Below are 57,671 nucleotides of genomic sequence, written 5' to 3'. Positions count from 1 at the left end.
AAACGAGAAATTCGCTCTAAAAGCTGATACAAGTTTTTTTATTGACAGTATTTCTGCGAATGTAGTTATCGATAACATAAATTTTCATCGCAAGTTGAGGCGGCAATACGTTTGGTTCTCAGAAATCCCAATTGATAAATATTGTAGGTACGTTTTACCTGATCACATAAATAATGAGTATGTATACAATTACAAACATTTCTATAGAAGGAGATACCTCCCTCGAGTCAAAGACATTCTAGAGAAAGGCTCGGACACAACGGAAACTATTACTAGTTATCTAGCGCCGTTTTTTGAAAATATAGAGAAGCCTCAGCGTAGTTTTGTAGATTTCTATTCACAACCTTCCGAGAAAATATTGTTGGAAAGCCACTTTAGACATCGAGATTTCGAGGATATTAGTGTAATCTATACACACGCGCTTCGGTCAGTGGGGGTTCCTGCAACATATGAATATATTCCTGTCCTCTCCCCCCACAGTGATGGCCTCACATACGTCCATACGTTTTCTTACAATGCCCGATCTTCAGCCTTTGATCTCAATAGCAAGAAATATAATTTTAGAATCGCAAAGTGTTATCGTAATGAATTTGATGTTAGACTATGCACCAATCCCTATCGCGAGATATTAAAGTTAGGTGTCAGAGAATGTGATATTCCTTTATCTCTGAATATTCCGAAAAGTATAGATGTGACAGGAGAAAGAACGGTAGTCACAGATATATCATTCAACTTGCCTAAGAACTTCGAAAAGGATAAAATACTGTACTTGTCAGCTTTTGGCGTCAACTGGAGGATTATTAGTTGGGCAAAGGTGGATGACATCTCCAATAAAATCACTTTTACCAATATTGGAGTCGGTCTTAAATATAAGATTGTTCGATATAAAGCTCGATTGAGCACTGATGTCAGTAAAGACTTTGTTGTGCATTCTGGGAACAATGAGGAATTGAAAGGGATATTAATGACAGCCTATAAGTGACATAAGTATGACATATTTGTGATGTAAATATTTAAATTTGGATTATGAATAGGTTAGCGTTTCTGTATTTACTCCTGTCGACTACGTTATTAGCATCTTGCAGGAAAGATCGTATTATATTCTCAGACGGCACATTGCCTGAGATATTCGAGGAAGCAGCTCGTAAAAAGAAAAAGATTTTTATATTAGTTACGGACGGTGAGTGTGGTTCCTGTAAGGCATTCATGTCGTTTGTGAATAGCAACCGTCAGGCTTCGGAATCTATTGTTAGTGAATATCTTACGTTTAAAGCGGACTTAAGTACTCCCGCGGGCAGAGAGATAGCCCAGATTCTAAAGACTCCTGCATATCCATACCCTTACTTTTTTTCTTACGATGGCACTTTACTAGCTTTTGGGTTCCCTAATAATCCAGACTTTGACATTTCGCCGCTGCACAATATAAAAAATGATCCATACAGATTTAAAGAACTGTTTGGCTTGCCGATATCCCCTGACAAATATAAAGATCTTATATCGTTAAGCGTAAAAGCTGCATTAGATATAGATAAAGGTAAAATGCTTAGCGGTTATAAACATATTTTGAAGTCATTGGAGATAGCGCATTATCCTTTTAATATTAAAACGTATGGTACCCTGTCTAGTATGTTAAATTTTGAGCAGAGCGCTGTTGTCAAGTATATGCCGTCTGGTTCTGATCGGATATTGTACGGCAATCTTAAACGGTATCTAGGTAAGGACAGTGTTGTAATCCATGACTCCCTACGTTCAAGGCATATTAACGCAATGGATTATCCGAAGGAAATTAATCTCGGTAAGATAGGGAGAGGAAAACACTATGGGTTTTCTTTTGACCTACAAAACTTGTCATCTGACACATTAAAGGTATACAAGATTAATCCAGCTTGTGACTGTACAAAGATTCAACTTGATAGCATTGTGAAAATTGCCCCGCATGAAAAGGTAAATTTCGCAGGTACCGTTCGGCCGTATGCCAGTGGGTCGCTCAAAACGGTTATTTTCGTTCATACGTCAGCGTCAAACAAGCCGGTTATTACCCTTCCTATTACTGCTTATGTTAATTAAACAAATTATATTATGAAAAAGCTATTAATTTTATTCTCACTTCTTGTCATGACCTTTTCGACAAATGCGTATGATCTTCCTTGGAGTCAGTGTGGGGGAACAAATTTTCCTCCTGAGCTAAGTTATTGTCCGGAAACGTGCTTTTGCTACCGTTACGAAGAAAGGTATTCTCAGTGTATACCTATGGAATTCCATCATTTGTTCTATCCAGATTAAGCGTCAAAAATCATTGGACTTGCTGCTAAAGAGGTTGTTATTCGGGATGATGTGAAATATCTCCGATCGATACGCAAACCAAGTATATAAATATCAATGAATACCGACAGGATAAACTCCTGTCGGTATTGAAACGACCTCGAAACGCTCCATGCGCGCTATCAAGGTTGAAGACGAACTGTAACTCGTTTCAAACCAGAAACTATTTTATTGCTGACTGGCGCGTCATATTTCTTTGTATTAAAATATTTCGTGAAGTTTGCTGTTCAATGTTTCGGTTAATAGGTTTACAGCAATGATCTTTCCAGTTGGATCTATCAAAAAGTTTGCGGGCACCTGTGTAACGCCATATATCTTTCTCACGTCGTTTTCCCACCCTTTCAGGTCAGACACCTGAGTCCAGGTTAGCCCATCCTTTTTAATCGCATCCATCCACTTGGCCTTATCGCTATCTACCGAAACGCCAAGGATCTCAAATCCCTTGTCCTTATATGCAGCGTATTGCTTAATCAGGTTAGGGCTCTCCGCGCGACAAGGAGAACACCAGCTCGCCCAGAATTCTACAAGTACGTATTTGCCCCTGTAGTCCGATAAAGACACCGGCTTGCCGTCTACATCCTTCTGCGTAAAATTCGGCGCAGTAGCGCCTAAGGCGGTCACCTTATCGGCTGTCATTAATTTGTAGAGGGTCTGGCCATCGTACGAAAGCCTGAGCTTTTCGCTCATGTTGTTAAAGACCTCCAGGATCACGCCGGGCTTTGTTCCATAGCTTGCTTCCATCAGGTTATACATAGCGAAATAAGATTTCGGGTTCTTACGGGCAAATTCAATGATCTTGGTCTGCCTGGAAGCCTGCATTTCGTTCACCTTTTTATCAAGTACTTTAACGAATAAAGTATCCTTTTTCTGCTCAGCCGTAGCCCTGCTAAAAGCCACATTGGCGTTGTGGTGAATGGTCATCACCGGCGGGCCCACCGCTTTGATAAAAGCCACCGACTCGTCGTACACTTTCGAACCAGTCCATTTGGCGTTGTACAGTGAATCTGACGAGGTGATATGAATCTTTTCTTTCCCAAAGCTTGGATAGATCACATCACCCAAGCCACCACTGCCATAAACCTCCTTATCGCGGATACCCTCGCGCGAAAGGGTCATACGCCCGGAGGCGATGTTTGCAATATAACCGGTAAACTTAAACGTACCGTTCACCAGCTCGCAGGAATCCTGCTTACCTTCCCCGTCCGAACCATAGTCCAGATAGATCTTAGCCGGTTTGTTTAAGTTCCCAATTTTACCGGTGATGGTAAAATTGGGCGCTTGTGCAGCCGCCGCAACAGGGGCCAGGGCTGCCAGTATTAAAACTTTCAGTTTCATTGATTTTAATTAGTTCTTACCACAATATCCACCGGGCTTCCTGGAATTCCTTCAACTTTATCGATTAAAGTACCGTACTTACCAGTAGAAATGTCCAGATTGTAAATTCCTCCCTGGATGCCCACCCTAAGAATTTGTTCGTCTTCCGATAGTTTAATCATTGATACAGGTTTTTCAAAAGTTGTAACAAGTTCCCGAACCTCTTGATTCAGGGGATTATACCGATAGATTTTTTCTCCTTTGGTCATAAAAATAACGCCATTGCTGGCACCTTGCCATTTCGTATCTGCTGTAATGAGATCTTGTCTAACAAATTCTCTCTTTCCTAACGGCTTAAATTCGAATGGACCAGTAAAGTTGACTGTAAAATGAAGCTCGTGGATTTTCCCGTCAGCTGACTTACAGTAGGCATAGCAGTCTGTATTGTTTAGTTGCTCCATGTGGATGAGGTCCATGTCCACAGCCATTGGATTGAACGCTGCTGGCGAAGGAACTCCATATTGTGTCCCGAAATATGTAGGGCCACTATACACGTTGAATCTCAGAAACTGTTTACGGTTTTTATCAAAACCTACAAAAGAGGTTCCTGCATTTGCCTGGGTCATAATAAAAGAAGGCGCTAGTTCATAATCACCTTCTGCAGGACCGAACATTCCGTAGGTAGGTGCCTGATCCCAAGTGTTTGTTGTACCTCCGTATAAGGTTCCGTTTATTACGCCGGCCATAATACCTTGCTGATGAGGTTTTAAACTTCCCACTTCAATATTATCCGGAGCAACAAAGAAGTTGTCAGAAAGTGTGTTCGGATATTTAGGGTCTTCAACCATAGTGTTTGGTTCAAGCCTGACCCCACCGTTCTTGGTAATGATCCAGTATCCGAGCATTGTACCACCCGTAAACCGGTTTCTGAGCAGGAACAGGTTCATCGGATTTGCAGGAAGGTCTTTACCATGTATAGCCCGGTAAAGTCTAGCCTGAACCGTTCCGTCCGGCTTTATAAAGGAGAATTGTGTAATCCCATTTTCAACACTAAGCACGCTTGTTCCCCGTGCAAATTCCGTAGCGCCGTCAATAAAGAACTTGTGGAAATATTTCATTCCGTTTGCTTTATTGTACACGGTAAGCCGCCCAGGATAGCGTTTAGCCTGCAATCCGTAGATTATACGAAGGGATGCACCGGTATCAAGGACATCGGTGCCTTCCATAACACTAATTCGCCAGTGCAGTTCAATGTTCGCAAGATCTTTACTCTTAATCGTAGGTGTAATGATTAGGCTATCACCAACATTTGCTGTAAAGACTGAATCCATAACAACTTCAGGTGTTTCCGGCATGTCGATCTCATAATGACCCAAATCTTTGTGGCACGCGGTAAATATTACCGAAATTACCGAAAGAAAAAATAATAACTTTCTCATGTTCGTTTTACTGTTTAGATGACTTCGTTTCCGTTTTCATCAATGAAATAATATTTCCCGTTCTGTTGGTTCTTTCTGAGCAATGTCTTCTTAGTCGGGTTGTTGATATTGAAAAAGTAATAACTGTCGGCATTTCCAGGGGTTACTTCCTCAAGCCTGTAACCCTTAGCAGCATTCTTAGTTACCCAGTTAAACGGATTGTTTAACATAGTAGTTAGCAAGCCCGTGATATAAAGGTTCTTCGGAGCATCCAAGCCATCAGTTGAGAGCTCGGTGACACCCGTTACGATAATGAACAACTCATGTTTGACTCTGGAGTATGGTGGCAAAGGCCACATATCCCACCAGTGTGGTTTTTCGAGCTTGGCAGAGAATACAACCTTTGCTCGAATCCAGTAGGGATTTTCTATGTGAAAATCTTCGGATGCGGTCAGTTTAATAATTGCCGACACAGCGCGATTCTCCAATTCCGGATCTTTATTATAAATCACAAAGGGGAGCCAAGCAAACCCGGCATTTGCAGGTATAGTATAATTATCCTTTAGGGCTTCGTAATGTAAGCCCTCAACTGCCGAAGTAGAATCTGTCTCTATTCTAGCTCTGAATGTTCTGGGTGCACCAGTGCGGACGCCAGAAATCCGTACGGGTATCCATACAGTATCTTGGGCTAAGGTAGGATTATAGGCAAAAGTTTCTACAAGGCTATCTTTTCTGCCGTCAAACTGGAAGTCGAAATAGACACCCGCAGTGTGATCGAAACGCATCTCCTCGGCCTTTTTACAAGAAGCAAGGGCGATGATTATTCCTAATATTAATATATATGATCTCATTTTTTCTTATTAGTTACTTATCTTCCTCCGTATACGATTTCGTCATTTGGTAAGGGCAGAACGAAAATCCTGTCAGACGCTGGAATAGTCGAACCTGTTTGCCCAGTGATAGACCTGTTAAGGCGCTTATACATATAGAACAACTGTCCTTCCGCTAGCCATTCCTTCCGACATTCTTTTATAAGTTCCCTCATAAACTCTTCCTGAGAGTTAACTCCTGTAAGGTTATCAACATCTCTTTGAAACCTCACGGCGTTGATGTATTCAAGTGCCTTGCTAGCGTCAGTCGGATAAGTACATTCCGCTGCTATATAATACATTTCGCTCAACCTGATCGCTGGCGCCATCAGGTAATGCAGGTTTGCGCTCTCAGCGTCGTTTTGTGAATTTCTATTATATTTAACGATGTCGTATGTTTTCGCCGTGATCGAGCCGGTTAGGGATAACCAGTTTTTAAAACGCAGGTCATTGGCACCAGCAGCGCCAGTCTCATAAATATTGCGTGCGGCATCTTCGCTTAGATGCAATCCACGTGTGCCGCTCACAAACCAATTCTCTTTAATATCTTCTGTCGACCCTTCTACATACCACGATCTTGGCATATACCAGCCAAATACCAGCTCCTTATATAGTATGCGGTCCTTTTTAGACTCTTCAAAGGCGTTGAAATCTGTCTTCAGTGTCCAGGGAAACTTCTTAGCATTGATCACTTCCAACGCATTCTGAAGTGCCATCGGCTGATCGTTCTTGTACAGATATACTCTTGCCAGCGTTCCGCAAACGGCATAATAATTTAAACGGTGTCTGCGGTTTTGCAGGAACTGAAACGGAGAAGTCTCTTCTGTGTTGGTGTCCTCGTCTACTACTCTGGGGTAGTTAATTAGATACGTTGCATTGCGGATCGGGTCTGCAGCCAGCAGTTGCTTAGCTTCTTCTAAATCAGCAATAGCCTTGTCAATAGCTTCTCCGACCGTCGACATAGGCGTAACGTCTTTGGTGTATGCCATGACATAGGGAATACCCTTGTTAGATGCACCGCGGATATATGCAGGAGCAAAAAGCCGCAGCGCGTCGAAATGCAGATAAGCACGCAAAGCCAGCGCTTCGCCTTTCACGATCGCGTAGTTGTTGCCCGAAAATACATTCTTGTTTTTATCAACGTTCTCCAGAATCAGGTTAGCATTTACGATCCCGTTATACAGGGCTGCCCATATCTTGTCCTTACGGTCGATGAAATCAGAATTATTATAGTTATACTGACTTGTTTGAGAATAATTCAAACCTTCGTTAAAACCCATTGTATAATTCTGAGCAAGTACTTCCGGAGTTCCAAAAGTCATCTCCTTACCGTACAGATCTGTCTGGGCACAACGAGTATAGATGCCCGTCAGGGCTTCCATAAAGCCATTTTCAGTACTGAAAAGCACTGGCGCCGAGATTTCAGACTCAGGTTCCACGTCAAGCCACTTTTTGCAGGAGGTCAGGGAAACGACGACGGCCAGCAAACCGATTATTATTTTTGTGTTCATGTGTTTAATGATCATGTCTTACCTTAAAAAATAGCGTTAATTGAGAAGTTGATGCTTCTTGCAAACGGATAGTCAATGCCTCGTTCTTGCTTTACTGATGACCATCTGGCAAGATCGTTCGCAGTCACGGCAAATCTTAGGGCACTCATTTTTAAACGTGAAGCAACACGTTTCTCAAAATCATACGACAGATATACAGACTGTAGATTGATCATGTTGTCTGGCATCACAAAGCGGGAATTTACTTGTGTTTCGCCTCGGTCTGCAATGTTTTTGTAAAACACGAGATCTCCACTTTGTTTCCACTTTTCGTCGAATACACGTCTGTCAACATTGTACCTTGCGTCAGCGTTCTCAACCCGGTCAACCAACGTATTATTGTACATGTCGCCGCCAAAACGAGATTCAAAGGTTGCAGTCATCAAAAAGTTTTTATACCTAACAGTACCTCCAAAAAAGCCGTTAACCTTAGGGTCACTGTTTCCTACCACGACAACATCATTAACGTCATAGGTGTAAGTCAGTGAGCCATCGCGCTTTCTATATAATTCCCTGCCATTTTCCGGGTCAATCCCAAGTGAAGGGACCGCATAGATGGCGTTGATCGACTGTCCTTCGTTGTAACGCAGCAAAGGAATACCCCTGAAACCGTTCTGATCTGTAGGGGTTGTCTGAAGTTCATTTGCGCGATCATTATATTTCTTTAGCGCGTTTGATATACGGACAATCTGGTTTCTGTTTGCTACAAGGTTAGCTGTCAGGCTAACCGTCCAGTCCTTCTCACGCACCGCGTCAGCCCTTAAGTTCAACTCAGCACCCTTGTTTTCCATATCCCCAAGGTTTTCTTTGTAAGAATAGAAACCTGTTGAAGGTGGGAGCGTGATGTCCGCAAGAATGTCTTTAGTGAACTTCCTGTAAACCCGTGGTGACACGAATATCCTGTCTTTAAATAAACCTACTTCAATACCGATATCTGTCATCTGGGTTTTCTGCCAGGAAAGTGCTGAGTTACCATAATTGTTTACGATAGCTCCGATACCGCTGCTGTACCAGTTACCATTTTGATAGTTATAGGTAGTCCTTGATAAATACGGTTCAAATTCTACCGAACCTGTTAAACCTGTAGACGCCCTTACGCGAAGCTGGCTGATAACCGGATGACCGGCCAGAAACTTCTCATTGTGTACATTCCAGCCCAGACCGAGCGACCAGAAAGGTGCCGTCCGGTTTTCGTTACCAAACTTTGATGAACCATCCAGACGGCCGGTTGCATCAAGCAGATATTTGTTTTGATAGGAATAATTCAAACTCATGAAAGAACCGAGCAAACGCGATTCACGGATTCCGCTCAGAGGCGTAGCGTTTTCGGCGTAACCCCTGGCAAAACCGATGCTAGTAAACCTGTCGTTAGCAAAACCGACTGCTGTGTATTCTTTCTCGTCAGACAATTCAGTGCGGGCGTTTACACCACCAAGCAGGTTAATGGCATGTCCGTCCAGTTGTTTAAACCAGGTAAGGCGGATATTACCGTCCCAGTATGTTTCTTTTCTGTGTCTGTCGGTATAGCTACCCTTCTCATCAAGTCTTGTCGATTCGTAGAAATAGAACTCGTTGGACATCGGCGACTTAAATATGTCATCAGAATTAGAGCGTGTAGTTAAACTCATTTGACCGCGTAAACGTAAGCTGTTCGACAGTTCATAATCACCTGATAAATTGTTGATGATCTCAGTGTATGCCGACTTGTTGAAGCTGCTTAGACCAGCGTCGTAAAGCGGGTTTAGAACAACGTGCTCGTTACGTGCTTGATCTTCCCAGAGATCAACCTCGCGCAGTACTCTGCCATCAGCATCGCGGATAGGGTAGTAAGGGTTCATCCGCACATAATTGGCGAAGCTTCCGTAAGGCGACTCCTTCGCATTCATTTGGGTAATAAGCAAGTCATTCCTCAAAAGAAGCTTGTCTTTATTGTACATGAAGGTCATACCGCCAGAGTACTGGTCTCTAGACGAACCCTTCATTACACCAGGTCTTGCCTGATAACGAAGATCAACGCCATAGCGGAACGTTTCCGATCCACCTTCCAGGTTAACCGAATGCTTTTGTCCGGCAGTAGTCCTTACAGGTTGCGAAAGCCAGTAGGAGTCAACTCCACCTACAACATTTCTTAATTTGCTGTAATATAATTCGTCAAGTTCGTCTTGAGGCAGAAAAACCACGTTCGAACTATATAGACCAGCAAGCTGCTCATACTGTAGTTTTTCTGAAGCATTCAATACCTGGTAGTCTGAAAGATCCGGCGTACTCACGTATCCCTCTGCGTTATAAGTAATTCTTAAGGAACCCTCCTGAGGTGCTTTGGTCGTAATAACAAGAACACCATTGGCGGCACGGGAGCCATAAATTGCGGTTGCTGCGGCGTCTTTAAGCAGGGTAACCGAGGCTACCCGGTTAATGTCCAGGTCAAAGATCTTTTGTACGTCTACCTGGAATCCATCGAGGATGAAAGCAGGCATATTTACCGTGCTCGTAATGTTGTCCCTGCGCAAAACTTCACCGTCGCCGCTAGGGAGTGCCGACGATCCGCGCACGTTGATATTAGGTAATCTGTTTGGATCGGAACCACCAAGATTGTTCTCCATAAGTCTGAAGGAAGGGTCAAATGCCTGGATACTTTGCAGTAAATTCAGAGGATTAACACGCTTAAGCTCCTCTCCGGTTACGGTGACGGCGTTATCAGTGTAACTCTCTTTCTTTATTGTCTGGTAGCCTGTGATAACGACGTTATCCATGGAATTTACCAGAGGCTCAAGGACAATATTCAAACGTTTTGCGTCGCTTACCTTAACTTCATAAGGCTTATACCCCACATAGGTAAAGACGATCACGTCACCCGCTTGGGCGTTTATTTTAAATTCACCTTGCCCATTAGTCTGCCCAAGCGTAGCTTTGGTGCTCTTAAGCGAGATATTCACCCCGGGCATACCCTCTTTCGTATCACCATCAAGTACCTTACCTGTAATCTCCAGTCTACGGGCATTGATCTGGTCCATGAGCGATTGGTTCATTGTCTGCGCCTCGTTCATGATCACAATGGTGCGGTCCACGATCTTATAGGTCAGGTCCTGTTTGTCAAGGAAAGCCTGTAAAGCCTCCTCAAGCGGAACATTCTTAAGCTCCACATTAAGCAGGCGGTTCTTGGTATTGATTTTACCGTTATAAAAGAAAAGATAACCTGTTTGCTTTTTTACATCGTTAAACAAACTCTCCAATGTGGCATTGCGCCTTGAAAGGGTTATGTTCTGCGAGTATACGGCGGCCGACAGGTGCATGGTGCCGAGTAGTAACAAAATAGCAGTTAACTTCATCGCTATTAAGATTTTATACTTTACCCGCTGTATCCGGGATACAGGGTTGTAAAGAAAAGTTAATTTCATACTTTTGAATAAGAATTAGGTTAATAAATAGCAGCCCGACCTTCTACTTCCGGCTGCCGACCTCTTTTAGGGCCGAGGGTGGTGAGATACCTTCGGCTTTTTTAGTCTGAATTGTGGTGGTTCTAGGTGTTTAGTAGCTGTCTTTTCATTCTCCTGGTTTAGTTGGTAAATAATCCGTTAGTTGGTTTAGGTGGGTATGATTAATTATTGTCATTATTATCCTCTGCTTTATACCGGATGGTTATTTCCCGGCCGCGCACATCAAAATCAAAGCCTTGAAGCTTAAGGATTTTGAGTACTTCCGACAACCTCATACTGCGGAATATACCGCCCGAAAATGTGTTGTCAGAAAGATCGCCTTCATAGCGTATATCAATATTGTACCAGCGCGAAATCTTACGCATCACCGAGCGGATATCATCATCTTCAAAAACAAACTGATTGTTGGTCCATGCCAGTTCCTTATCCAGGTTTACAGTCTGTTTCTTAACCGGTCCCGCTACCTGTCTGTTCACTAATGTTTGCTGTCCCGGTACAATGATGCTCTCATAACTGCCTGAAGAAACCTTTACAGAACCCTCAGCCAGTGTGGTTTTCATAGTTTCCTCGTTATCGTACGCACTGATGTTGAAGTGCGTACCAAGCACTTCTACCGTCTGCATACCCGACTTGATACGAAAAGGCATCTGTCTGTTTTTAGCAACCTCAAAGTAGGCTTCACCACTGAGTTCAACCATTCTTTCATCGCCCTGAAATGACGTCGGAAAGACCAGGGAACTTGCTGCGTTGAGCTTCACCATCGTTCCGTCGGGCAACACAACCGTATATTCACCACCGTTGGGGGTGGTAATGGTATTCTTAAGTTGAGCAGTTGCCTCATCCATTTCAGCATCCGCACCAGCCTTCGCTACGGTATAAATGATCTTGCCGTCGGCCGTTTTCGTAATGCTGATGCCAGCCTGCCGGGCAATCTCCCCATTGGCGGCCTCTGTAAGCACTACCTGCGCGCCGTTGGCCAAGGTTAAAGTAGCCTTATTGCCACCAGGCAGGGCAAGTTCGTCCACCTGCGCAATCAGGTCTTCCGAGCTTCTATCCGCGAAAAAATAAGCAGAAACAGACACCGCGATAGCCACCGCAACAGCTGCGGCAACACCGCCCAGCCACAAACGTTTTACACGTCCTTTAGATTGCAGGGCAGCGATCCGCTTGTCGGCGGTCGACTTAATCTCGTTGCGTACAAAGGCATAAGACGACTCGTTGTGGTCGTTAATCAGGTCGGCGCCCTCCTCAAACGCTTTATAATAGCGTTCAAGGAACTCAACTTCCGCTTTAGTTGCGGTATTTTGCCGGTATCTTTCCAGCATGTCCTGAAAATGCTGCTTGTTAATATCTTTCATTATGCCCTATATCTTATAAAGAGTCGTTTTTTTGAGAATAGCCCACGCCAATCGCAAATATTTTTTCAATTGTTGGGCTGCCAGTAAAAATTAGCGTAAAAAATGCACGAAAAAGATCATAAACAGGGAAGAACGAAGCGTTGCGAGTGCTTTTCCTAACTGGTTTCTTACTGTTTTAGGAGATATCTGTAATTGTTCTGCAATTTGCAGGCTCGAAAGGTCATCTTCGAACCGCATTTTAAAAATGGTGCGCTGCTGTGCGGGCAGGCGCTCTACCAAAAGACGGAACTCCTCAAGGAATTGCTTGTGCATAATCAGTCCGTCGCTGTAGACCGGGTCGGCCGTTTCGCCTGCTTCTTCCGGCACGATTTTCAACCTCGACTGCTTTTCGAAATGTTTAAACACTCCGTTTCGCGCAGCCACATGCAGATACGAAGACAGGTTTTCAATAGGCGAAGCAGAAGCCCTGATCCATAGCTGCACAAATACATCCTGAGCAATGTCCTGCGCTTTCTCTATATCATTCAGGCGCTTGTACGCCGCATTGAAAACCTGTTTCCAGTACCTGTTGTACAATATGTCGAAGGCATGCTTGTCCCCCTCACTTAGCTGAAGCAGAAGTGTCGCATCGTCTAAGTTATGGGCGCCTTCGTGTTGCATTGTTAAAGCGGATTAGCCGTAACCCCCTCAAAGGTGATCTTCACCGGTTTAATCAAGCCGTTCTCGTCAAATTCCATTTTATCTATACAAGTAACACGATGATTACCATTGGTTTCGCCAAGTGGCCTGCGGTGATAAACGATATAATAATCCTTCGTCTTAGGATGTTGTATCACCGAATGGTGACCAGCACCTGTGGCAATAGCAGGGTCTTGCTTTAAGATTTTATCCACGCGGTTAAAAGGTCCGAACGGCGAATCGGCAATCGCATAAGCTACAGAATAATCGGGTCCTGTCCAGCCGCCTTCAGACCACATGAAGTAGTATTTTCCGTCGCGGATAAACATAAACGGACCTTCTACATAGCCTTTTGGCGTAATCTCTTTATACATTGTTCCGTCAGGGAATGGCACAATGCTCTTAAAGTCTTTGCTCAACTTCACTACGTTGCAGTGTCTCCAACCGCCATAGTACATATAGTACTGACCGTCTTTGTCTTTGAAAACATACTGGTCGATAGGCTGCGCGCCATTATGAAAAGCATCAATCAGCGGCTTGCCGATATGATCTTTAAACGGACCATTCGGTTTGTTAGACACCGCTACGCCGATACCGCCCAGCTCCTTGTTGTTCTGAATGTCGTTGGCGCCGAAAAAGAGGTAGTATTTATTGCCTTTTTTAGTGATCGATGGCGCCCACATGGCTTTGTTGGCCCATTTTATACTTTCCTTTTCCAGAATTCTCGGGTGTTTGGTCCAGTTCACAAGGTCCTTAGAGCTGTAAGCATCCATAAAGATCTGTTCCTCGTAGCGGGCAGAGTAGGTGGGGTAGATCCAGTATTGTTTTCCAAAGATAGCCGCCTCAGGGTCAGCATACCATCCTGGAAATACCGGGTTTCCCGCAGTTTTTTTCTCTGCCTGCTGGGCAGAAAGTGAAAAACTTAAACCCGCCATACAAAGTGCAAGTGCAATTTTTTTCATTTAATGTGTTGTTTTTTGATGTGTCAAAGCTGAAAAAACCCCACTGGCTTTTTCAGATGCCAATATATCAGAAAAAATCCTCTTAAGGAACAATAATCTACAAAATTAGTCTATTACCGCCAGCCAGAACACCCCTCCTTTGGTTCATGCAGCATATATGTGCGGCAATCGGCTGCTGTAATAAGCGACAAAGTTGCTCGTCGACCAGCCCTTGCGATAGGTTTGACAGGGGTTTGGAATACCCCTTGGGGTATATCAAACCTATTCCAAACCTCTACGAAACCTATACCAAGCATAGCACAGCCAGAGCTTTTCAGCGCTCTTTCCTTTAAAATTCCTTAATATTACAGAGAGGGATGTATCAACGAATAATTGTTAAATTGCGCCGTCACCACACAAGATATGAAACATTCTTTACTTTTTCTCATGGGGCTATTTGCCCTGAATGCTTTTTCACAGCAACCTCAGCCTGCTAAACATACCGGCAATTATACATCACAAGTCAATGTCTTTCTAGGCAGTTCGGGCGATCACGGACAACTTTCGCCCGCGGCAAGCTATCCTTTCAGTATGCTCAGCATTGGTCCGCAAACCTATCCGCATACACATACCGGCTATGAGCATAATGCCAAACAGTTTTTGGGTTTTACGCACAATCGTTTCGAGGGTGTGGGCTGTATGGGCAGTGGGGGTAATCTGTTTATTAAGCCGTTCCTGGGCAAATATCAGGAAGACGAACGCCTGATGAAGGTTAAAGAAAGCGCTTCCCCGGGTTATTACAGTGTGGGTTTCAGCAACGGCATCCATGCAGAAATGACCGTTATGGCCAATCAGGGCATGCACCGCTATACGATGCCGAAGGGCGAAAAAGGATTTTATATCGATCTGGGTTACGCCTTTAACGGAGGTTTTCTGGCGGAGGAACATAAGATCGACGGAAATAAGATCACTGGATTCATAAACTCCAAAACCACTTGCGGTGCTGGGGCGTACCGGGTTTACTACGAAGTGTTATTTACCAAACCGGTCAGGTTTGAAAGTCTGACCGAGCGCAAACTGCTGGTTCTCGCAGGTGCGGAGGATGAAGAGATTGGTATTAGGGTCAGCTTCTCATCTACTGGTGTGGCCTATGCACAGCGCGCGCAAAGCACCGCCGATTTTTATGCACTGAAAAAGCAGAGTGACGCAGGCTGGGAAAAACACCTGGGCCGGATTGAGGTAAAGGGCGATGCCGAAAGGGAAAAATTATTCTACTCGCTGCTGTACCGTACGATACAGTCGCCCTACCAAATCTCGGAGGCCGATGGTGCATATAAAGCTATAGACGGGTCGACACAAAAGGCGACAAACATGATGTACAACGGCTGGGCCATATGGGACAACTACCGTACACAACTGCCGTTGCTGTCGCTCGCTTACCCCGAAAGGTTTCAGGATGTGGCGGTGTCTATCGCAAACCTGTACAAGTACGGCAAGAAGGACTACGCCACGAAGAACGAACCGTCGCCTACAGTGCGTACAGAGCATGCGGTGGTTGTGATCCTGGATGCGTTGCGTAAAGGACATAAGATCAACACCAAACAAATCACCGATTCCCTAATTAAAGAAGTTGACGGACTCGATTATGGTCAGCCCGACAAAGCACTCGAGGCTTCTTACGATGCCTGGGCGCTGTCGGAAATCCTTAGACTGCAAGGCAATAAAGAGCTTTCGGCCAAGTACCTCGCTAAAGCGATGGAGTATAAAAATTACTGGAATAAAGACTTTAAAGACATTACACGTTCGGATGTAGACCGCATGCAGGCGCGCAAACTATACCAGGGCACCATTTGGCAGTACCGCTGGTTCGTGCCTTTTGATGTAAAGGGGCTGATCGATCTGATTGGCGGTGAACAGACCTATATCGAGCAGTTGGACTACTTCTTTAAAAATGACCTGTATAATCACGCCAATGAGCCCGACTTGCAGGTTCCGTTGATGTACAACGCTACGCCGCAGGCCTGGAAATCGCAGAAGCTGATGCGCAATTATGCGGTAGACACGGTGGTGCAGTATTATTTTAACGACAACAGCCGGGGCATAGATCCGTTTGTAGATCGTATTTATCAGAACAAGCCGCAGGCTTACGTGCGCACGATGGACGACGATGCGGGAGCTATGTCGGCCTGGTTCGTGCTTACCGCTACGGGTATTTCACCAGCTTGTGTAGGGCATCCGGTTTACTACCTCAATGTGCCTTTGTTCCGCTCGGTGAAGTTCAGCTGGCCTAAGGGCAAATCGCTCGACATAGAGGTAGAAAACTTTTCGGAACGCAATATGTATATCCGCGAGGTGCGGCTGAACGGCAAGGTGCTGGGGCGCAACTGGCTCAGTCACGATGAGATCATAGCGGGCGGCAAGCTTGTTATTGTGGCTACCGATGAGCCTCAGGAAAATAAAAATATTTGGGTCACCGATGTGAATGCCAGATAAAAGCCTTTATATTAGTGCCACAAATGAAAAATATAATCAATTATAGCATGAGATCAGCTAGAATACTTTACACGGTTTCCCTGGTTATAGGAGGAATAACGATGGCGAATGCACAGAACCAGGCTAAGCCTGAAGATACAGAAGTGTATACCCCGGTACCTAAAGTGGTGCAGGCAAAGGGTGTGTTTACGCCGCCACCTTCAGATGCCATCGTGCTTTTTGACGGAAAAGACCTGAGCAAATGGGTGATGACCGAAAATCGCGACCAGCCGGCCAAATGGACGCTTGGAAAGGGCGTGTTTACGGTCGACAAAAAAGCGGGTGGCAATATTGAAACCAAGCAGTCATTTACCAATTACCAGCTTCACCTGGAGTGGCAGGTTCCGGCCAACATTACCGGTAAAGGTCAGGGTAGGGGCAACAGCGGACTTTTCCTTGCTTCGCTTGGCAAAGGCGATGGTGGTTATGAATTGCAGATCCTTGATTCTTATCAGAACGATACTTATACGAACGGACAAGCTGCCAGCGTTTACAAGCAGGCGGTGCCATTGGCAAATCCTACCGCAAAACCGGGAGAGTGGAACTCATATGATGTGATCTGGCATGCACCTGTTTTCAATGATGACAAGTCTTTGAAGGAGCCGGCAAGAGTAACTGTGCTTTTTAACGGGGTACTGGTTCAGGATAACTACACATTGAAAGGCCCGACCCAATACATTGGTGAGGCAGCATACAGACGTGCGCATGGTGCTTCACCCATCAAGCTGCAGTCGCACGGCGATCCGAGTGAGCCGCTGAGCTTCCGCAACATCTGGATCAGAGAACTGTAAATAGCTGCACCTTAAGGTGCTTAAGATACAAAAACCAAACACTACCATGCCAGGATTGTTTTTCTTGAACAATCCTGGCATTTATGTTTTATACGGTTGATCGTTTTGGTTTAGGTAAGGTGCGTGCCTTGTGGTGTGCAGCGGTGTTGCTTTTGGGTTTACAAGCCTGCCGCACAGGACCCATAAACCTGTTCAAAGCCGCTTCGCCGCATGACGCTTATCAGCGTAAGCTGGTCAGCTCGGGGCTCGACCGCACAGCAATGGGTGCACAGTGGATTTCAGCGGCTGAACAAAGCCGTACCCGTGCGCTTCGTATCAATGTTCCGTTTAAGGAAAGCGGATACTTCGCGGCAGAAAAGGTACCCGCTGTTGCTTATACTTTTGAGGCGGTGCGTGGACAAAAACTTACGTTGAGCCTTACAAAAACACCCGCCGAGGGCTTTATGATCTATATGGACCTATGGGAGCTGCGCGACGACCGCGAGGCAAAGCTTGTGGCTTCTGCCGATACGGTGGGCAGCCCGATAAGTCTGGAGGCCAGTCGCGCCACCACCTATATGCTCCGACTTCAGCCTGAGTTGCTTCGCAGTGGCTCGTATACGCTTCAGATCACCGCCGGCCCTTCGCTAGATTACCCCACCGCTTCTTCAAAACAGCACAGGATACAAAGTTTTTTTGGCGATGGAAGGGACGCGAATACCCGGAAGCATCAGGGCGTAGATATTTTTGCACCGCGGCGTACACCGGCGCTGGCTGTGGCAGAGGGCACGGTGCTGCGTGTGAATGAAAATAATTTGGGCGGCAGGGTGGTATGGCTGCGGCCATCAGGAAAGGACTATACGGTATATTATGCCCACCTCGACGAGCAGATTGCCAGGGAAGGGCAGTCGGTAAAGCCTGGCGATACACTCGGACTGATCGGCAATACCGGCAATGCGAAGACTACCGCACCGCATTTGCACTTTGGGATTTATACATCTGAAGGCGCCGTGGATCCCTTTCACTTCATTAACCCTGTGGTGAAGACCCCGCCCGAGATCACCGCGTCGCTAAGTGCACTTAACGCTACTCGGCGGACACTGAGGTCGGCGGGCTTGTATACTGGGGCCGACAGAGCCTCGAATGAACTTGCTACTTTGCCAGCAAATACCGTTTTGCATATTACCGGTGCAAGCGGCAGCTGGTACCGGGTGCAATTGCCCGACCAGACCTTAGGGTATGTGGAAAGCCGGCATACCGGCAGTGTAGAAACGCCGGTGAGACGTCTTACCCTGCGCAACGAGGCCCAGCCCTTATACGACCGCCCGGATAGCGCGGCGGCAGTAAAGCGTTTGGCCAGTGCAGGTGAAGCAGTCAGCGTGATCGGTACGTTCAAAGGGCATCTGCTGGTTAGGGACAAGGAGCAGGAGACTGGCTGGATCAGGGAATAACTGTACATTAGCACCATGATACCGGCAAAAGAAGATATTCTTAAAGTGGCCGTTTTCCGCACTTCGCGTAGTGGCGGTAAAGGCGGACAAAACGTTAACAAGGTTTCGAGCAAGGTGGAGCTGCTGTTTCATCCTGATAGCGCACCTTTTCTAACTGATGAAGAGAAATCGTTGTTGCGCGAGCGACTGGCAGGCAGGATTGATGCCGAAGGTTATTTACATGTCGTCTCGCAGGAAGATCGCAGTCAGCTGATGAATAAGGAGCGCACGGTCTTAAAACTGATTGACTTGCTGCGCAAGAGTTTGCATGTAGACAAGCTTCGCAAACCCACGAAAACGCCGAAGGCAGTGATCAGGAAAAGGCTTGAAAACAAAAAGATTCAGGCACAGAAGAAAGAGGGGCGCCGGCGACCGGAGTGGTGAGGGGCTTGTAAGATGGATTTTTAATGGATACATTTACAATCAAAATACTCATGATTTGGTAAGATGGACTTAGTAAAGCTAATAGACAGATATAACACCTTAGGCATAGCACAGGTGGTAGATCATGAGAAATTTAATCATATTTCGATTGTTCACCATTCGACTAAAATTGAAGGTTCAACGCTGACTGAGCTGGAAACAAGGGTTTTGCTTGAAGACGGTTTAACTCCTAATAACAAGGCTTTGCATGACACGCTAATGGCGACCGATCACTATGCCGCTTTGTTGTTTACATTACAGGAAGCGAGAAAAAAAAGGACAGTATCTTTGGATTTCCTGAAAGAAATTAATTCGCTGGTGTTGCGCAATACCGGGCAGGTTTATCATACGATGCTCGGGGTTGTCGACGCGACGAAAGGTGAGCTCCGACTAGGCAATGTTCAGGCTGGGATCACCTACTTCCCGAATTATAACAAGCTTGTTCCGTTACTGAACGATATGATTAGCACTATGAAGGAGTTAATGCAAAAAACGTTAACAGTTGCGGAACAGATTAATCTTTCTTTCGATGCGCATTACAACCTTGTAAATATCCATCCCTGGTACGACGGTAATGGCAGGACTTCGCGACTGCTGATGAACTATGTTCAGTGTTATTATGATTTGCCTCTTGCGATCGTACACAACGAGTCAAAGCCGGGTTACATTACAGCGCTGAATCGCTCGCTGGATACAAGTGACCTGACCTATTTCCGGGAATTTATGAGCAAAGAGTACGCAGAACGTCTAAAGGCTGAAATTAAAAGGTTCGAGGAAATTGACCGCCCCAGGAAGGGAAAAGGGTTTAGACTGATGTTTTGATGTGTTTGAACCAAAGCCTGTTTCGGACTTTTGTTATGCTGAAAAATAGGTTTAACTTGGTCGCCCATGGATATAGCATTCAACAAAAACGAGGACGTAAACAAGCAGCTGGTCTACGACATGAAGACCCGCCTGAAGAAGATATATAAGGGTGGCGGCGAAAAAAGTGCGGCGAAGCAGAAGGAGAAGGGAAAGCTGCTGGCGCGGGAGCGTATAGCCTACCTGATCGATAAAGACAGCAACTTTCTGGAGATCGGTGCATTTGCAGCCGAGGGTATGTATGCGGAACAGGGCGGCTGTGCTTCTGCTGGGGTGATCTGCGGTATCGGTTATGTGGCCGGACGGCAATGCATGATCGTGGCCAATGATGCCACGGTAAAGGCGGGCGCATGGTTCCCTATGACAGCCAAGAAGAACCTGCGCGCGCAGGAAATTGCTATGGAAAACAGGTTGCCGGTCATTTATCTGGTCGACAGTGCCGGCGTGTACCTGCCTATGCAGGACGAGATATTCCCGGACAAGGAGCATTTCGGCCGGATGTTCAGGAACAATGCGATCATGTCTTCAGAGGGTATCGTGCAGATCGCGGCCATCATGGGTTCCTGCGTGGCCGGGGGTGCTTATCTGCCCATAATGAGCGATGAGGCGATGATCGTTGACGGTACCGGCTCCGTGTTCTTAGCTGGTTCCTATTTGGTTAAATCGGCTATAGGTGAGGAGGTCGACAATGAGACGCTCGGCGGCGCCACCACGCATTGCGAGATTTCGGGGGTGACCGATTATAAGCATCCGAATGATCAGGCCTGTCTGGACAGTATCCGGAATATCATAAGTAAAATGGGCGCACCGGAGTCGGCGGGTTTCGACCGTATAAAGCCTGCATTGCCTAAACTGGAGCAGGAGGAAATTTATGGGGTTCTTCCGGAAAACCGGGAGAAGCCTTACGATATGCTTGATATTATACATCGCCTGGTAGATGATTCTGACTTTGAGGAGTATAAGAAGTTATACGGACAAAGCATTATATGCGGACTGGGCCGTATCGACGGCTGGGCGGTAGGTATTGTGGCCAATCAGCGTAAGGTGGTGAAGTCAAAAAAGGGTGAGATGCAGTTTGGCGGGGTGATCTATTCCGACAGTGCGGATAAGGCTACGCGCTTTATTATGAACTGTAATCAGAAAAAGATTCCACTGGTGTTTTTGCAGGATGTGACGGGCTTTATGGTGGGCAGTCGCTCTGAGCATGGGGGCATCATCAAAGACGGCGCAAAGATGGTTAATGCAGTATCAAACTCCGTAGTTCCTAAGTTTACCATAGTGGTAGGCAATTCATACGGTGCGGGCAATTATGCCATGTGCGGGAAGGCTTACGATCCGCGACTTATTTATGCCTGGCCTACAGCCAAGATCGCCGTGATGGGCGGAGCACAGGCTGCTAAGGTATTACTACAGATACAGGAGGCTTCGCTGAAGGCGAAGGGGGAGACCATTACGCCTGAAAAGGAGGCTGAACTGCTTAAAGAAATCACCGATCGGTACGACGGGCAGACCACGCCATACTATGCTGCGGCGAGGTTGTGGGTCGACGGTGTGATTGATCCGCTGGAGACTCGCAAGGTCATTTCCATGGGTATAGAGGCAGCAAATCAATCGCCCATAAAAAAGCCGTTTAACGTAGGAGTTATCCAGACCTAACTTCTCGCCAATACATTTATCACCTTTGCGTAATTGTTACAGGGTGGCGTTTGTTCGATACGCGGATTAAGTGTAATTTTGTATCATAATAGAAATCTAAAATGATGTCACAGCAAGAAACAGAGCACGTTCAGTGTTTGATCATAGGTTCAGGTCCGGCAGGTTATACTGCAGCAATTTATGCTGCGCGCGCTGATCTAAAGCCGGTTATGTATACAGGTATGCAGCCTGGAGGTCAGCTTACCTCTACCACTGAAGTAGAGAATTTTCCAGGGTATCCCGAGGGTATTACAGGTCCGGAAATGATGGACGATTTTCGCAAGCAGGCCGAGCGTTTTGGTACAGACATCCGCTTTGGTTATGTGAGTTCGGTCGACTTCTCGTCGCTGCCGCATAAAGTGGTCATCGACGAGATCAAAACGATCACCGCAGACACTGTGATCATTTCGACTGGCGCTACGGCTAAATGGCTTGGTTTGCCAAGCGAGCAGCAGTACAACGGCTTTGGTGTTTCGGCCTGTGCGGTGTGCGACGGATTTTTCTTTAAGGGGCAGGATGTGGCGATAGTAGGCGCCGGAGATACGGCTGCTGAAGAGGCGACGTACCTGGCTAAGCTTTGCCGCAAGGTGTATATGCTGGTGCGTCGCGATGAATTCAGGGCTTCGAAGGCTATGATTCACCGCGTAATGAACACACCTAATATTGAAGTGTTGTACAATACTGAAACCAAAGAGATTTTGGGTAACGGTAAAAATGTAACTGCTGTCCGTGTACACAACAATCAGACCGGTATTGAGTCGGATATTCCTGTAGAAGGATTCTTCGTGGCAATTGGTCACCAACCCAATACAGACATCTTTAAAGGCTGGCTGGATATGGATGAGACCGGTTATCTGAAAACGGTACCGGGAACTACCAAAACCAATGTGGAAGGTGTGTTTGCCTGCGGTGATGTTCAGGATCACTACTATCGTCAGGCGGTTACTGCTGCCGGATCGGGATGTATGGCTGCACTTGATGCAGAGCGTTATCTGGCGGCTAAAGAAGATGAAGTGAAAGTGCTTATATAGTTCACTTTATGAAGTTTTTAACTATACATATATGCTTATTTGCCGGCTTACTGACGCTGGCATCTTGCGGCGACAGCAATACGGAACAGGTTCAGGACAGCAAGGTTGCCGAGGAAAAGGCACCTGAACCGAAGTCGGTATTTCCTTTTTATAAGGACATCGAGATCAGACCGGGATTAAATTTCGAGGTGGTGAGCTGGGGTAAGGGGGCCGACAGTGTGGGTGGTTTTCTCATACTGATGTCGGACACCCTCAAAAACCGCTACCGCTCTTTTTCTGATGAGCGCGAAACAGTAATCACTGATGCCTGGAACCTTGATCTGGATACCGACGGCGATCCGGAGATTTACGTTCAGGTACGCGGCGATCATAATGTGGCCGACCTCAACGTCTATGAATACAGCAATGGAAGTTTTAATAAGATCAGGTTTCCGGGCTTAAGCAGCAATTTGAAAAAGCAGCATGCCGGAAATGATCGCTTTATGATTAAGGCTGGAGACCTGTTCAGGACCTTCTCTGTGAAAAATCCAGACGATACCACAGGCAAAGCTGCCGGTACCAAAACCATGCAGTACCGGTTGCGGGGCAATACCTTTTCTACCGCAGAGGTAGAGCAATAACCCTGCTCAAATCAACTTGTTTTTCCGGGCAACGGTGATGGCGTCTGCTCTGGAATTGACATCCAGTTTGAGGTAGATGTTTTTGATATGGGTCTTTACCGTTTCTATATCTATAAAGAGCTCAGCAGAAATCTGCGAGCGGTCTTTACCCCGGGCTATCAGGTCTATAATCTGGGTTTCCCGTTTGGTAAGTGGTGAATTCTGGTTCTTTTGCAGCGATAGGATCACGGTTTTTGATACATCCGGACTCATAGGACCGCCGCCCTGAAGCACATCTTTAATGGCCTCTATGATTTTGGCCGACGGAGTATTTTTCGTGAAATAGCCCGAAGCGCCATTTGCCAGGGCATCCAAGATGCTTTTTTCTGTATCGTATACCGTCAGCATAATCACGAAGGTATGCGGCAGAAGTTTCTTAAGTGCAGGCAGGGCTTCTATCCCGCTGGTTCCGGGCAATTGTATGTCGAGAATAATTACATCGGGCGCATCTTTTACGATCTTGGCTTTAGCGCTGTCGAATGAGGGATAGGCGTTGACAACCGTGTAGGGCGAATTGTGATTGATGAGATAAGTATATCCTTCGCGGATGGTTTCATCATCTTCAATAATTACAATCCTGGCTGTGCTGTCTTTATACATTTTTCAAACGGCTTAACTTAGTGAAAGGGATGGTGAGGCAGGTTTTGGTCCCTTCGCTACCCGAGCTAATGTGCAGTCTGGCCTCGATACGTTTGGCGCGTACATACATGTTGTTGATGCCGTGACCTTCTTTGGCGAGTTCCAGATTAAAGCCTGGTCCGTCGTTTTCCAGCATGATCTTCAGCGTGTCCTGTTCTACCACCGCGGTGAAGACTACTTCGGAGGCCTTAGCATGCTTAAGAATATTGTTAATAGATTCTTTCAGGATCATCATCAGGTTTCGGCTTACAGGGAGCGACAACTTTTCATCGCGCTTATCAAGGTTTATCTCTGAACTGAAATTTACCGGTGTATCGTTGAACATTTCCTGACCAAATTCGCTGATGCGGTTAAGGAGCTGACTAAGGTCGTCGTTTTTGGGGTTGAGCGACCATAATATATCCCGTGTACCAAGGTACAATTCATCTACATTTTTACGGATTTTGGCAATTACGGTTCTTTTTTCGGTGTCTTCTGGCGCTATCATACTGCATAAAACTTCTGATAGGACGTTGATACGCGTCAGTTTGTTACCAAGGTCGTCATGAAAGTCTTCCGCGGTCTGTTTCCTCACCTTAAACTGCTCTTCCAGTTTAATCTTAAGCCGCAATTTTCTACGACGTTCGTTCAACTGTATGATTACATAAACTGCCCCCACGATCAGCCCCAGGATAAGCAGTATCATCAGTGCTTTAAACGAGCCCGTCTGGTAATAGGGTGTTTCTATCACAAAGCTGAAGCTTGCCGTATTTGACGCCAGTTCCCCGTCTTTCGTGATGGCTTTTACCTCAAAGGTATATTCGCCGGGCGGCAGGGCGCTGAAGGTAATGGTGCTGTTGTTGGTTGGCTGACTGAATTTGGCGTCTGAGCCGACAAGTCTGTACTGGTAGCTCAGGGCGTCCGGATTCCGAAGATAGATGCCCGTATAGCTGATGTTGATGTGGTTGTGGTTGAAGGGCAGACGAAAGCCACTTCTTCTATAATTGGCTTTGTAAGCAGTCTTTTGGACGCCAGCGGGGCCGCCCTGCTCGTAATTCGGGATTACCACCACGGAGTCGACCGACACATGGGGCGGTACCTGAGATGTACTTGCCGGATCGATACGGTACACCACCGCGCCTTTTGTCGTCCCGATCCAGATGTGATCCGCCGTTTGCAGGATGGCATTCTGGTTGCATTCCACCATAGGCCCGGAACCGGGATGGTCTCTGAGTACTTCGAAAGCTCCGTTCAAGCGCGCTATGCCCTTGCCTGTACCTACCCAAATCACGTTTCTGCGGTCTTTCAGGATGCTGTAAATATGGTCCGAAAGAAACCCGCTCTTGGTGTTGATCATCTTCAAGGCATTTGTTTTCGTGTTCCAGATGATAAGTCCATAGTCAGCCGTTCCAAAGATCACATGGTCGCCGTCGCGCAGCATGCATAACACAGAGGCGCTTTGCAGCAGGCCCAACTTTAGGGGCTTAACTTTTTGTCCGTCCGTTACTAAAAATGCTCCGTCCTGCGTTCCGGCGATAACGGAGTCCTTACCGAGTTCAAGTAAGCTGCCGCCAAACTGCTCAATAATGCGCTTAAGCTCACCTGTTTTAGCGTCAAGCTTAAGGCATCCGTAGTTGGTCGACAGCCAGATGGTACCGGAAGAATCTTCCATAATAGCATTGTATGCAAGGCCCGGGCCTTGTTTGTCGACCCGCCGCAGACCAGATTTGTTACGAACCCACAGGCCTCCTCCCGGCGTGCCTATCCAGATGTTGCCCTTGCTGTCGGTAAACAAGAAGTTGATGCGCTGCGATTCGGCCGGACCGGGCATCCGGATGGGTTTAATCTGCCGCCCTCTTTTGTATTCAAAGATGCCCGTCGGCGTGCCTAGCCAAACCGTACCCGCTTCTGGTCCGTTGCAAAGCGACATAATGATACGGTTGCTCAAGCCTTGGGTTTCATCGAACGTCACATAGCCATTGTCGGTATACTTGAACAGACCTGAGCCGTCTGTGCCAAACCAAATGTTGTTTTCAGCGTCTTTAAAAACGTCGTTCACCATATTGCTGGTGAAGCCGTTCGACGAGTTGAAATGTATGCTGCGCCCACCGGAGATGTAGTATGCTCCGTTCGGCGCACCAATCCAGAGGGCTCCCTTATCGTCCTGAGCCATAGACATGCCGCGTATGCTGGTATTGGGATGTGCCTTCAGTGGCACCAGGGGTTCGGAGATATAAAGCCTGTCGCCCGTCAGGATCCATAACTTACCGGTCACGAAGCGGTCGGGCAGCAGATCGGTCACGATCAGGTCCTTTACCAGCTCCCTGCCCAGCACAGATTGCCATTTTCCGGCCTCGAACTTGAAAATGCCCTGCTGGTATACACTGGCCCAGAGCGTGCCGTTATGGTCGGCGCGGATCCTCGTGACCGATTCCGAAGGCGATCCGGAAATATTGATCAGGCTGTCTTTGTCGCCCCTGAGCACATAGACCTGCTTGTTCCTGATGGCGTAAATGTTGCCTGTGCGGTCGGCCGCCAGTCTGCTTGTCCAGCCCCTGATCGTTTTGAAGTCGTAAATGCGATTACCGCTTAAGCGGTTTATCCCCCGGGCAGTTCCGATATAAATGCTGCCGTCCCCACCGGCACTCAACGAAAGGGTGAAGTTACTGTTCAGGCCATTGGTCCGGCCGTAGTTTGCAAAGTGTCTGCCGTCGAAAGAGCTTATGCCGCCGAAGGTCGAAACCCAGAGCCGGCGCTGCTTGTCCTGAATGATTGAGGTAATCTGCGACTGCGTAAGTCCGTCTTCGATATCGAATTGCTGGAAGTTATACCGTTGTGCAAACAGTTCGGTACACAGCAGCATCACAGTAAAAAGGACCAGTATTCTCTTCATCGTTGTGCAAATATACCGCTTTAGGGTGATGCAAATATACCCCTTCAGGGGGGAGCATAAAATATTCAACACGCTGTAAATTTGCATAGTACAAAAATGAAAGCGTATGGAAAAGACATATTTTGACTCGGAGATTCAGCGGCGGCTGGATCTGGCAAGGGATTTCATGGCCAGGAACTACCACCGTAACATTGGCCTGAAGGATATTGCCATAGCGTCCTGCCTGTCCGTGAACCATTTGCTCCGAAACTTTAAACGCGCATACCATACTTCGCCCTATCAGTATCTGCGAAGCCTGCGGCTTCAGCATGCCAAGTATTATTTAAAGCATAGCGACTACACTGTTGGGCAGATCGTTGATGTGGTAGGCTTTGAATGTCCCAGCTCATTTATCAGGCTGTTCCGTTCATCTTTCAACATTACACCTGGACAGTATCGTGCAAATTAAATAACCCTCTATATGAAAAGAAGAATTTTGATGTATACTATGATGCTGGGCATTGTGTATACTGCCGCGGTTGCCGGCCCCGAAAAACCTGTGAAAAACGTAAACGAAAGCTGCAGCACCGTAATAGAGGCCTTCGTATCTGCCTATACCAATGGTGATGCCGATCTGTTCAAACGTGTCCTTCACGATGATGCTGTGATGAGCGTGAACAGAAAGGACCAGACCATCAAGCACACCAGAAATGCGCTGATTTCTTTTTATAAGAAAACCGGGGGTATGAAGCTCAACTGTGAAGCCTCACACGAGGTGATCTCCGACAATGGCTGTATGATGATGGTCCGGGTCGATTTCAAATATCCTGAATTTGTTCAGCAGAACTATCTAACCATCGAAAAAGCCAAGAGTGGCAAATGGACTGTCACTCAGATTAATCGCATATAGCGATCTTTTAATGGTGATTTTCACCTATGCAATTTGCGTTTAATTAATCTATATTTGAAGCAGGAAACTCAAAGTAAGTTTGGATAAATTTAGATTTGGGTTAGTTAATAATTAAAGTCATTCGGTTTCACCGGGTGACTTTTTTATTAGGTCCATAAGCTGATCCAGTCGTTCTTTCTCCCTGTTAAGATAAGCCTTGCGCAGGATGGTGGCGCTGAGTGAAACCCAGAGTACGATAAAGCCGATGATCAGGGCTTGCCAAAGGATGCTGAAGTGGTTTAGCATATCGTAGGCGTACAGTCCGAATCCGAGGCAGAGTCCGACCAGGTAAACCCAGTAAAGTTTATTGTACAGGGTAAATTTGTTGAGCTGGTACGCTTTAAGGGAAGCCAGGAAGCTAGCCGGGTCTGCCGTAAAATCAGTCCGGGATATGATGCGGTAATCAAGATACAAGATGAAGGTGTATACACCGGTAAGCATGGCGATAATGGCCAGTCCGGCCTGGGTTGTCCAGGAATCGAAGCTGAAAAACAGGAAGAGTGACAGGAATGCAGCAAAGGAGACAAGCATGCCGATTATATTAAGCAGCGAACGGGTCTTTATTGCCGAAACTTCCTTTTTTGCCTGCGCAAGCATCTCATCAGACGAAATGTTTGTTTCAACAGAATGTGATTGCCAAAGCGACTGTATGTGATCAAATTCTTGCATGCTGATTGTATAATTCTGTTAGCTTTTGTTTTATCCGGTGAATCTTAACACGCAGGTTGCCTTCACTGATCCCGGAAATCTCAGCGATCTCGGCATAAGGCAGCTCGTCGAGCACCATGGTAATAATAAATCGGTCGTTTTCCTCCAGTTTGGCTATCGACTGATACAGCAAGGCGATCTGTTCGTTTTTTTCTGAATGCTCCTCAGCGCGCGTTTCTATGATGTTATCTGTCAGTTCGTCCTTCGCCTGCCTTTTCTCCGACCTCAGGTAGGTTAGGCAGGTGTTAACCGCTATCCGGTATATCCAGGTGGAGATCTGCGATTTGTTTCTGAACTTTTCGAGGTTTTGCCACACTTTTAGGAAGGTTTCCTGTAGAAGATCATTGGCCGCATCTTTATCGCCCGTGTAGCCATAGCACAAATGGAAGATTTTTTTTGAGTTTGTGTCAAAAATCTGTTTAAATAAGTGGTCTTTGCTCTCCATTAATGCTACTCTGCAGTTGTTTGATGCGCGGATATTTTAATTGTTACAAACCTGCTGGTGAGCAAAATTAATAAATGTTTGTTCCCTTACCGCAATTAATTACTTTTGTTCGTGCTAAAAAATGGCTCATTTATGAAACGAGGTCGCGCCGGACTAATTACCTTCCTTTTTGTTACCATAGCAGTTATCCTTGGTGTACTTAAGGAATTTAATATCGTGTACGTGCCCGAAAACGTCATGATGGCGACCAGGTGGATACTCGGACTGGAACTGCTGTTCTTTGCCTTTCTGAAGAAGAACCTGACCACCTGGATCCTGGTGTGTATGGTGCTTGGCGTTTTTGTGGGCATAGACTATCCCAGTGTAGCCATCGCGCTTCAGCCATTGAGCAAGGGCTTTATTAAGCTTGTAAAGACCATCGTGGGTCCAATTCTTTTTGCTACGCTTGTATATGGCATAGCGGGGCATTCCGATCTTAAACAGGTTGGCCGCATGGCCTGGAAGTCTATGCTTTATTTCTATTGTGCCACGACCATCGCGCTTTTCATCGGACTTGCGGCCATCAACATCTCCCAGGCGGGGGTAGGGGTGCAAATCGAAAACATGCCGCACAATGAGCTGCCCAAACCGGTAAAAGATGCCGGCGATGAGAGTATGCTTCAAAGCCTTCCGTCGAATGTGCACTGGCTATATAAAACGCTCGCATTTTTCCGGAATATATTTCCGGAGAATATCGCTAAGTCCATCTATGATGCACAGATCCTGCAGATCGTGATCTTCTCGGTCATCTTCGGTATAGGACTGGCCATGGTGGATGAAAAAAAACGCAAGCCGATGGTGGACTTCTGTGAGAGCCTTTCGGAGACCATGTTCAAGTTTACCAATGTAATCATGTACTTTGCGCCGATAGGCGTGGGCGCTGCCATGGCCTATACTGTAGGGCATATGGGCGTCGATATTCTGATGCACCTGTTCATGCTTGTCGCTACACTCTACGTGGCACTCCTGGCCTTCCTTCTGCTGGTACTTCTGCCAATCGCGCTTTACCTCAGAATTCCCGTGATCAAGTTTATTAATGCCATAAAGGAACCTGTTTCCATAGCCTTTGCCACCACAAGTTCTGATGCGGCATTGCCAAAGGCCATGAATGCTATGGAGAAGTTTGGCGTACCGCGTAAAATCGTCTCTTTTGTAATACCCACCGGATATAGTTTCAACCTCGATGGCACCACGCTGTATCTCTCGCTGGCATCGATATTTGTAGCCCAGGCTGCCGGAATGCATTTGTCGTTCGGCGAGCAACTGCTGATTGTATTTACGCTCATGATTACGAGCAAGGGTGTTGCCGCTATTCCAAGGGCTTCGCTGATTATTCTTATTGCTACGGCCGACCAGTTCGGATTGCCTACTTTCATTATTGCAGCAATTCTGGGAATCGACGAACTGATGGATATGGGGCGTACGTCTTTAAACGTGATCGGCAACTGTCTGGCTACGGTGGTCATCGCGAAGTGGGAAGGGGAATACAATCCGGATGCAGAGGTGAATAACGAGGTTTAGCATATGAGTTCAAGAGCAAAGAAGATTTTTATACTGTTCACAATAGTCGTTCCTTTTCTGATCTATTGTGTGATCTATTACACGCCGATGCTGCGGAACGCGCCATTCAAGTCGGCCGAGTTTGAATCAATCGAATACAAATGGGGAGTAGGGGATAAGCTGGAAAATTCCTATAATTCTGCTACCGGGGAATATATCTACGTGAACGTAAGGGATTCTGTGGTTAGAACCAACGTGAAGTTGCGGCAGAATGATATTATCTATCTGCACAATAAGGCAAATGAACTGGGTTTGTGGAATTTTCCTGAGGTGATCGCCAATACCGGTGCCGATCTGAAGTCGCCGCGTGTACTGCGTCACGAAATCAGGTTTAACTACAAAAGAAAAAGCAAACAGGTGACGTTTATGGCCGACTATAACGAGATCCCTAAACTGCGTGATGTAGCCGGACAAATGATCAAGTTGGTTAGGCAAAGCATCAGCGATGCGGAGATACGATATAATAAATAAGTTCGTGTTGTGCTTTTAGAAAATTAAATCTATATTTGCACCTCGTTAAAAAGAAACAATTTAAAATACAAATTATTTAACAATGTACGCAATAGTAAATATAGCAGGGCAGCAATTCAAAGTTGCAAAAGACCAGCACCTTTTTGTACACCGCTTACAAGGAGATGAGGGCGCTAGTATTGAATTTGACAATGTATTGTTGGTTGAAGATGGTGGTAAAATCTCTGTAGGAGCTCCTGCTTTGAAAGGTGCGACTGTTTCAGCTAAGATCGTGTCTCATTTAAAAGGTGATAAAGTAATCGTTTTCAAAAAGAAACGCAGAAAAGGTTACAAAAAGAAAAACGGACACCGTCAGTATTTCACCAAAATCCAGATCTCTGGTATCAGTTTATAAGAATTGTTAACACAAGATTATCGGCTTTAGCAGGTAATTATAAAACATAAATCAACATGGCACATAAAAAAGGAGCCGGTAGTTCGAAGAACGGACGTGAATCGCATAGCAAGCGTTTAGGTATCAAGGTTTTTGGTGGTCAGGAAGCTATCGCTGGAAACATCTTAGTGCGTCAGCGCGGTACAAAGCATCATCCAGATAAAGGCGTAGGTATTGGTAAAGACCATACTTTGTTTGCCCTGGTTGACGGAACAGTAGTTTTCAAAAAGAAGAAAGACAACAAATCATACGTTTCTGTATTGCCAACTGCAGTAGTTAAAGAGGTTGTGGAAAAGATTGCTCCGGCTAAGAAAGCTGCGAAGGCTGCCGCTCCGGTTGCTGAAGCTGCACCAGCTGAAGAGGCTGCACCAGCGAAAAAAGCGCCTGCAAAAAAGGCTACTAAAGCTGAAACAGCTACCGAGTCTACAGAAACTGAAGCTGCACCAGCAGAATAAGTATAAAGATCCAAAGAAAAAGGGATTCGTTTTACCGGATCCCTTTTTTTTTCGCTGTGCTTTTCGTTTCGGAATATCGATCTTAGCTTTCCCGGAACATGAGCTGGTTAGCCAGCATTGTTAGCGGTTCCTTATTGGAATTGTCTACACTAATCTTTTCCAGCGCGGCAAAGGCATCATCCAGATACTTTTTCATGATAGCCGTAGCTTCTTCCCTGATGTTGTAGGTGTTATACAAGGCGGTAACCTTGTTTACTTTATCACCATCATGCTTTAAGCCGTCTAGCTGGTTCAGATCCTCTGCTGAGGCGAGTTCCTGCAGTTTTAAACGCATATACGTCTTCTTGTCCGACAAAATATCCCCGCCAACCTGCTTGCCGAATTTCTCTGGGTCACCATATACATCCAGAATGTCGTCCTGTAGCTGAAAGGCAATACCCAGGGATTCGCCAAACTGGTAAATAAGATCGGCCTCCTCCTTACTGGCATGCGCTACGATGGCCCCTAATTTCATCGCTCCGCCAACAAGTACAGCCGTTTTAAGTCTGATCATATTCAAGTATTCGGCGATACTCACATCATCGCGGCTTTCAAATTCCATATCCAGTTGCTGACCTTCGCATACACCCTGTGCGGTTGCGTTAAAGGTGTCCAGCGCGGCTTTAAGCACGCCCGCGTGCACCTCCGTGATATGCTTATTTGCTTCTACCATCATCACGTCGCCGCTCAGGATGGCTGTATTGGTGCCCCATTTTTCGTGCACAGTTTGCTTGCCTCTTCTCAGCGGAGCATTATCCATGATGTCGTCGTGGATCAGGGTAAAATTATGGAATGTCTCAATGGCCATTGCGGCTGGCAGGGCAGCCTTTACCGTCCCGTTAAACAACTCTGAGGCCATGAGGAGCATAATGGGCCTCAAACGTTTGCCGCCAAGCTCCATAATATAGCTTATCGGTTCGTACAGCGAGGCGGGCTGTGAAGGATATTTTGTTTCTTTTATTGCTTGTTCAATGTGTATAAGTAACTCCGCAGGGGAGTGTAAACTATCTTGTCTCAAGGATCTAATCTTGTATTAATGAAAAGTCTATTTGTCGCTTCGCCAAATCTACCTTTTTAACTTTAACTTTCACCTCATCGCCCAGCTGATATTTTTTCTTTTTACGCTGGCCAACGATGCAATAATTCTTCTCATCCAGTACGTAGAAGTCGTCTGCAATATCACGCAGCCGCACCATCCCTTCACACTTGTTCTCCACAATTTCCACGTACATGCCCCATTCCGTAACGCCCGAAATAATGCCCGCGTAGATATTCCCGATGTTTTCCTCCAGATATTCCGCCTGCTTATATTTGATCGACGCACGTTCAGCGTCGGCTGCTCTTTTCTCCATAGCAGAGGAATGCGAAGCTGCAGTTTCGTACTCTTCCATATTAGCCGATTTCCCGTCGTTTAAATAGTCGGCCAGTAGTCGATGTACCATGACGTCCGGATAACGCCTTATAGGGGATGTAAAATGCGTGTAATAATCGAAGGCCAATCCGTAATGACTGCTCTTCTTGGTGGTATAGATCGCTTTGGCCATCGAACGTATAGCCAGATGGGTCAGCACATTCTGCTCCTTCTTACCTTCCACATCCTCCATCATGAAGTTCAGCGACTTGGCGATCTCCTTTTCCGATTTCATATTGATCTTGTAACCGAAGCGGGATGCAAAGGCTGCAAAATTGCCCAGGTTTTCAAGGTTAGGTGCATCGTGCGAGCGGTATACGAAGGTATATTTCTTTTTCCCCTTGCCCTTTTTAGCGATAAATTCGGCCACACGTTTGTTGGCCAGCAGCATAAAATCTTCGATCAGCTTATGCGCATCCTTACGTTCCTTTACATACACGCCAATAGGCTTGCCCGTGTCGTCCAGCTTAAACTTTACCTCTGTACTTTCAAAACTGATTGCGCCGTTCTTAAATTTGCGGTCGCGCAGCACATAAGCAAGCTCATTCAGTTTAAGCAACTCCTCAGAAAACTCGCCCGACTTATTTTCGATGATCTCCTGTGCCTCTTCGTAACTAAAGCGCCGGTTGGAGTGGATGGCTGTGCGACCAAACCATTCGTTGATGATGTTTGCCTGATCATCGAGTTCGAATACCGCTGCAAAGCACAGCTTATCCTCGTTGGGGCGCAGCGAACAAACGCCGTTACTCAGCCGCTCTGGAAGCATCGGGATCACGCGGTCTACCAGGTAAACCGACGTCGCCCGGGCATACGCCTCTTTGTCGAGCGCACTCTTGGGCTTCACGTAGTACGAAACGTCCGCGATATGCACGCCGATCTCATAATGCCCATTGTCCAGTTTTTTAAAGGAAATAGCGTCATCAAAATCCTTGGCATCGGCAGGGTCGATCGTGAAGGTTACCGTATCCCGGAAGTCCTTTCGGCCTTCCAGATCGGCAGGCGACACCTCTTCAGGTATGGCGTTGGCTTCCTTCTCCACCTCTGGTGGGAATTCCAGCGGAAAACCATACTGCGCGAGGATGGCGTTCATTTCTGTATTGTTCTCACCCTGGTCACCCAGAATGGTAGTTACCCGCCCAATAGGGTTTTTAGCGCTCTCAGGCCACTCTGTAATGGTCACTTGCACTTTTTGCCCGTTCCTGGCACCGTTCAGGTCGGCCAGGGGCACAAAAATATCGTGGAGCATCTTCCTGTCGTCAGCGTTTACAAAAGCAAACCGCTCCGATATCCGGATCACGCCGATAAAGTCGAGTCGTGCCCGCTCAAGAATCTCTACAACTTCCCCTTCATTCTTGCGCCCGCTCTTTTTGGCGTAGATATACACCTTTACCTTGTCGCCATGCAGGGCTGTATGAAGCTTACGGGCCGACACAAAAATATCCTTTTCAAACTCATCATCGGGAATCACGAAAGCAGAGCCATCAGTAGTCATATCTATAGTGCCGGTCACGAAGGTTTTGAGGTCTTTCAATTTGAACTTGCCCTTTTGAGGTTCAAGAAATACACCCTTTTTTGTCTGTTCCCTAAGTACCTCAAGTATGGTTTCCCTTGCAGCCGGATCTGTGATGTTCAGTTTGGCCGATACTTGCTTATAATTAAGTGGCTCCTTATTGTTTTTCTCCAGCACGTCACTGATTAACTGTGTTAACACCAGTTCCAGCTGGGACGATTTTCTCTTTGCCATAGTTTACATGTGAATTTTTCAAAGTTTAAAAACAATGAATGTTTTCGAAGGTAACAATTTCAACCGATACTTTGTTGGTTTTTAGAACGCATCTTTGCCCGGAATAGCCTGAATAAGGCCTCTTGTGTACTCGGTCTTGGGGTCTGTGAAGATCTGCTCCGGAAAGCCGATCTCCTCAATTCTCCCAGCTTTCATCACCGCAATGCGGTCGGAGATCTGCCTTATTACCGCGAGATCATGAGAGATGAACAGATAGGTCAGGCCCATTTCCGCCTGCAGCTCCTTCAGCAGGTCTAACACCTGGGCCTGCACCGATACATCGAGGGCTGAAACCGATTCATCGCAGATGATAAACTTTGGCTGCAAGGCGAGCGCACGGGCAATCACGATACGCTGGCGCTGTCCGCCGGAGAACTCGTGCGGATAACGGTCGAAGTGTGTGGCATTGAGTCCTACGCGTTCCAGCAGGGACAAGATATATGCTCTTCGCGCTTTGCGGTTTCCTATCAGGCCGTGAACCTCAAGGGGTTCGGTGAGTGCCCGGCCCACGGTTAGGTTCGGGTTGAGGGAGGAGTAGGGATCCTGGAAGATGATCTGCATATCGCGGCGCATTTGTCGCATCTGCCGGCCGCGGAACCGCCTGATGTCTTCACCCCCAAACAGGATACTGCCAGATTTAGGCTCTATCAGCCTGAGGATACTTCTTCCCAGTGTGGTCTTGCCCGATCCGGACTCGCCCACAAGACCCAGCGTTTCGCCCCGGTAGATGTCGAGGCTCAGGTCATTTACCGCCTTAACGTAGGTTGCGGGACCCGACCAGCCCTGTCTGCCGGCATGCCAGGTATTCAGCGCTTTAATCTCGAGGAGAGGAGTCTGCCGATATAAGTCATGGCGCCTCGCAGCAGTTTCTGCCCTTAAGTCGATCTTTGCGGCAGGCCGGTTGGCAATAAGGTGTTTCGTGTAAGGATGCTGCGGATCGGCAAACAATTCCCTCGCCGCCCGCTGCTCAACGATGCTGCCCCGGTACATCACCGCCACTTCATCGGCCACTTCACTTACCACCGCCAGGTCGTGCGAGATGAAAATCATGGCCATGTTTCGCTGCTTTTTCAGTTGCGCAAGTAGTTCCAGAATAGCCTTTTGCACGGTCACGTCGAGCGCTGTGGTCGGCTCATCGGCAATCAGAAGTTCCGGGTTGCAGCTCAGCGCCATGGCAATCATCACCCGCTGTTTTTGCCCGCCCGACAACTGGTGCGGGTAGCTGCTGAATATCCGCTCAGGCTGGGGGAGTTGTACCTCGGCAAACAAGGCCAGGGTTTTCTCTTTCGCTGCCTGTATGCCCATTTTCTGATGAAGGGTTATGACTTCCTGCACCTGATGTCCGCAGGTAAACACCGGGTTCAGCGCCGTCATAGGCTCCTGGAAGATCATGGCGATCCTGTTACCCCTGATGTTGCGTATGCTATCCGCAGGCATATCCAGAAGCGACTGGTTATCGAACTGCAGGCTGCCGCCTATGATCGTTTTACCAGGGTCAAGCAGTTGCAGGATGGAGAAAGCAGTAACCGACTTCCCGGAGCCAGACTCGCCAACGATACCTAGCGTCTGGCCGCGTCCGACCTTAAAGTCAATCCCGTTTACCGCGATGAGGTGGGTGTCATCTTCGGTATTGCGGAAAACGATGCTGAGGTTGTCGGCTATAAGCATTATTAAGACCGTATCTTGATAAGACAAATCTATGCTCAAGGTAGTTATTTTCTCGTCTAAACCAGCTACTTTCTTTAATTTTGCAGGATGGAAAGAGAAATTCTTGACACCAGACGCAAGGCGCTGAACATTAACCTGAATCCGAAGATATACGGAACTTTTGCAGAGATAGGGGCCGGACAGGAAGTAGCCCGTAATTTTTTTACAGCCGGGGCTGCATCAGGCACGGTGGCTAAGACCATGTCGGCCTACGACATGACCTTCAGTGATGCCATCTACGGGGCAGAAGAGTCGGGTCGCTACGTCAGCCAGTCACGCCTCCAGAAAATGCTTAATCATGAGTATGGACTGCTGAACGAGCGTCTGAACACAGCAAAGTACGACGATCGCACCTTCTTCGCCTTCGCCAATACAGTAACCACATTAAATTACAATAAATCCAACGACCCGCACGGGTGGATAGGATTGAAGTTCCAGCTGGAGCCGCAGGGCGATCCTAATGAGATTATTTTTCATGTCAGACTGCTGGATACTGATGCTGCGCTTCAGCAAAACGTGCTGGGTATCATTGGTGTTAATCTCGTGTATGCTGCTTTCAAGTACAACCATGATCCCAAAACCATGATCGAGTCGCTGGCCGACAACCTCACGGTTGGTTCTGTTGAGATCGACCTGATTTCCGTAAGTGGTCCTTCGTTCAGGAACATCAACAATATCCTGCTCAACCTGTACCTGATCGTTAAAGATTTTTCAGATGCGGCGATATTTGACGCTACCGGCCGCCCCCGCCTGCCGAAAGATCTCCTTTACAAGAAAGACATCATGATTTTGAGGACGAAGTATGCACAGAAATCCAAGCCCAATTTCAGCATGCTTAATAAGGCGGTCGACCAGTTTGTACGCACCGAAAACGTGCAGGAGGAAAACCTCAGCGTGCTCATCGAAGTACTGATGTCTAACGTACTCTCAGCTAATGATGCTGTAACAGATGAAATGGACCTTGAAGCAGTGGCCCAAAGGGCGGAAGAGATGTGCAGTACCGGCAATAAGGTGATCGTGTCTAACTTTGCGCGTCACAATAAACTGGCGAAGTACCTCGACCGCTGCCGCCCGAAAAGCGTGGGTATTTCCACCAACATCAACAATCTGAAGTTCGTATTCAACTCTACCAATTTTGGCGAAAACTACACCAGTCAGCTACTCAGCTACGTGAGCGATATGTTCAACAAAAATGTAAAGCTTTTCGCTTACCCTTTCCTCGACAATAAGACCAAAGAAGTGATCACCACAGCCAATATGCCGGTTACCGCCGATGCCAGGCCGCTGTTCGACTTTCTGATCATCAACGGTTATATCACCGATATTGAAGATTACAGCGAGGGTGACGTAAAAACCGTATAGCTTAGCTTCTCATATTGATGTACTGAAGCGGCTGACCGAAATCTTCCTTTCTGCATAACGCAATTACGGCCTGCAGGTCGTCAATGTTCTTTCCCTGCACACGTACCTGGTCTTCCATAATGGAGGCCTGTACCTTCAGTTTGCTGTCCTTAATGCGCGCTACGATCTTCTTGGCCGTTTCTTTATCGATCCCTTCCTTCACCTTGATCTCCTTGCGGATCATATTCCCGGAGGCATACTGCTCTTTGCCGAAATCCAGGCTTGCGGAATCCAGGTTCTGCTTGATCATTTTGGAAATAATAGCATCCTGTATGGCTTTGAGGCGCATATCATCTTCGGTCACCACCGTAATCACGTTTGTTTTTTTATCGTGGTCTATCGTGCTTTTAGACGTGCTGAAGTCATAACGGTTCAGGATCTCTTTTTTGGCATTGTTTATGGCGTTATCAAAAGTTTGTGCGTCTACTTTGCTGACAATATCGAAACTAGGCATAATTGTGGCTTACTGGTGAAAAATTTATATTTTAGATCAAAATCAATAATATTCTTGAGTATGAAAACAAGCAAGCCAAAGGTGCAAAAAAAAGATGCAAAAAAAGATGCAAAAAAAGCGGAGCGTAAGCAATTGGAGAAAAGTGTGATCGGCAGGTTCAGCGAAGTGGTCACAAGTATGGGGCATGACGCAGCGCAGTTTACGAAGGAATTAGAGATCGCAGGGAAGTTTGTCGCCAAAAAGCTTTCCAAAAAGGCGAAGCAGGATAAGGAAGCGAAGGTGGCGCCCCAACCCGTGGTACAGAGTGTTAAGGTTGAACCTATAGCTACAGCCGAAAAAGCCGCCGAAGCACTTAAGCCTAAACCTAAAGCGCCGGCCAGGAAGCCCGCAACGCGCGCGCCCCGCACAAAGAAATAAGGTGCTATCGCCTGCTTAAGAATTAACAATTAATTAACATAATAATTTGCAGCTTTGGCCTTAGCGCCGCGCGCGCTGTCCGCAAGCATTTATGACGAAAAAAAAGGCACCGTTTTTAAACAGGGAAATCAGCTGGCTGTATTTCAACGAGCGGGTATTGCAGGAAGCCGCAGATGAGACTGTGCCGCTCATTGAGCGGATCAAGTTCCTGTCTATTTTCTCATCAAACCTGGAAGAATTTTACCGGGTTCGCGTAGCCACCATGAGCCGCCTGGCCAATCTCAACGATAAGTCTAAAGCCTTGCTCGGATTCAATCCCAAAAAGGTGCTCAACGAAATCAAGAATATTGTGGTAAAACAGGAGCGCCATTTTGAGCAGCTTTTTCAAGCTACGCTGATCAACGAACTGGCGCAGAACAGGATCTTCATTGTCAATGAAACACAACTTAACGTGGCACGCGGTGAGTTTGTGCGCAATCACTTCAGGGACCGGATTTTGTCGACCCTTGTGCCTATTATGCTCGATCTCGACAAGCCATTTCCGGAGCTGAAAGACAGGTTTCTGTATTTCTTTGTGCGCCTGTCCAGGCAGTCATCCAAAAAGGCGCCTCGCTATGCACTTATTGAATTTCCGCCCGATCTTCCCCGGTTCCTCGTGCTGCCCGAAACAAACGGACTCAAGTTTATTATCCTGGTCGAAGACATCATCAAGTATTGTCTGGACGACATCTTTTATGTCTTCAATTACGACATTATCGAAGCCTATTCCATACAACTCACCCGCGATGCGGAGCTTGATATCGACAAAAGCATAAGCGACAAATTCATTGAGGAACTAAAGTCGAGCCTCGACAAACGCAAGAAAGGCAAGCCCATGCGTTTGCTCTACGATACCGACATGCCTTTTGATATGCTAAATGTGTTGGTAGCCAAACTAAAAATAGAAGCCGAGAGTTTGATCCCCGGTAACCGATACCATCGTTTTGGCGATTTTATCGCCTTTCCAAACGTGGGCTCTGCAGAACTGAATTACCCGCCCACACCGGCGCTTAAAGTGAGCGGGCTGCGGCGTACCGAAAGTATCATCAATAAGCTGAAAGCGCGCGACTACGTCATCCACCTGCCTTACCAGTCGTACGACTATATCATCCTGTTCCTGAGGGAGGCGGCCATTGACCCTAAGGTCACGGAGATCAACATTACCCTTTACCGCCTGGCCGAGAATTCGAAAGTAATCAATGCGCTCATCAACGCGGCTAAGAATGGGAAGAAAGTGAACTGTCTTGTAGAGCTGAAAGCACGGTTTGACGAGCAGGCCAATATTTTCTGGAGCGGCCGCTTACAAGAGGAGGGTGTTAACGTACATTACGGACTTACCGACTATAAGGTGCATTCCAAGATCTGTCTGGTTAAGCGCATGGAGAAAGGAAGGCCGGTCTATTACGCTAATCTCGCTACGGGCAACTTTAACGAAAAGACCGCGAAGCTGTATTGCGACCATAGTCTCTTTACCTGTAGACGGGAAATTACCGGTGATCTGATCAAGCTCTTTGCCGCCCTGAATGAGGGCAGGGTAACCAAGGGTTTTAAGCACCTTATCGTTTCCCCGCTCGAGTCGCGCAGCAAAATATATGGACTTATAGACCGGGAGATCAAGGTGGCAAAGCTGGGCAAGCCGGCTTATATGATCCTGAAAGTGAACAGTCTGGCCGACGAAGGTATTGTCCAGAAACTATACGACGCCAGCAATGCAGGCGTTAAGATCCGCTTGATTGTACGGGGCATATGCACGCTGGTCCCGGGCGTGGCGGGCTACAGCGAAAACATCACCGTCATCAGCATTATCGATAAGTTCCTGGAGCATGCCCGGGTATTCATTTTCGGGAATAACGGGAAGGAAGAAATGTTTCTTTCTTCAGCCGATCTGATGAGCAGGAACTTTGAACACCGCGTGGAAGTGGGCTTCCCGGTGCTCGATGAGGAGGTGCAGCAGGAAATCCGTGATATCATCGAGTTCCAGTTGCAGGACAATGTGAAGGCGCGCGACATTAACCGTCTCAACAATAATAAATACCATAAGAACCGTCTCAACCGAAAAGTGAGGGCCCAGGTTCAGACCTATAATTACCTGAAAAATAAACACCACTGATGCTAAGATATGCTGCCGTAGACATCGGCTCTAATGCCGTGCGCCTGCTGATTGCCGATATAACGCCTGGGGAGACAGGCTACCGCTATAAGAAAAACACCCTGATCCGTGTGCCGCTTAGACTCGGCGATGATGCCTTTCTCGACAAGCGGATCTCTGACCGCAAAGCGGAAGACCTGGTGAAGACCATGACCGCTTTTAAGCATCTGATGGACGTGTACCAGGTGAGCCACTACCTGGCCTGTGCCACTTCAGCGATGCGCGAATCGTTGAACGGCGAGGAGGTAGTGAAGCGGGTACGGGAGCATGCAGGCCTGGAACTGGAGATCATTGGCGGACAGCGTGAAGCGAACATCATTTATGCCAATCACATCGAAGAAAACCTCGATGCCAGCAAAAACTACCTGTACATCGACGTAGGTGGTGGAAGCACAGAACTTTCGGTGTTTGTGAACAAGGAGCTGGTCGCAGCCCGTTCGTTTGATATCGGTACCATCCGTATTCTGGACAATCAGGACAAGCGTGAAACCTGGGATGTCATGAAAGACTGGGTGCGCGAGCATACACGCAACCTTAAAAACCTCGCGGGGATTGGTACCGGGGGCAATATCAACAAGCTTTTCCGCATGTCGGGCGAAAAAGAGGGCGCACCACTGTCGTTCATCAAACTCAACGGCGTGTATAACTTTTTAAACAGTCATTCCCTGAAAGAACGCATCGGCGTTTTAGGGCTCAATCCCGACCGTGCAGACGTGATTATTCCCGCCGCGGAGATCTATTTGACGCTGATGAAATGGACTTCTGTAAAACAGATCTATGTGCCCCGTGTGGGATTGGCCGATGGTATGATCAATCTCCTGATTGAAGAAAACCTGGGCCGCTTACAGGCTTAGATCGGCCAGGGCCAGGTATCTGCCGTGGTGGCTCACCGATCCGCTTAGCGAGTAAGCATAATTGCTGTGCGGGGGTGATATAATGCTGTGGACTTTTGCGAGATCATCTTTGTGTTCACAGGCTATGGTATAGACGTAGCCTGGATTGACAATACTGCTTGTATAATATTGATCTTGCTCGTATGTGACTTGTCCGGCGGCGCTTTGCTCTGTTAGGTTTAGATGGCGGCAGACCAACTTCCGCGGAGCAAAACTTCGCAGGTTCCGGCGTCTCGACATGATCTTGTAAGCCGATTCCTTCATGCTCCAGAGTAGCCATACCATCTGGTCGGGCAGGGCGGCCGACTGGATCATAGCTTGTTCTTCGGGGGTGAATAGTTTTTCCAGGTAGCCTGGTCTGCGCCAGTTGCTTTCCTTTTCGGCCTTCCGGAGGTCTACAATATCGTTTCCGATCATGGGTTCAGCTGTTCTTTGATGATCGTAATTGCCGCGCCGATGGTCAGCATCCGCTCCATTGCCGCATTGTCGATCACAATGCCGAAGGCTTCCTCTACATCCAGGACGATATCTACCAGGTTAGCCGAATTGATCTTCAGGTCCCGGATGAAATCGGTGTCTTCGTTGATGTCTTGCAGCAGCGCCTTGTCCTCCACGTAGGTATCCAAAATCGGTTTCAGTCGAGAAATAATACTTTGATTGTCCATCTTATTCGGTTAGGTTTCAATACTTTTTAAAAAGGATACAAGCATTTACATCACCAAAGCCGAAGCTGGCTTTAGCTGCTATCTGAAGCTCGCGTTTGAGCATGCGCTGCGGAATACGATCTGGTGCTATCAACGCCGCAATATCGGGGTGCAGGTCTTCACAATTCAGGTTGGCAAATACAAAGCCTTGATCGAGCTGCAAAACCGTAGCGATGCTTTCAATACTTCCTGCGGCGCTCAAGCAATGTCCGGTGTGCGATTTCAGGGAATTTATGAAAGGGAAGTCAGCGCCTTTGAGGTTCAGGGCGGCCGACCAGTTCGCGAGCTCTACCGGGTCTTTAGTGGTGGCTGTGAGGTGCCCGTTGATGAGGTCTATCTCTTCAGCTTCAACACCTGACTGTTTCAGCGCCATGCGGATGCATCGCTGCACGGCTGCAGAATTAGGCGCTGTCATGCTTCCGCCACCGCGTTGTCCGCCAGAATTGATATGTCCCCCCAGCACCTCCGCATATATCCTTGCGCCTCTTTCAAGGGCCGCGTCCAGCGATTCGAGCACCAGTGCCCCCGCGCCGCAGGCGGGTACAAAGCCGCTTGCCGTTGCGCTCATAGGCCGGGATCCACGCTGCGGTTCTTCGTTGTGTTTATAGGTGCAGACTTTCATTGCGTCAAATCCCGCCCATATATACGGTCCGCCATCACTTGTGCTTCCGCACAGCATTCTTATCGCTCCGCCAGATTTAATGCGCTCATAAGCGCTTAAAATGCTTTCAGTTCCTGTGGTGCATGCAGCAGAGTTGCTGCTCACCTGGTTACCAAGTCCGAGTTTTCCGCCGAGGGTGGCGCTCACGCCGCTAGCCATGGTCTGCGACACCACCGTGCTGCCGAGTCGACGTAACTGCCCCTCATCAATCTTATAAATCGCCTCACGAAACTTCTCCACCCCGGAGTTTCCGGCGCCAAAGATCACGCCGCTGTCCCAGTCCGGCTCCTCCGCGCCAAGTATTTTAAGCCCAGCATCCTGCCAGGCATCCATTCCGGCGATGGTGCCATATAAAATTCCGGTGCTGTTCAATTGCTTCAGTTCCAGCTCCGTGAAGTACTTTGCTTTCATTTGGTCCGGAACCTCCGGCTTGCCAGCAATCTGGCAGGAAAAGCCCAGTCGCTCCAGTTCAGGATCATGATGTATACCGGAAATGCCCTGCATGAGCGCTGCGCTGAGGGCCTGCAAGCCCACAGCGTTTGGCGCCACCACGCCCATTCCCGTTATCACTACCCGTTTAGCCATTCATGCGTTTGGTTACCATTCCGGCTATCGTACCCTTGCAAACTACCTCGCCCGAGGCGTTGAGCATTTGTACGCTGCAGTTCAGCTTTTTAAAACGGAAGTACACCTTTTCCGCATGCACCGTCACCTTCTCGCCCGGAAAAACAGGCTTAAGGAAGTCGATCGCCGTGCTGGTCAGCATCACATGTCCGGCCATAGTCTCGTCCTCCTTTTCAACCTGCCCACTGCCTGCCGAAAGATATATACCGAGGCAAACGAGACCAATCTGCGCCATCGTTTCGGTGAGGATAACGCCTGGGGTAACCGGACTATCTTTAAAATGCCCCTTATAGAAATCGAGCGAAGGGTCGAACGTATACGTGCCGCTTACCTTGTTCTCATCAATCTCCAGAATTTCGTCTACAAACAGAAAGGGCCTGGAGTAGGGTAGCTGCGCTAAAATAGTGTCTTTATTCATGCTTCAATAATACAATAAATTACCACTTCAGTAAAATCCGCTGCGCGGAAAAACCAGGGCCAAAACTCAGCATCAGTCCGTAGCTTCCCGCCTGCACCTGTTCCTGCATAAACTTTTCTAAAACATAAAATACCGTGGCGCTCGACATATTTCCGTACTGCCGCAATACTTCTTTGGTATGGTCTATGTTCTTGCCCAGCCCGCCAAACAAGCCCTCAACGAGCTGAACGATCTTCTTCCCGCCGGGATGGAAGATGAGCTGGTCCACATCGGCTATGCCCAGACCGTTTTTTTCCAGGAAAGGATGGATGATCCTGTCAAAATGCTCGGCTATGGTATCTGGTACGGCCACGTCCAGTACCATCTGCAGACCGCTGTTGGTGAGTTTAAAGCCCATCATATGTTCGGCATCATAAAAATGGTACATCTCATCGGCCAGTATCTGCGGCCCCTCGTCATCGGGGTGCGAAGACAAGAGTACACAAGCCGCCCCGTCGCCAAAAATGGCCGCACTCACGATGTTGGCCATAGAATAGTCGTCCAACTGGAAGGTCGCCGTGGGCGATTCGTAGGCCACCACAGCGGCCCGTTTACCCGGGTTTGCCTTTAGAAAGTTGTGGGCATAGATCATCCCCGAAACCCCTGCTGCACAACCCATCTCGGTCACCGGCAGCCGAACCACATCATGTTTCAAAGCCAATCTATTGATCAGGTAAGCATCCAGCGAGGGAATCATGATCCCCGTACAGCTCACCGTAACGATATAGTCGAGGTCTTTGGCCTGCCAGCCGGCCTGCGACAAAGCCTTTTCCAGGCAGGAAGATGCCAGCTTGATGCCTTCCCTGGTGTAGATATCGTTGCGTTCTTCAAATGAGCTGCGTGTAAATACTTCTTCGGGCGACATGATGGAGTAGCGTTTATCGACCCCGGCGTTCTCAAAAATCTTCTTTACTTTCCGGATAAAGCGTTCGTCCTGTCCATCTAGCCAGCCGTCGAGCAAAGGCAGAATATCTGCGGTGTTTCGCGAAAAAGCGGGCAGCGCTTTAGCAACGGTCCTGATCTTTACATGCATAGTTATTCCTTATCGGTTGAGATGACCCATTGGTAGCGGAAAGCCCATTTCCAGCGGAGCAGATAATTCCTGACATTGAGTTTGTTGGTATAGTATAGCAAATCCTTCTTTTTAAAGCCTCTCAGTATCGAAATCAGGCCATCGTCGCGCGACATGGCGTTTAACCCGAACACGATGCAGACCAGCATAAAAAGATAGTAGGCCAGTTTACTTCGGTGCAGATCGTTTACCACCACGCCCATGGTAGCCTGTTTTTTCAATCCCCCCATTAGTTCCAGCAGTTCCGGATCCTTAAAGTGATGCAGGGTAAGGGTACACAAGATAACATCGTACTCCCGCTGTTGTTTAATTTCTTCGAAAATATCTGCACAGCGGTACTTGATGTTGGGATACCCTAAAGAAAGCGCCTCGGCATGGGCGACCGTAAAAGCATTGGCATCTACCCCGGTTAGATGCATGTTCAGACCCTTTTTAAGCCCATAATCAGCCAGCACCCTGAGCATATCCCCGTTGCCGCAACCCACATCAAGTATACGTATAGCTTTTCCTTGCTTTACGTCATACCGGTCTAGCAGCCAGCGCAATCCGCTTATGGTTACCGAATTGCCGCCCAGCAGGCGGTTAATGCTGGCCAGCTTGTCGAGCGCGTCGCGCAGTATCTCGCCTTCCATGGCAAAATCATCCATTATCTCGGCAGCATCACTGCGGTGTTTTGTGTTTACCAGCATAGGTTAAAAAGGTTTTCCGTGCGTTTGTTTAACAATGTAGGGAAGCAGCGGAGGGAAGCTAACCGCTGCGCTCATCGCCATATCGAAAAGTTTCTCGTTGCGCGCCAGCCGCGATAGCACGTGTCCGTTGCGCAGCCGGCGGCCAAACTGCCTCTTCCATCCGGCATCATAGGCAGTCTCCAGTTCCTCTCTGCTCAGCTCCCCACGCAAAAACGAGGTGCATAACTCCGAACAGATCTTGGCGCCGTGTATGGCCATCGCCATGCCATTACCGCAAAGCGGATGGATAAGTCCGGCTGTGTCGCCCACCATCAGCATATGCTGCCAAACAGGTTCCTTCCGATCAAAACTGATCTGGCTTATGGTCAACGGCTGATCAAATAAGGGCTTTGCATGCTGAAATATATCCTTCAGATGCCGGTTCTGGTGCAGCACGCCGCTGTTAAAGGCAGTTATATTTTTATATTTTTTGAAAGAATCATAGTCGGCCAGGTAACAGATATTCAACCGCCCGTCTTCCACTTTGGAAACCCCGCAATAGCCGCCCCTAAAATGATGCAGCGCTACCGTTTCCGGATCGCAGTCGCCCGCATAGTGCGCCTTAACAGCCAACCAGGGCGAAGCATGGCGGATGAAGGGGCGTGCTAATTGCTGATCAAGTACAGACCGTTTGCCATAAGCCCCGATGGCCAGTCGACCCCTGAACTCGCCGTGTTCTTTGGTCGACACCACGAAGCCATCATCCTCAAACCTGACTGCGGTAACAGTGTCGGTCAGTAGGTTTGCGCCAGCCGACCCGGCCTTATGATAAAGGAATTCATCCAGCTTATACCGGCTAATCCCAAGACCGCCAAGCGGCAAATCGCAGCTTACTGAGCGACCGTTCAGGGCGGTCAGCTTTAGCCTGGAAAGTTTTTGTGGGCCAAGAGATAGCGGGTCGGCCCCTAAGCCCTGCAGATAGGGAAGAACTTCGTTCGATATATATTCTCCGCAAACCTTGTGCTGAGGATAGGTGTTCTTCTCAACAAGCAATACAGAAAAGCCAGCAGCCCTCAGATGGATGGCGCAGGTCAGGCCTGCCAGTCCACCGCCAATAATAATGATGTCATGTGCTGTGTGCATAAGGTATACTGCTTAGCAACAAACGGCGTACCGTTAAAATGCGACCTAATTGGAGCTGATCAGGTAATGTATTTCATACTGTTATACTATTACTATTATACAGCTATAAAACTGCTTTTACACTGGTTTAAGCAGACTAATACCAGTCTGATAGCAGTCTGATACCAGTCTAAAAGCAGTCTGATTTGCAAACGCAAATGCCCTCGACTGGCCGTTGTATACCCCAGCATTGTCCTTAAATTTTTCCTGCGTATCTTTGCGGCTCAAAATCTTTATGAATAGTAAATTTATACGGCTTCTCCTGCTGGCCATCCATGTCACGATAGGGACCGCGCTGGCGCAAACGGCCGACAACAGCAATCCTTCTCCGCTGAAATTTCCGGTTCCAAAAGGAATCAGCAATCAGCTTTTTTATCTGCAAAGGGATCCGAATATTAATACCATCATCTGCGAACTTAATGTGGATGCCGCGGGTAATGTAAACCGGAAAGAACCGGTGCATGTGTACTGGCTCCGGTATAGTGAGGACGGCAAGAAGGCTGAGCTGAATTATATACAGCGCAAGTTTGCCTACGGCATTCAGACAAGGGAACTGGGTAAGGATTATTACGAGCTGAAGTTTGTATCGCGGAAGGAGCAGCCCTTATATCTGCAGCGTTCGGCGGAAGACAATAAGTTTCATGTGTACATCAATGTCAATAAAAAGAAGATAATCCTGGAGCGTATTTTCCTGAGGATACAGGGTGGATCTTTCTGGCTTCCGGATGTTAAATATGTGGAACTGAAAGGGGTAGATGCAAACACAAAGGCAGCGGTAATTGAGCGCATAAAAGTATAGCAGAACCGAAGCTCTGCTATACGAATGTTATTTTATTGGCCGGGCGTTTAATTTTCCAGCAGACCTGCTGCGGCGCTGTCCAGAAACCAGGTCGTGCTGCCGTCTATGGGGTCGATAAGCTGAGCAGGACAGTGCTCGGTGTCCTTTTTGCCTTCTATAACCTTTTTCACGGCTTCGGCTTTCCCTTCGCCGAAGACCAAGAATGCAATGTTTTTTGCTTTGTTGATGAGCGGTGCCGTAAAACTGATACGGTAGGTGGAAAGTTTGTCGACGAATACTGAATCGACTTCTGCCTGCCGGTTTTTGAGGATCGTTGTCTCCGGAAAGAGAGAGGCTGTATGTGCATCATCGCCCATGCCAAGCAAGACCAGGTCGAACGCCAAGTCTTCGCCCGCGAAGTGGTTGATTATTGCTTTGGTATATTCTATCGCGGCCTTTTCAGGCGCCAGTTTTGTATTTACGTAAAAGATGTGGTCTTCAGGTATTTGCAGCGGATCGAGTAGCGCCCTTTTGGCCATGAGGCCGTTGTAACTTTCATGATCGGGCATCACATTCCGTTCGTCGCCGAAAAAGAAATACACTTTTGTCCAGTCAATCCGGTCTTTATGTTCTGTAGCCAGCAGTTCGTAAAGTGCTTTCGGAGAGTTGCCGCCGGTAAGCACAAAGTTGAACCGCCCGTTTTCTGCGATGGCGTTGCTGGCGATTTCTGCAATGTAATCGATCAGATCTTCAAAGAGTTCTGAGGGTGTGTTGTATATGAGGATGTTCATGTCTGCATGTTTGGTATACGCGTTAGTCTTTGTTGAGCGGCAGGGTAAACCAATGGAAACCATCGCGGGCAATCAGCGCCTCGGCGTCTTCCGGGCCCCAGGAGTCGGCCGTGTAATTCGGGAAGCTGAGTGATTTTTTGTTTTCCCAGGCGTTGATGACCGGCATGAGGAGTTCCCATGCGGCTTCTACCTGATCTGCCCGCATAAACTGGGTCTGATCGCCCGTCATCACGTCGAGCAACAGCGTCTCGTATGCCTCAGGCGCTTCCGAAGTGTAGGTGCCTTTATAGTCGAACACCATATCCACCGGGTTCAGCACCATGTCGAGTCCCGGACGTTTGGCCTGAACCTGCAAACGAATGCTCATTTCTGGTTGTATACTGATAATCAATCGGTTTTGTTGCCAGTGTTCTGTAACTGCAGCCGGAAATATGTGATGCGGAACATCTTTAAACTGAATGGTGATCAGCGAGGAAGTCTGAAAAAGACGTTTACCGGTACGCACGTAGAACGGGATTCCCTGCCAGCGCCAGTTGTCCACAAAAAACTTAATAGCAGCAAAGGTTTCGGTGTTGGAATCTGGGTCTACACCATGTTCGTGGCGGTAACCAGGCACTTCCTTGCCTTCTACCCAACCTTTGGTGTACTGTCCGCGTACGGTGCTGAAGCGGATGTCGTCCGGACCGAAAGGCCGCATGGCTTTAAGGACGTCTACTTTCTTATTCCTTATCTCGTCGGCGTCAAAGTTGACCGGTGTTTCCATACCTATAAGGCAAAGTAATTGCAGCAGGTGATTCTGGATCATGTCGCGCAGGGCACCGGCACTTTCGTAGTATCCGCCCCTGTCGCCCACGCCAAGTTGCTCTGTTACTGATATTTGTATATGGTCAATATAGGTGCGGTTCCATAGTGGCTCCAGGAAGGAGTTGGCGAAACGGAAGGCCATAATGTTTTGTACGGTCTCCTTACCGAGGTAGTGATCGATACGGTAGATCTGCTTCTCGGTGAAGATGCTGGTAAGGATATTGTTCAGTTCCCTGGCTGTTTCAAGGTCGCGGCCGAAAGGTTTTTCGATCACGATGCGGCAGTTTTCTTCGTCGCCCACCAGCTTGTATTTATCCAGGCATTTCGCGATGAGCGGGAACAGGTTTGGTGCTACCGCGAGGTAATAAATAACTTTGGTCTGTGCACCGAAATCTTCGCGCAACTGTTCGATCCTTGATTTCAGGTCGCCAAATGTATCCGGCGCTTCTACGTCGACCGGTGTATAATACACATTGCCTGCAAATTTCTCCCATTTGGCTGCTTTAACCTTGCCAGATCTGGAGAAGCTGTTGACGCCCTCCATCAAGGTATCTCTGAATTTATCGTCGTTGAGCGGGCGACGTGCGGTGCCGATAATCGCAAATTTTTGAGGCATGTAGCCGTCGGCATACAAATTATACAGTGCAGGCGCAAGTTTGCGCATATTCAAGTCGCCAGTACCACCAAAGATGACTACAATGGTTGGATTAACGTTGAGGCTGGTTTTCATTCGTGTATTTTATATAGTGGTGTTGCAATTTAAAGGTTCTCTTCGTTCCAATCGGCATGGAAAATACCCTCTTCGTCGATACGCTCAAACGTGTGTGCACCGAAGAAGTCGCGCTGCGCCTGAGTCAGGTTGAGCGGCGACTTATCCGTCCGCATCGAATCGAAATAAGTCAGCGCCGAAGCGAAGCAGGGCACCGCTATACCCATTGACATCGCGGTGATTACCACGTTGCGCGTGGCAGGCAGGATATCTTTGAGCTGCTGCTGTACGCTGCTGTCGGTATAAAGATGGGTCAGTTCAGGCTGTTTTTTATAAGCCTGGTAGATGTCTTCCAGTAAACCAGCGCGAATGATACATCCGCCGCGCCAGATCTGTGATATTTCTTTGAGGTTGAGTTCGTACTTAAACTCGTCAGACGCCGCCTCCAAAAGGTGAAGCCCCTGAGCATAAGAGGTTACCATTGCAAAATACAGCGCCCGCTCGAGTTGGTCTTCAAATGCTTGCGGATCTGCAACAGTGGTGTGTTCTTCTGGAAATACTTCGTTCAGCGCGGAGCGGAGCGACTTGTATTTCGACAGATCGCGTGCACTCACAGACTCGTTTATGGTTGGTATGGGCAGTTGAAGGTCCATAGATACCTGAGAAGTCCATTTTCCTGTGCCTTTTGACTTGGCCACATCGCGAATCATGTCGACCAGGAACGCACCGGTTTTTTTATCCTTAAACTTAAAGATGTCGCGCGTTACTTCCAGCAGGAAGGATTGCAGTCTGCCTTCGTTCCATTTTTTGAAAACAGCATAGATCTGGTCGTTATCGTACTTCAGCGTCTTTCTTAGCAGGTCGTAAGTTTCTGCCAGAATCTGCATCATTGCATACTCGATCCCGTTGTGCACCATCTTCACGAAATGCCCCGAAGCACCAGGCCCGATATACGTTACGCAAGGATCGCCATTTACTTTAGCGGAAACTGCTTCAAGAATAGGCTTTACGGCGTTGTAAGCTTCCTTATCGCCACCCGGCATCATGCTGGGTCCGAAACGCGCACCTTCTTCGCCGCCGGAAATACCCATGCCAAAGAAGTGGATGCCCTGTGCAACGAGCTGCTGATCGCGACGGCTGGTATCTGTAAAATGCGAGTTGCCACTGTCTATGATCATATCGCCTTTTTCGAGCAGAGGCGTCAGCTCTTCGATTACACTGTCGACTATTTTACCCGCAGGTACCAGCAGCATAATCCTGCGTGGGAGTTCCAGGCTTTGTACAAAATCTTCCAGCGAGCTGTAGGCTTTAAGGTTATGTGCTTTTCCGTCTTCTTCAAGCTTTGCCAGCATTCTGGCGTCTTTGTCGTAGCCGGTTACCTGAAAACCATTGTCGGCCATGTTGAGCAGAAGGTTTCGGCCCATGGTTCCAAGGCCGATCATTCCTAAAGTATATTTGTTGTTCATGTTCAGTATGTAGCGGATGATGTTAGTTTTCGCTCTTCTTAGGGTATGTAGTATATATAAGGTATCGTTCGTCGGCCTGCCAGAGTTTTGCACCGCCTTTGATGCCGTCCCTGTTGTTTACAATCCGGATATTATCATCCAGATCGAGCGTGATGTGTTTTGCGTTTCCGCCGCCTATATATAAGGTCTCGTAGTTAAACACGGTCTTGTATGTTTTGATGATCAGTTCGAGCCGATCGTTCCAGTCTTTCTTGCCGATTTTCTCGAGTGCTTTGGTGCCGATATAGTCGTCATAGTCTTTGGTCTTAGATACCGGAAAGTGTGCGAGCTCCAAATGGGGGAGCAGGTCGCCGTCATATACCAGCGCTGTTCCAAAGCCTGTACCCAGCGTAACGACAATTTCAAACCCCTTTCCGGATACAATACCCAGAGCCGCCTGGTCGGCATCGTTTACCAACCGCACTGGTTTGTCCAGAAGATCACTTACCTGTTGGGCAAGGTCGATTTCCTGCCACTTGTTCTTAGCCAGGTTGGGTGCAGTAAAGACCATCCCCGATTTGACGTAGCCCGGAAAGCCGATGGACACTTTGTCGAAGGGATGTTCGAGCCCGGCGACAAGCTCTGCAATCGTTTTTAGTACGGCCTCTGGCGTGGACTTCTTTGGTGTGGGCAATTTACTGAACGCTGACAGCAACTCTCCGTTTGAGCTCAACACCCCGGCTTTGACGCTCGTTCCGCCGACGTCGATGGATAAAACATTACTACTGTTTGGTTTCATGATTCAAAATAACAAATTTCCTTTCATTAATCTAGTGCCGTTGTCGTATTTAGTGTATATATATAAGGTATATTTGACGGGTAGGCAACAATGCAAAATTATCGATTGAACTGGAGGGATTTTGTTAGTATTTATTTTTTATAATTTTTTTGCAAAAATTTGGATTATGGTTTTTCTTTCGTAATATTGTTACTGATAATCGATTTAGCACCATAAAGGATTATCGGGAGAAACCAAATAGATTACCTAATTAAAAAGCCAAACTATGAACCAAACTTTTACTCAAAAACTTGGGAGTGCATGTTTAACTCCTACTCACTTTTTTTTAGGACGTTGCCTTATGATATAGGGAAGAGGTATTGGCTGTCGGTCTGGTTGTACCGTAGCTAAAACGTTTTAAAATATTTCAAATTATTCGATATAAGTTGGTCTGCTGCTTCCGGTGCGGATTTTTCTGTTATCTGGTGATTTCAAATAGAATCTAATACAAACAAATAAATATCAGTTTTCAATCAGTTAATACTTAATTACCTGTTATGCGCATTATTGCAACTATGACTTTTTTGGGTGTGTTGTGTACAACGACATGCTCATTCGGCAATACGGCTAGGTCTGCCTGTGTTTCGAATAACTTCTCTTTCAGGGGGAGCTTTCAAGAACAGACAGATGCTTCTGGAAAAGATACCAGTGGCACGGACACCGGTACCGTAGGCGTTACGCCCATTAAGAAATCTCTTTTAAAGAGACTGGAGTCTAAGAGTGGTAACCTTGATCCAAAGAAGCTCGCTATTTTTCCTGCTGTTACTTTGCAGCAGTATTTAAAAGGAGAGGCTGCAGGTCTTTATGTTCAGGAATCTACCGGCGAACCTGGTGCACCACAGACCATGTTCATCCGCGGAACTTCTCAGCCACTTCTTTCTCAGCGTGAGGTATTCCAGTCGCAGCCCCTGGTAATCCTTGACGGAATTCCGCTTACTGCCGAGCATCCCTATGCGTTAGATATACAGCAATACAAATTTGAGCGGATTGGTCCGGGTACCGACCCGCTTTCGATCATTAATATGGACAATATTGAGTCGGTTCAGGTGTTGAAAGACATCTCGGCAACCGCAATCTATGGTCCGAAGGCGGTTAACGGCGTTATTTTGTTAACCTCTAAACCAGCTACAACGAAAAGAAAGATCACTTTCGATTCGTATGTTGGGATGGCTACTCCAAATGCGGTAACCACAGTTAACGGTAATTTCGAAAATCAGTTCAGAAGACAGTTTTACGACAGATATACCGGTAATGGAAGCTATTCGGATAATGACGTATATCCGTTGTACTTGAGTGATTCATTAAATAATGCTTATTACGGTCCGGCGAACTGGGACGAGCAATATTATAATAGCGGACTTGCTTACGGAGCAAATGCAGCGATCTCGGGTGGTACGAGCCGTGCAAACTTCCGTTTCTCTTTCGGAGCACTTCAAAATCAAGGCGTTGCAGATGATACAGGGATTGAGCGTTATAACACGAGGTTCCTGGTTAATATGCAGCCTATAGAATGGCTGACCATGTCTGCAATGGTGAATGCATCCGTATTAAACCGCGACCGCAACAGAAATTTAAGAGACAGGTTTGCGCAGGTTAACTATCTGCCAGACTTGAGTTCGCCGCTCGCACCGAACAAAGACAGGTATAATACTTACCTTGCTGAGTTCGATAAAGGCTTCGACGAGAATAAAACGAATGCTGTTCAAGGTTACTTCCAGTTTGCTTTCAACTTTGATAAGTTAAAGATTACCAGTACATTAGGGGCTGATTACAATGAAGGTTACCGTGATATCTTCTTTGCGAGGACCTTACTTCAGAATTCAAACTATGCATCTAACTACTATGGATATAGCCAGCGTGCTATGATCGATAATGTCGCATCTTATGATCTTGAGTTAAATGATGACAACAAATTCAACTTCCAGTTGGGAGCTTCTTTCCAGTTTGATTCGTATAAATATCAGTACGCATATGCTTACAGGGGTTCTAACGATTATATTAAGATCAACCTGCTAAATGCAGACGCACTTTCAGGTAGTTTCTTGAATCCTAGTGTTTTTTCAAGAGAGCTAACCTATAAATTTCTGGACAGAACTCGTAATAATCTGATTTCTTTCAACGCACGTGCTACTTATGAATTCAAAGAAAAGTACACGATCTCTGCAATGTTGAGAAATGATGGAACCTCTAACCAGCAACCTACGAGCAGATGGTTCTTATCCCCAGTGGTTTCGGCGGGATGGGATATGAAGAAAGAATTTTTTGAGCAGGAGATTGCAGTGTCTAGCCTGAATATGCGTGCAAGTGCCGGTCGCTTAGGTCGTTATGAGCACTTTGATAACTATTCTCAAGGTCCCCAGTACACCGCTTATATAGGGTTTACCGGTAACGTGATCACTCCTGGTTATAATGGGTTTTCTGTTTTGACCCGGCCTTACAGCACCGGAAATGTTGGTTATAATATAGATTGGGCATACCAGGACCAGCTCAGTCTTGGTGTTGATGCCGGTTTTGCTGAAGACCGCATCAGAGCTTCGGTTGACGTTTATATAAAAGAAGATAAAAACATGCTGTTAGGGCTACCTGCAGCTGCTGAATACGGTTATACTTCTTTGATAAGGAATGGGATGAACATTCGTAACAGTGGTGTTGAGGTGTCATTAGGGGCAACTGTTTTACCTTCTACTAAAACCGTTTCATGGACTACTGCTTTAAATGTTAACTATAATAGAAACGAGTTAACTGCGCTTCCGGGTGGTTTAAAGGAGATCGTTATAGGTGATCGCATGCTACGGGTTGGTGAGAGTGTTGGTAGTTACTGGCTGTTAACAAACGATGGCATGTATAACGCTGATGGTGACGTTCCTGCAGTTGGAGGTGTAAAAAGGCGCTATAACGGTATTGAGATGAAAGCCGGTGATCCGAACTGGAGAGATATCAATGGTGACAACCTTATTGATAACCAAGATCGTACGATTCAAGGAAATTCTCTACCTCTTTTCGCAGGTGGATTTAACAACACTTTCGGATATAAGAAGTGGTCGCTTGATTTGAATTTCTATTACAATTTTGGACGTGACCTGATTAATCAGGATATGGCAAACCGTTTTGACTTTGTTAATCGCGAGGGTCAGAATAACATCAACTCTGTTCGTGAGATTACTTTCTGGGAGAAGAGAGGGGAGTATTCTAAATACCCGCTTTATAACCCCTGGAGTTCGGTTGCACCTTTCCAGGCTAACCAGGATCTGTTCCTGGAAAACGGTTCGTTTGTCAAATTACGTACGTTATCACTTGGTTACGACCTGACCGAGGTGATGAAGAAGAAGTCTGCGAACGTAGCCAGGTTCTATGTTTACGGTAGCGTGAATAATGTATTTACGCTAACTAAATATACTGGTCAGGACCCTGAACTGGTAAACTATACAGGTTACGATTCAGGCTACGGAATTCAGCTTCCAAGAACATATTTACTTGGAGTTAAATTGGATTTTTAATCGGACTGAGCTATATAAATAATAACGATCAATTAAAATTGAGAAAATGAAGAGAATAATTTTACTGAGCTTAGTTTCTTTCGGACTTCTTGCTGGAGGTTGTAATAAGACACTCGACGTTGATTCGACGCGTGTGGTGAATGAAGCCAACTACTGGAAGTCTATCGAAGACGCCAGGGCCGGAATTATGGGGGTTTACGGATTAACCAGGGCAGCATTGGCCGATAACAATGGCCACTGGATTTATGGGGACGTTCGTTTAGGTAATTTTGATGCGCCTATCCGTCAAGATCTTAAGGCCATAATCAGGAATGATTTGAATGCTCAATATCCTGTAGTGGAGCAGCTTTCAAATTGGAGAAGATTTTATGCAATTATTAATGCCGCCAACATTTTCTTGGAAAGGATTCCTGAAGTCAGGGCGCAAGATCCAAGATATACGGAGAATAATATGAATGTAGACATCGCACAGGTGCGCTTCCTGCGTGCTTATGCGTATTTCTACATGGTTAGAATTTGGGGAGATGTTCCTTTTATTGTAAGTTCAAGAGAAGGAACCTTTGAGAACCAGCCACGTACAGATCAAAAAGCGATTTTAGATTTTGTGCAGGCTGAAATGACTGCAGCAGCTGCGGTGCTTCCTTATCGTTACAGTGCTGAAGATATTCAGCAACCAGGCAACTACTATGGCGTAGGGTCGGGTCGCTGGGATGGTGCGCTGGTTAGGAAAGCGTCGGCCTGGGCTATCTTAGCGCAAGTTGCAGCATGGCAAGGTAAGTATGCGGATGTTTCCACGTATACTACCTTGGTTATCAACGACATGAATAAGGCTGGTTTGAGCTATATTTCCACAGATGAGCTGACAAGGCCTCAGGGGATTTTTTATGACAAAAAAATAAATCAGTTGCTGGCATTTGGCTTCATATGGGGTCATCAGGATGCTACTTTTACGGGTAATATTGAGTCTTTGACCCTTGCTGAGCCTGTGGTTAATAAGAGCATTCCGGATATCTTTGTGCCAAAGGATTCTATCCTTTCTATCTTCAGAGAGCCTAACGACGGCCGTTTTAACATAGATACTACTGGTATTACCCGTTCAGATAAATATTTTGTGAACTTTCAGGGCCGTTATCCTGTATTCAGCAAGATAAAAGTGGTTCAGAACGGATCTTCATCACCAAACGATGCTAATTTCAGATTGTTCTCCAGTGCTATTCTTGTAACACGTCTTGAAGACGTTACTCTGTTGA

Annotated in this window: 51 protein-coding genes (2 of these 51 only partly in view); 23 read left to right on the top strand and 28 right to left on the bottom strand. The window is 47.1% G+C overall.

Annotated features, from left to right (window positions below; translation table 11 throughout):
• Positions 1-982, top strand: the 3' portion of a protein-coding gene (locus tag QEP07_RS05620; RefSeq protein ID WP_285008990.1) for a hypothetical protein. It extends 248 nt beyond the left edge of the window; only the last 982 of its 1,230 coding nucleotides appear in the window; its start codon lies off the left edge, out of view; the stop codon is at positions 980-982.
• Between the two features lie 44 nt (positions 983-1,026).
• The gene (locus QEP07_RS05615) at positions 1,027-2,067 is read left to right on the top strand and encodes a DUF1573 domain-containing protein (protein ID WP_285008988.1); all 1,041 of its coding nucleotides are present in this window, start codon (positions 1,027-1,029) and stop codon (positions 2,065-2,067) included.
• A gap of 456 nt (positions 2,068-2,523) precedes the next feature.
• Here QEP07_RS05615 and QEP07_RS05610 read toward each other — a convergent pair whose 3' ends face one another.
• From QEP07_RS05610 to QEP07_RS05575, 8 genes are all read right to left on the bottom strand, one after another.
• Positions 2,524-3,657, bottom strand: coding sequence for a TlpA disulfide reductase family protein (locus QEP07_RS05610; RefSeq protein WP_285008986.1), 1,134 nt, complete (start codon positions 3,655-3,657; stop codon positions 2,524-2,526).
• Positions 3,658-3,662: 5 nt separating this feature from the next.
• Positions 3,663-5,075 (bottom strand): PKD-like family lipoprotein, encoded by a 1,413-nt coding sequence (locus tag QEP07_RS05605; RefSeq protein ID WP_285008984.1) that lies wholly within the window; start codon positions 5,073-5,075, stop codon positions 3,663-3,665.
• A 14-nt stretch (positions 5,076-5,089) separates the two neighbouring features.
• On the bottom strand, positions 5,090-5,905 hold the full coding sequence (locus QEP07_RS05600) for a DUF4843 domain-containing protein (RefSeq protein WP_285008982.1): 816 nt from the start codon (positions 5,903-5,905) through the stop codon (positions 5,090-5,092).
• A 17-nt stretch (positions 5,906-5,922) separates the two neighbouring features.
• Positions 5,923-7,434, bottom strand: coding sequence for a RagB/SusD family nutrient uptake outer membrane protein (locus QEP07_RS05595; protein ID WP_285008980.1), 1,512 nt, complete (start codon positions 7,432-7,434; stop codon positions 5,923-5,925).
• A gap of 23 nt (positions 7,435-7,457) precedes the next feature.
• Entirely contained in the window at positions 7,458-10,871 is a 3,414-nt protein-coding gene (locus tag QEP07_RS05590; RefSeq protein ID WP_285008978.1) for a SusC/RagA family TonB-linked outer membrane protein, read from the bottom strand.
• 200 nt (positions 10,872-11,071) lie between these two features.
• A complete protein-coding gene (locus QEP07_RS05585; protein ID WP_285008976.1) occupies positions 11,072-12,268 on the bottom strand; it encodes a FecR family protein in 1,197 nt (398 codons plus the stop codon).
• Between the two features lie 90 nt (positions 12,269-12,358).
• On the bottom strand, positions 12,359-12,928 hold the full coding sequence (locus QEP07_RS05580; RefSeq protein WP_285008974.1) for an RNA polymerase sigma factor: 570 nt from the start codon (positions 12,926-12,928) through the stop codon (positions 12,359-12,361).
• A 2-nt stretch (positions 12,929-12,930) separates the two neighbouring features.
• Positions 12,931-13,908, bottom strand: a complete 978-nt coding sequence (locus QEP07_RS05575; RefSeq protein WP_285008972.1) for a glycoside hydrolase family 43 protein — start codon at positions 13,906-13,908, stop codon at positions 12,931-12,933.
• 402 nt (positions 13,909-14,310) lie between these two features.
• On the opposite strand from QEP07_RS05575, the gene QEP07_RS05570 reads away from it, so the two are divergent.
• The 8 genes from QEP07_RS05570 (at position 14,311) to QEP07_RS05535 (ending at position 23,309) form a co-directional block, all read left to right on the top strand.
• Positions 14,311-16,380, top strand: coding sequence for a glycoside hydrolase domain-containing protein (locus QEP07_RS05570; protein WP_285008970.1), 2,070 nt, complete (start codon positions 14,311-14,313; stop codon positions 16,378-16,380).
• 47 nt (positions 16,381-16,427) lie between these two features.
• Complete coding sequence (locus tag QEP07_RS05565) at positions 16,428-17,210, top strand: 3-keto-disaccharide hydrolase (protein WP_256004658.1); 783 nt, start codon at positions 16,428-16,430, stop codon at positions 17,208-17,210.
• Between the two features lie 83 nt (positions 17,211-17,293).
• A complete protein-coding gene (locus tag QEP07_RS05560; protein ID WP_285008968.1) occupies positions 17,294-18,640 on the top strand; it encodes a M23 family metallopeptidase in 1,347 nt (448 codons plus the stop codon).
• Positions 18,641-18,655: 15 nt separating this feature from the next.
• Complete coding sequence (gene arfB, locus QEP07_RS05555) at positions 18,656-19,063, top strand: alternative ribosome rescue aminoacyl-tRNA hydrolase ArfB (protein ID WP_256004663.1); 408 nt, start codon at positions 18,656-18,658, stop codon at positions 19,061-19,063.
• Between the two features lie 63 nt (positions 19,064-19,126).
• Positions 19,127-19,924: a Fic family protein gene (locus QEP07_RS05550; RefSeq protein ID WP_285008966.1), complete on the top strand. Its 798-nt coding sequence runs from the start codon at positions 19,127-19,129 to the stop codon at positions 19,922-19,924.
• 66 nt (positions 19,925-19,990) lie between these two features.
• The gene (locus QEP07_RS05545) at positions 19,991-21,619 is read left to right on the top strand and encodes an acyl-CoA carboxylase subunit beta (protein WP_285008964.1); all 1,629 of its coding nucleotides are present in this window, start codon (positions 19,991-19,993) and stop codon (positions 21,617-21,619) included.
• 101 nt (positions 21,620-21,720) lie between these two features.
• The gene (gene trxB, locus QEP07_RS05540) at positions 21,721-22,689 is read left to right on the top strand and encodes a thioredoxin-disulfide reductase (RefSeq protein WP_256004674.1); all 969 of its coding nucleotides are present in this window, start codon (positions 21,721-21,723) and stop codon (positions 22,687-22,689) included.
• An 8-nt stretch (positions 22,690-22,697) separates the two neighbouring features.
• Positions 22,698-23,309, top strand: a complete 612-nt coding sequence (locus QEP07_RS05535) for a hypothetical protein (protein ID WP_285008962.1) — start codon at positions 22,698-22,700, stop codon at positions 23,307-23,309.
• A gap of 6 nt (positions 23,310-23,315) precedes the next feature.
• Here QEP07_RS05535 and QEP07_RS05530 read toward each other — a convergent pair whose 3' ends face one another.
• Positions 23,316-23,948 (bottom strand): response regulator transcription factor, encoded by a 633-nt coding sequence (locus QEP07_RS05530; RefSeq protein ID WP_256004680.1) that lies wholly within the window; start codon positions 23,946-23,948, stop codon positions 23,316-23,318.
• Complete coding sequence (locus tag QEP07_RS05525; protein ID WP_285008960.1) at positions 23,941-26,859, bottom strand: ligand-binding sensor domain-containing protein; 2,919 nt, start codon at positions 26,857-26,859, stop codon at positions 23,941-23,943. Before QEP07_RS05525 ends, QEP07_RS05530 begins: the two co-directional genes overlap by 8 nt.
• 106 nt (positions 26,860-26,965) lie before the next feature.
• Between QEP07_RS05525 and QEP07_RS05520 the strand changes: the two genes are divergently transcribed.
• Together QEP07_RS05520 and QEP07_RS05515 are read left to right on the top strand one after the other, a co-directional pair.
• On the top strand, positions 26,966-27,307 hold the full coding sequence (locus QEP07_RS05520) for a helix-turn-helix transcriptional regulator (RefSeq protein WP_256004686.1): 342 nt from the start codon (positions 26,966-26,968) through the stop codon (positions 27,305-27,307).
• A gap of 12 nt (positions 27,308-27,319) precedes the next feature.
• On the top strand, positions 27,320-27,748 hold the full coding sequence (locus tag QEP07_RS05515; RefSeq protein ID WP_256004690.1) for a nuclear transport factor 2 family protein: 429 nt from the start codon (positions 27,320-27,322) through the stop codon (positions 27,746-27,748).
• 117 nt (positions 27,749-27,865) lie between these two features.
• Here QEP07_RS05515 and QEP07_RS05510 read toward each other — a convergent pair whose 3' ends face one another.
• Positions 27,866-28,456 (bottom strand): hypothetical protein, encoded by a 591-nt coding sequence (locus QEP07_RS05510; RefSeq protein ID WP_256004694.1) that lies wholly within the window; start codon positions 28,454-28,456, stop codon positions 27,866-27,868.
• Positions 28,443-28,940: an RNA polymerase sigma factor gene (locus QEP07_RS05505; protein ID WP_256004698.1), complete on the bottom strand. Its 498-nt coding sequence runs from the start codon at positions 28,938-28,940 to the stop codon at positions 28,443-28,445. The genes QEP07_RS05510 and QEP07_RS05505 overlap by 14 nt, the downstream gene beginning before the upstream one ends.
• Before the next feature lie 132 nt (positions 28,941-29,072).
• Between QEP07_RS05505 and QEP07_RS05500 the strand changes: the two genes are divergently transcribed.
• The 4 genes from QEP07_RS05500 (at position 29,073) to rpmA (ending at position 31,898) form a co-directional block, all read left to right on the top strand.
• Positions 29,073-30,500: a dicarboxylate/amino acid:cation symporter gene (locus tag QEP07_RS05500; RefSeq protein WP_285008958.1), complete on the top strand. Its 1,428-nt coding sequence runs from the start codon at positions 29,073-29,075 to the stop codon at positions 30,498-30,500.
• Positions 30,501-30,503: 3 nt separating this feature from the next.
• Positions 30,504-31,010 (top strand): hypothetical protein, encoded by a 507-nt coding sequence (locus QEP07_RS05495; protein WP_256004705.1) that lies wholly within the window; start codon positions 30,504-30,506, stop codon positions 31,008-31,010.
• An 82-nt stretch (positions 31,011-31,092) separates the two neighbouring features.
• Positions 31,093-31,404 carry a 50S ribosomal protein L21 gene (gene rplU, locus QEP07_RS05490; protein WP_008241463.1) on the top strand — a complete coding sequence of 104 codons (312 nt, stop codon included), beginning with the start codon at positions 31,093-31,095 and terminating at the stop codon, positions 31,402-31,404.
• Between the two features lie 56 nt (positions 31,405-31,460).
• On the top strand, positions 31,461-31,898 hold the full coding sequence (rpmA, locus tag QEP07_RS05485; RefSeq protein ID WP_285008956.1) for a 50S ribosomal protein L27: 438 nt from the start codon (positions 31,461-31,463) through the stop codon (positions 31,896-31,898).
• A gap of 82 nt (positions 31,899-31,980) precedes the next feature.
• Here rpmA and QEP07_RS05480 read toward each other — a convergent pair whose 3' ends face one another.
• The 3 genes from QEP07_RS05480 to QEP07_RS05470 form a co-directional block, all read right to left on the bottom strand.
• Positions 31,981-32,955 carry a polyprenyl synthetase family protein gene (locus tag QEP07_RS05480; protein ID WP_285008954.1) on the bottom strand — a complete coding sequence of 325 codons (975 nt, stop codon included), beginning with the start codon at positions 32,953-32,955 and terminating at the stop codon, positions 31,981-31,983.
• Between the two features lie 4 nt (positions 32,956-32,959).
• Positions 32,960-35,092: a ribonuclease R gene (gene rnr, locus QEP07_RS05475; RefSeq protein WP_285008952.1), complete on the bottom strand. Its 2,133-nt coding sequence runs from the start codon at positions 35,090-35,092 to the stop codon at positions 32,960-32,962.
• 81 nt (positions 35,093-35,173) lie between these two features.
• The gene (locus QEP07_RS05470) at positions 35,174-36,799 is read right to left on the bottom strand and encodes an ABC transporter ATP-binding protein (protein ID WP_285008950.1); all 1,626 of its coding nucleotides are present in this window, start codon (positions 36,797-36,799) and stop codon (positions 35,174-35,176) included.
• 87 nt (positions 36,800-36,886) lie between these two features.
• Here QEP07_RS05470 and QEP07_RS05465 point away from each other — a divergent pair, with 87 nt between their 5' ends.
• On the top strand, positions 36,887-38,200 hold the full coding sequence (locus QEP07_RS05465; protein ID WP_285008948.1) for a nicotinamide mononucleotide adenylyltransferase: 1,314 nt from the start codon (positions 36,887-36,889) through the stop codon (positions 38,198-38,200).
• Position 38,201: 1 nt separating this feature from the next.
• Here QEP07_RS05465 and QEP07_RS05460 read toward each other — a convergent pair whose 3' ends face one another.
• Positions 38,202-38,693 carry a YajQ family cyclic di-GMP-binding protein gene (locus QEP07_RS05460; protein WP_256004721.1) on the bottom strand — a complete coding sequence of 164 codons (492 nt, stop codon included), beginning with the start codon at positions 38,691-38,693 and terminating at the stop codon, positions 38,202-38,204.
• 60 nt (positions 38,694-38,753) lie between these two features.
• Here QEP07_RS05460 and QEP07_RS05455 point away from each other — a divergent pair, with 60 nt between their 5' ends.
• The 3 genes from QEP07_RS05455 (at position 38,754) to QEP07_RS05445 (ending at position 42,152) form a co-directional block, all read left to right on the top strand.
• Positions 38,754-39,110: a hypothetical protein gene (locus tag QEP07_RS05455; RefSeq protein WP_285008946.1), complete on the top strand. Its 357-nt coding sequence runs from the start codon at positions 38,754-38,756 to the stop codon at positions 39,108-39,110.
• A 91-nt stretch (positions 39,111-39,201) separates the two neighbouring features.
• Complete coding sequence (gene ppk1, locus QEP07_RS05450; protein ID WP_285008944.1) at positions 39,202-41,259, top strand: polyphosphate kinase 1; 2,058 nt, start codon at positions 39,202-39,204, stop codon at positions 41,257-41,259.
• Complete coding sequence (locus tag QEP07_RS05445) at positions 41,259-42,152, top strand: Ppx/GppA phosphatase family protein (protein ID WP_256004728.1); 894 nt, start codon at positions 41,259-41,261, stop codon at positions 42,150-42,152. Before ppk1 ends, QEP07_RS05445 begins: the two co-directional genes overlap by 1 nt.
• Here QEP07_RS05445 and QEP07_RS05440 read toward each other — a convergent pair.
• The 8 genes from QEP07_RS05440 to QEP07_RS05405 form a co-directional block, all read right to left on the bottom strand.
• Complete coding sequence (locus tag QEP07_RS05440; RefSeq protein WP_285008942.1) at positions 42,141-42,608, bottom strand: 4'-phosphopantetheinyl transferase family protein; 468 nt, start codon at positions 42,606-42,608, stop codon at positions 42,141-42,143. The genes QEP07_RS05445 and QEP07_RS05440 overlap by 12 nt on opposite strands.
• On the bottom strand, positions 42,605-42,856 hold the full coding sequence (locus QEP07_RS05435) for an acyl carrier protein (RefSeq protein WP_285008940.1): 252 nt from the start codon (positions 42,854-42,856) through the stop codon (positions 42,605-42,607). The genes QEP07_RS05440 and QEP07_RS05435 overlap by 4 nt, the downstream gene beginning before the upstream one ends.
• A 16-nt stretch (positions 42,857-42,872) precedes the next feature.
• Positions 42,873-44,141 carry a beta-ketoacyl-[acyl-carrier-protein] synthase family protein gene (locus QEP07_RS05430; protein ID WP_285008938.1) on the bottom strand — a complete coding sequence of 423 codons (1,269 nt, stop codon included), beginning with the start codon at positions 44,139-44,141 and terminating at the stop codon, positions 42,873-42,875.
• Positions 44,134-44,598: a 3-hydroxyacyl-ACP dehydratase FabZ family protein gene (locus QEP07_RS05425; protein ID WP_285008936.1), complete on the bottom strand. Its 465-nt coding sequence runs from the start codon at positions 44,596-44,598 to the stop codon at positions 44,134-44,136. The genes QEP07_RS05430 and QEP07_RS05425 overlap by 8 nt, the downstream gene beginning before the upstream one ends.
• Before the next feature lie 19 nt (positions 44,599-44,617).
• On the bottom strand, positions 44,618-45,670 hold the full coding sequence (locus tag QEP07_RS05420; RefSeq protein WP_285008934.1) for a type III polyketide synthase: 1,053 nt from the start codon (positions 45,668-45,670) through the stop codon (positions 44,618-44,620).
• A 2-nt stretch (positions 45,671-45,672) separates the two neighbouring features.
• The gene (locus QEP07_RS05415; protein ID WP_285008932.1) at positions 45,673-46,398 is read right to left on the bottom strand and encodes a methyltransferase domain-containing protein; all 726 of its coding nucleotides are present in this window, start codon (positions 46,396-46,398) and stop codon (positions 45,673-45,675) included.
• 3 nt (positions 46,399-46,401) lie between these two features.
• Entirely contained in the window at positions 46,402-47,520 is a 1,119-nt protein-coding gene (locus QEP07_RS05410) for an NAD(P)/FAD-dependent oxidoreductase (protein ID WP_285008930.1), read from the bottom strand.
• Between the two features lie 117 nt (positions 47,521-47,637).
• Positions 47,638-47,787 carry a hypothetical protein gene (locus tag QEP07_RS05405; RefSeq protein ID WP_285008928.1) on the bottom strand — a complete coding sequence of 50 codons (150 nt, stop codon included), beginning with the start codon at positions 47,785-47,787 and terminating at the stop codon, positions 47,638-47,640.
• 7 nt (positions 47,788-47,794) lie between these two features.
• On the opposite strand from QEP07_RS05405, the gene QEP07_RS05400 reads away from it, so the two are divergent.
• The gene (locus QEP07_RS05400) at positions 47,795-48,358 is read left to right on the top strand and encodes a DUF4833 domain-containing protein (protein WP_285008926.1); all 564 of its coding nucleotides are present in this window, start codon (positions 47,795-47,797) and stop codon (positions 48,356-48,358) included.
• Positions 48,359-48,405: 47 nt separating this feature from the next.
• Here QEP07_RS05400 and pgl read toward each other — a convergent pair whose 3' ends face one another.
• The 4 genes from pgl to QEP07_RS05380 are packed head-to-tail and all read right to left on the bottom strand — an operon-like array spanning position 48,406 to position 52,885.
• Positions 48,406-49,128: a 6-phosphogluconolactonase gene (gene pgl, locus QEP07_RS05395; RefSeq protein WP_285008925.1), complete on the bottom strand. Its 723-nt coding sequence runs from the start codon at positions 49,126-49,128 to the stop codon at positions 48,406-48,408.
• 22 nt (positions 49,129-49,150) lie between these two features.
• Complete coding sequence (gene zwf, locus QEP07_RS05390) at positions 49,151-50,662, bottom strand: glucose-6-phosphate dehydrogenase (protein ID WP_256004753.1); 1,512 nt, start codon at positions 50,660-50,662, stop codon at positions 49,151-49,153.
• A gap of 29 nt (positions 50,663-50,691) precedes the next feature.
• The gene (gene gnd / locus QEP07_RS05385) at positions 50,692-52,107 is read right to left on the bottom strand and encodes an NADP-dependent phosphogluconate dehydrogenase (RefSeq protein ID WP_285008923.1); all 1,416 of its coding nucleotides are present in this window, start codon (positions 52,105-52,107) and stop codon (positions 50,692-50,694) included.
• Between the two features lie 22 nt (positions 52,108-52,129).
• Entirely contained in the window at positions 52,130-52,885 is a 756-nt protein-coding gene (locus QEP07_RS05380) for an ROK family protein (RefSeq protein WP_285008921.1), read from the bottom strand.
• A gap of 536 nt (positions 52,886-53,421) precedes the next feature.
• Here QEP07_RS05380 and QEP07_RS05375 point away from each other — a divergent pair.
• Both QEP07_RS05375 and QEP07_RS05370 read left to right on the top strand, forming a co-directional pair.
• The gene (locus QEP07_RS05375; protein ID WP_285008919.1) at positions 53,422-56,421 is read left to right on the top strand and encodes a SusC/RagA family TonB-linked outer membrane protein; all 3,000 of its coding nucleotides are present in this window, start codon (positions 53,422-53,424) and stop codon (positions 56,419-56,421) included.
• Between the two features lie 46 nt (positions 56,422-56,467).
• Positions 56,468-57,671, top strand: partial view of a RagB/SusD family nutrient uptake outer membrane protein gene (locus tag QEP07_RS05370; protein ID WP_285008917.1) — the 5' portion only. It continues 356 nt past the right edge of the window; the window shows 1,204 of its 1,560 coding nt (coding positions 1-1,204); it begins with the start codon at positions 56,468-56,470; its stop codon lies beyond the right edge, outside the window.

The sequence above is a fragment of the Pedobacter faecalis genome, assembly GCF_030182585.1.
GTDB classification, from domain to species: domain Bacteria; phylum Bacteroidota; class Bacteroidia; order Sphingobacteriales; family Sphingobacteriaceae; genus Pedobacter; species Pedobacter faecalis.
This window is presented reverse-complemented; position numbering and strand designations above follow the sequence as displayed.

What these genes read in the sequence shown, in the direction of transcription:
- QEP07_RS05580 (WP_285008974.1), bottom strand. Translation starts at nt 12,928, where the DNA reads ATGCAACACGAAGGCGCCCATAACTTAGACGATGCGACACTTCTGCTT.
- QEP07_RS05445 (WP_256004728.1), top strand. Translation starts at nt 41,259, where the DNA reads ATGCTAAGATATGCTGCCGTAGACATCGGCTCTAATGCCGTGCGCCTG.
- QEP07_RS05375 (WP_285008919.1), top strand. Translation starts at nt 53,422, where the DNA reads ATGCGCATTATTGCAACTATGACTTTTTTGGGTGTGTTGTGTACAACG.
- QEP07_RS05610 (WP_285008986.1), bottom strand. Translation starts at nt 3,657, where the DNA reads ATGAAACTGAAAGTTTTAATACTGGCAGCCCTGGCCCCTGTTGCGGCG.
- QEP07_RS05530 (WP_256004680.1), bottom strand. Translation starts at nt 23,948, where the DNA reads ATGTATAAAGACAGCACAGCCAGGATTGTAATTATTGAAGATGATGAA.
- pgl (WP_285008925.1), bottom strand. Translation starts at nt 49,128, where the DNA reads ATGAACATCCTCATATACAACACACCCTCAGAACTCTTTGAAGATCTG.
- QEP07_RS05585 (WP_285008976.1), bottom strand. Translation starts at nt 12,268, where the DNA reads ATGAAAGATATTAACAAGCAGCATTTTCAGGACATGCTGGAAAGATAC.
- QEP07_RS05460 (WP_256004721.1), bottom strand. Translation starts at nt 38,693, where the DNA reads ATGCCTAGTTTCGATATTGTCAGCAAAGTAGACGCACAAACTTTTGAT.
- arfB (WP_256004663.1), top strand. Translation starts at nt 18,656, where the DNA reads ATGATACCGGCAAAAGAAGATATTCTTAAAGTGGCCGTTTTCCGCACT.
- QEP07_RS05535 (WP_285008962.1), top strand. Translation starts at nt 22,698, where the DNA reads ATGAAGTTTTTAACTATACATATATGCTTATTTGCCGGCTTACTGACG.
- QEP07_RS05420 (WP_285008934.1), bottom strand. Translation starts at nt 45,670, where the DNA reads ATGCATGTAAAGATCAGGACCGTTGCTAAAGCGCTGCCCGCTTTTTCG.
- QEP07_RS05545 (WP_285008964.1), top strand. Translation starts at nt 19,991, where the DNA reads ATGGATATAGCATTCAACAAAAACGAGGACGTAAACAAGCAGCTGGTC.
- QEP07_RS05380 (WP_285008921.1), bottom strand. Translation starts at nt 52,885, where the DNA reads ATGAAACCAAACAGTAGTAATGTTTTATCCATCGACGTCGGCGGAACG.
- QEP07_RS05565 (WP_256004658.1), top strand. Translation starts at nt 16,428, where the DNA reads ATGAGATCAGCTAGAATACTTTACACGGTTTCCCTGGTTATAGGAGGA.
- QEP07_RS05465 (WP_285008948.1), top strand. Translation starts at nt 36,887, where the DNA reads ATGGAAAGAGAAATTCTTGACACCAGACGCAAGGCGCTGAACATTAAC.
- QEP07_RS05510 (WP_256004694.1), bottom strand. Translation starts at nt 28,456, where the DNA reads ATGCAAGAATTTGATCACATACAGTCGCTTTGGCAATCACATTCTGTT.
- rnr (WP_285008952.1), bottom strand. Translation starts at nt 35,092, where the DNA reads ATGGCAAAGAGAAAATCGTCCCAGCTGGAACTGGTGTTAACACAGTTA.
- QEP07_RS05515 (WP_256004690.1), top strand. Translation starts at nt 27,320, where the DNA reads ATGAAAAGAAGAATTTTGATGTATACTATGATGCTGGGCATTGTGTAT.
- QEP07_RS05400 (WP_285008926.1), top strand. Translation starts at nt 47,795, where the DNA reads ATGAATAGTAAATTTATACGGCTTCTCCTGCTGGCCATCCATGTCACG.
- zwf (WP_256004753.1), bottom strand. Translation starts at nt 50,662, where the DNA reads ATGAAAACCAGCCTCAACGTTAATCCAACCATTGTAGTCATCTTTGGT.
- QEP07_RS05470 (WP_285008950.1), bottom strand. Translation starts at nt 36,799, where the DNA reads ATGCTTATAGCCGACAACCTCAGCATCGTTTTCCGCAATACCGAAGAT.
- QEP07_RS05500 (WP_285008958.1), top strand. Translation starts at nt 29,073, where the DNA reads ATGAAACGAGGTCGCGCCGGACTAATTACCTTCCTTTTTGTTACCATA.
- QEP07_RS05495 (WP_256004705.1), top strand. Translation starts at nt 30,504, where the DNA reads ATGAGTTCAAGAGCAAAGAAGATTTTTATACTGTTCACAATAGTCGTT.
- rpmA (WP_285008956.1), top strand. Translation starts at nt 31,461, where the DNA reads ATGGCACATAAAAAAGGAGCCGGTAGTTCGAAGAACGGACGTGAATCG.
- QEP07_RS05605 (WP_285008984.1), bottom strand. Translation starts at nt 5,075, where the DNA reads ATGAGAAAGTTATTATTTTTTCTTTCGGTAATTTCGGTAATATTTACC.
- QEP07_RS05410 (WP_285008930.1), bottom strand. Translation starts at nt 47,520, where the DNA reads ATGCACACAGCACATGACATCATTATTATTGGCGGTGGACTGGCAGGC.
- QEP07_RS05435 (WP_285008940.1), bottom strand. Translation starts at nt 42,856, where the DNA reads ATGGACAATCAAAGTATTATTTCTCGACTGAAACCGATTTTGGATACC.
- QEP07_RS05575 (WP_285008972.1), bottom strand. Translation starts at nt 13,908, where the DNA reads ATGAAAAAAATTGCACTTGCACTTTGTATGGCGGGTTTAAGTTTTTCA.
- QEP07_RS05520 (WP_256004686.1), top strand. Translation starts at nt 26,966, where the DNA reads ATGGAAAAGACATATTTTGACTCGGAGATTCAGCGGCGGCTGGATCTG.
- rplU (WP_008241463.1), top strand. Translation starts at nt 31,093, where the DNA reads ATGTACGCAATAGTAAATATAGCAGGGCAGCAATTCAAAGTTGCAAAA.
- QEP07_RS05425 (WP_285008936.1), bottom strand. Translation starts at nt 44,598, where the DNA reads ATGAATAAAGACACTATTTTAGCGCAGCTACCCTACTCCAGGCCCTTT.
- QEP07_RS05570 (WP_285008970.1), top strand. Translation starts at nt 14,311, where the DNA reads ATGAAACATTCTTTACTTTTTCTCATGGGGCTATTTGCCCTGAATGCT.
- QEP07_RS05560 (WP_285008968.1), top strand. Translation starts at nt 17,294, where the DNA reads ATGTTTTATACGGTTGATCGTTTTGGTTTAGGTAAGGTGCGTGCCTTG.
- QEP07_RS05455 (WP_285008946.1), top strand. Translation starts at nt 38,754, where the DNA reads ATGAAAACAAGCAAGCCAAAGGTGCAAAAAAAAGATGCAAAAAAAGAT.
- QEP07_RS05415 (WP_285008932.1), bottom strand. Translation starts at nt 46,398, where the DNA reads ATGCTGGTAAACACAAAACACCGCAGTGATGCTGCCGAGATAATGGAT.
- QEP07_RS05600 (WP_285008982.1), bottom strand. Translation starts at nt 5,905, where the DNA reads ATGAGATCATATATATTAATATTAGGAATAATCATCGCCCTTGCTTCT.
- QEP07_RS05440 (WP_285008942.1), bottom strand. Translation starts at nt 42,608, where the DNA reads ATGATCGGAAACGATATTGTAGACCTCCGGAAGGCCGAAAAGGAAAGC.
- QEP07_RS05505 (WP_256004698.1), bottom strand. Translation starts at nt 28,940, where the DNA reads ATGGAGAGCAAAGACCACTTATTTAAACAGATTTTTGACACAAACTCA.
- QEP07_RS05550 (WP_285008966.1), top strand. Translation starts at nt 19,127, where the DNA reads ATGGACTTAGTAAAGCTAATAGACAGATATAACACCTTAGGCATAGCA.
- QEP07_RS05525 (WP_285008960.1), bottom strand. Translation starts at nt 26,859, where the DNA reads ATGAAGAGAATACTGGTCCTTTTTACTGTGATGCTGCTGTGTACCGAA.
- ppk1 (WP_285008944.1), top strand. Translation starts at nt 39,202, where the DNA reads ATGACGAAAAAAAAGGCACCGTTTTTAAACAGGGAAATCAGCTGGCTG.
- QEP07_RS05430 (WP_285008938.1), bottom strand. Translation starts at nt 44,141, where the DNA reads ATGGCTAAACGGGTAGTGATAACGGGAATGGGCGTGGTGGCGCCAAAC.
- gnd (WP_285008923.1), bottom strand. Translation starts at nt 52,107, where the DNA reads ATGAACAACAAATATACTTTAGGAATGATCGGCCTTGGAACCATGGGC.
- trxB (WP_256004674.1), top strand. Translation starts at nt 21,721, where the DNA reads ATGATGTCACAGCAAGAAACAGAGCACGTTCAGTGTTTGATCATAGGT.
- QEP07_RS05590 (WP_285008978.1), bottom strand. Translation starts at nt 10,871, where the DNA reads ATGAAATTAACTTTTCTTTACAACCCTGTATCCCGGATACAGCGGGTA.
- QEP07_RS05615 (WP_285008988.1), top strand. Translation starts at nt 1,027, where the DNA reads ATGAATAGGTTAGCGTTTCTGTATTTACTCCTGTCGACTACGTTATTA.
- QEP07_RS05595 (WP_285008980.1), bottom strand. Translation starts at nt 7,434, where the DNA reads ATGAACACAAAAATAATAATCGGTTTGCTGGCCGTCGTCGTTTCCCTG.